The 49,634-nt window shown below is 71.2% G+C and carries 48 protein-coding genes and 2 pseudogenes; 22 read left to right on the top strand and 28 right to left on the bottom strand.

The genetic code is table 11. The features are described from left to right. Window positions 1–226 precede the first annotated feature (226 nt). From glpK to AB0M26_RS11055, 5 genes are all read right to left on the bottom strand, one after another. Complete coding sequence (gene glpK / locus AB0M26_RS11075) at window positions 227–1,744, bottom strand: glycerol kinase GlpK (RefSeq protein WP_365258036.1); 1,518 nt, start codon at window positions 1,742–1,744, stop codon at window positions 227–229. Window positions 1,745–1,802: 58 nt separating this feature from the next. Next, a complete protein-coding gene (locus tag AB0M26_RS11070) occupies window positions 1,803–2,666 on the bottom strand; it encodes an MIP/aquaporin family protein (protein ID WP_365258033.1) in 864 nt (287 codons plus the stop codon). Window positions 2,667–2,720: 54 nt separating this feature from the next. Beyond that, window positions 2,721–4,325: a hypothetical protein gene (locus AB0M26_RS11065; protein ID WP_365258030.1), complete on the bottom strand. Its 1,605-nt coding sequence runs from the start codon at window positions 4,323–4,325 to the stop codon at window positions 2,721–2,723. Window positions 4,326–4,409: 84 nt separating this feature from the next. Then, on the bottom strand, window positions 4,410–4,604 hold the full coding sequence (locus tag AB0M26_RS11060; protein ID WP_360854640.1) for a hypothetical protein: 195 nt from the start codon (window positions 4,602–4,604) through the stop codon (window positions 4,410–4,412). Window positions 4,605–4,894: 290 nt separating this feature from the next. Beyond that, window positions 4,895–5,107 carry a hypothetical protein gene (locus AB0M26_RS11055; protein ID WP_365258027.1) on the bottom strand — a complete coding sequence of 71 codons (213 nt, stop codon included), beginning with the start codon at window positions 5,105–5,107 and terminating at the stop codon, window positions 4,895–4,897. A 267-nt stretch (window positions 5,108–5,374) separates the two neighbouring features. Between AB0M26_RS11055 and AB0M26_RS11050 the strand changes: the two genes are divergently transcribed. Together AB0M26_RS11050 and AB0M26_RS11045 are read left to right on the top strand one after the other, a co-directional pair. After that, window positions 5,375–5,818 carry an SPW repeat protein gene (locus AB0M26_RS11050; protein WP_365258024.1) on the top strand — a complete coding sequence of 148 codons (444 nt, stop codon included), beginning with the start codon at window positions 5,375–5,377 and terminating at the stop codon, window positions 5,816–5,818. A gap of 219 nt (window positions 5,819–6,037) precedes the next feature. Beyond that, complete coding sequence (locus AB0M26_RS11045; protein ID WP_365258021.1) at window positions 6,038–6,445, top strand: VOC family protein; 408 nt, start codon at window positions 6,038–6,040, stop codon at window positions 6,443–6,445. 83 nt (window positions 6,446–6,528) lie between these two features. Here AB0M26_RS11045 and AB0M26_RS11040 read toward each other — a convergent pair whose 3' ends face one another. Then, entirely contained in the window at window positions 6,529–7,173 is a 645-nt protein-coding gene (locus AB0M26_RS11040; protein ID WP_365258226.1) for a helix-turn-helix transcriptional regulator, read from the bottom strand. Window positions 7,174–7,849: 676 nt separating this feature from the next. Here AB0M26_RS11040 and AB0M26_RS11035 point away from each other — a divergent pair. Beyond that, a complete protein-coding gene (locus AB0M26_RS11035; protein WP_365258018.1) occupies window positions 7,850–8,773 on the top strand; it encodes a M23 family metallopeptidase in 924 nt (307 codons plus the stop codon). Window positions 8,774–8,949: 176 nt separating this feature from the next. On the opposite strand, the gene AB0M26_RS11030 is transcribed toward AB0M26_RS11035, so the two are convergent. The 4 genes from AB0M26_RS11030 to AB0M26_RS11015 form a co-directional block, all read right to left on the bottom strand. Then, entirely contained in the window at window positions 8,950–9,375 is a 426-nt protein-coding gene (locus AB0M26_RS11030) for an OsmC family protein (protein ID WP_365258015.1), read from the bottom strand. 94 nt (window positions 9,376–9,469) lie between these two features. Continuing rightward, entirely contained in the window at window positions 9,470–9,673 is a 204-nt protein-coding gene (locus AB0M26_RS11025; RefSeq protein WP_365258012.1) for a hypothetical protein, read from the bottom strand. 88 nt (window positions 9,674–9,761) lie between these two features. After that, window positions 9,762–10,280 (bottom strand): hypothetical protein, encoded by a 519-nt coding sequence (locus tag AB0M26_RS11020; protein WP_365258009.1) that lies wholly within the window; start codon window positions 10,278–10,280, stop codon window positions 9,762–9,764. Between the two features lie 60 nt (window positions 10,281–10,340). Beyond that, window positions 10,341–10,934 (bottom strand): nuclear transport factor 2 family protein, encoded by a 594-nt coding sequence (locus tag AB0M26_RS11015; RefSeq protein WP_365258006.1) that lies wholly within the window; start codon window positions 10,932–10,934, stop codon window positions 10,341–10,343. A gap of 209 nt (window positions 10,935–11,143) precedes the next feature. Between AB0M26_RS11015 and AB0M26_RS11010 the strand changes: the two genes are divergently transcribed. Together AB0M26_RS11010 and AB0M26_RS11005 are read left to right on the top strand one after the other, a co-directional pair. Then, the gene (locus AB0M26_RS11010) at window positions 11,144–12,178 is read left to right on the top strand and encodes a rod shape-determining protein (RefSeq protein ID WP_365258003.1); all 1,035 of its coding nucleotides are present in this window, start codon (window positions 11,144–11,146) and stop codon (window positions 12,176–12,178) included. A gap of 121 nt (window positions 12,179–12,299) precedes the next feature. Continuing rightward, entirely contained in the window at window positions 12,300–13,505 is a 1,206-nt protein-coding gene (locus AB0M26_RS11005; protein ID WP_365258000.1) for a serine hydrolase, read from the top strand. A gap of 111 nt (window positions 13,506–13,616) precedes the next feature. On the opposite strand, the gene AB0M26_RS11000 is transcribed toward AB0M26_RS11005, so the two are convergent. From AB0M26_RS11000 to AB0M26_RS10990, 3 genes are all read right to left on the bottom strand, one after another. Further along, entirely contained in the window at window positions 13,617–14,165 is a 549-nt protein-coding gene (locus tag AB0M26_RS11000) for a ferritin-like domain-containing protein (protein ID WP_365257997.1), read from the bottom strand. Window positions 14,166–14,416: 251 nt separating this feature from the next. Further along, window positions 14,417–15,868, bottom strand: coding sequence for a lipase maturation factor family protein (locus tag AB0M26_RS10995; RefSeq protein ID WP_365257995.1), 1,452 nt, complete (start codon window positions 15,866–15,868; stop codon window positions 14,417–14,419). Window positions 15,869–16,272: 404 nt separating this feature from the next. After that, complete coding sequence (locus tag AB0M26_RS10990) at window positions 16,273–16,530, bottom strand: hypothetical protein (protein ID WP_365257992.1); 258 nt, start codon at window positions 16,528–16,530, stop codon at window positions 16,273–16,275. Window positions 16,531–16,820: 290 nt separating this feature from the next. Between AB0M26_RS10990 and AB0M26_RS10985 the strand changes: the two genes are divergently transcribed. From AB0M26_RS10985 to AB0M26_RS10975, 3 genes and pseudogenes are all read left to right on the top strand, one after another. Continuing rightward, complete coding sequence (locus AB0M26_RS10985) at window positions 16,821–17,270, top strand: cyclic nucleotide-binding domain-containing protein (RefSeq protein WP_365257989.1); 450 nt, start codon at window positions 16,821–16,823, stop codon at window positions 17,268–17,270. 687 nt (window positions 17,271–17,957) lie between these two features. Next, window positions 17,958–18,773, top strand: a complete 816-nt coding sequence (locus tag AB0M26_RS10980; protein ID WP_365257986.1) for an alpha/beta hydrolase — start codon at window positions 17,958–17,960, stop codon at window positions 18,771–18,773. Window positions 18,774–18,929: 156 nt separating this feature from the next. Next, window positions 18,930–19,343: pseudogene (locus tag AB0M26_RS10975) on the top strand (DUF402 domain-containing protein); the annotation flags it as partial. Between the two features lie 373 nt (window positions 19,344–19,716). On the opposite strand, the gene AB0M26_RS10970 reads toward AB0M26_RS10975, so the two are convergent. Beyond that, window positions 19,717–20,742, bottom strand: coding sequence for a PHP domain-containing protein (locus AB0M26_RS10970; RefSeq protein WP_365257983.1), 1,026 nt, complete (start codon window positions 20,740–20,742; stop codon window positions 19,717–19,719). Between the two features lie 13 nt (window positions 20,743–20,755). Then, window positions 20,756–21,505 (bottom strand): ANTAR domain-containing protein, encoded by a 750-nt coding sequence (locus AB0M26_RS10965; RefSeq protein WP_365257980.1) that lies wholly within the window; start codon window positions 21,503–21,505, stop codon window positions 20,756–20,758. Between the two features lie 228 nt (window positions 21,506–21,733). On the opposite strand from AB0M26_RS10965, the gene AB0M26_RS10960 reads away from it, so the two are divergent. Further along, window positions 21,734–23,629 carry a glycoside hydrolase family 15 protein gene (locus AB0M26_RS10960; RefSeq protein WP_365257977.1) on the top strand — a complete coding sequence of 632 codons (1,896 nt, stop codon included), beginning with the start codon at window positions 21,734–21,736 and terminating at the stop codon, window positions 23,627–23,629. A gap of 294 nt (window positions 23,630–23,923) precedes the next feature. On the opposite strand, the gene AB0M26_RS10955 is transcribed toward AB0M26_RS10960, so the two are convergent. Next, on the bottom strand, window positions 23,924–26,524 hold the full coding sequence (locus AB0M26_RS10955) for a LuxR C-terminal-related transcriptional regulator (protein WP_365257974.1): 2,601 nt from the start codon (window positions 26,522–26,524) through the stop codon (window positions 23,924–23,926). A gap of 204 nt (window positions 26,525–26,728) precedes the next feature. Here AB0M26_RS10955 and AB0M26_RS10950 point away from each other — a divergent pair, with 204 nt between their 5' ends. Both AB0M26_RS10950 and AB0M26_RS10945 read left to right on the top strand, forming a co-directional pair. Further along, window positions 26,729–27,139 (top strand): SHOCT domain-containing protein, encoded by a 411-nt coding sequence (locus AB0M26_RS10950; RefSeq protein WP_365258223.1) that lies wholly within the window; start codon window positions 26,729–26,731, stop codon window positions 27,137–27,139. Between the two features lie 117 nt (window positions 27,140–27,256). Beyond that, complete coding sequence (locus AB0M26_RS10945) at window positions 27,257–27,625, top strand: hypothetical protein (RefSeq protein WP_365258220.1); 369 nt, start codon at window positions 27,257–27,259, stop codon at window positions 27,623–27,625. 69 nt (window positions 27,626–27,694) lie between these two features. On the opposite strand, the gene ligD is transcribed toward AB0M26_RS10945, so the two are convergent. Continuing rightward, window positions 27,695–28,699: a non-homologous end-joining DNA ligase gene (ligD, locus tag AB0M26_RS10940; protein WP_365257971.1), complete on the bottom strand. Its 1,005-nt coding sequence runs from the start codon at window positions 28,697–28,699 to the stop codon at window positions 27,695–27,697. A 115-nt stretch (window positions 28,700–28,814) separates the two neighbouring features. Here ligD and AB0M26_RS10935 point away from each other — a divergent pair, with 115 nt between their 5' ends. The 3 genes from AB0M26_RS10935 to gndA all read left to right on the top strand — a co-directional run bounded on the left by AB0M26_RS10935 (window position 28,815) and on the right by gndA (window position 32,018). Next, window positions 28,815–29,876, top strand: a complete 1,062-nt coding sequence (locus tag AB0M26_RS10935) for an ATP-dependent DNA ligase (RefSeq protein WP_365257968.1) — start codon at window positions 28,815–28,817, stop codon at window positions 29,874–29,876. 120 nt (window positions 29,877–29,996) lie between these two features. Then, window positions 29,997–30,470, top strand: a complete 474-nt coding sequence (locus AB0M26_RS10930; RefSeq protein ID WP_365257965.1) for a DUF5709 domain-containing protein — start codon at window positions 29,997–29,999, stop codon at window positions 30,468–30,470. A 102-nt stretch (window positions 30,471–30,572) separates the two neighbouring features. Then, a complete protein-coding gene (gndA, locus tag AB0M26_RS10925) occupies window positions 30,573–32,018 on the top strand; it encodes an NADP-dependent phosphogluconate dehydrogenase (RefSeq protein WP_365257962.1) in 1,446 nt (481 codons plus the stop codon). Window positions 32,019–32,121: 103 nt separating this feature from the next. Here the strand turns inward: gndA and AB0M26_RS10920 are convergent, their stop codons facing one another. The 3 genes from AB0M26_RS10920 to AB0M26_RS10910 form a co-directional block, all read right to left on the bottom strand. Next, on the bottom strand, window positions 32,122–33,135 hold the full coding sequence (locus AB0M26_RS10920) for an LCP family protein (RefSeq protein WP_365257959.1): 1,014 nt from the start codon (window positions 33,133–33,135) through the stop codon (window positions 32,122–32,124). Window positions 33,136–33,329: 194 nt separating this feature from the next. Beyond that, entirely contained in the window at window positions 33,330–34,253 is a 924-nt protein-coding gene (locus tag AB0M26_RS10915; RefSeq protein ID WP_365257956.1) for a helix-turn-helix transcriptional regulator, read from the bottom strand. A gap of 90 nt (window positions 34,254–34,343) precedes the next feature. After that, window positions 34,344–34,586, bottom strand: a complete 243-nt coding sequence (locus AB0M26_RS10910) for a DUF397 domain-containing protein (RefSeq protein WP_365257953.1) — start codon at window positions 34,584–34,586, stop codon at window positions 34,344–34,346. A gap of 407 nt (window positions 34,587–34,993) precedes the next feature. Here AB0M26_RS10910 and AB0M26_RS10905 point away from each other — a divergent pair, with 407 nt between their 5' ends. Continuing rightward, complete coding sequence (locus tag AB0M26_RS10905) at window positions 34,994–35,254, top strand: hypothetical protein (protein WP_365257950.1); 261 nt, start codon at window positions 34,994–34,996, stop codon at window positions 35,252–35,254. Between the two features lie 424 nt (window positions 35,255–35,678). Here the strand turns inward: AB0M26_RS10905 and AB0M26_RS10900 are convergent, their stop codons facing one another. Next, window positions 35,679–36,305, bottom strand: coding sequence for a TetR family transcriptional regulator (locus AB0M26_RS10900; RefSeq protein ID WP_365257947.1), 627 nt, complete (start codon window positions 36,303–36,305; stop codon window positions 35,679–35,681). Window positions 36,306–36,422: 117 nt separating this feature from the next. Here AB0M26_RS10900 and AB0M26_RS10895 point away from each other — a divergent pair, with 117 nt between their 5' ends. Next, entirely contained in the window at window positions 36,423–36,605 is a 183-nt protein-coding gene (locus AB0M26_RS10895) for a hypothetical protein (protein ID WP_365257944.1), read from the top strand. 12 nt (window positions 36,606–36,617) lie between these two features. Then, entirely contained in the window at window positions 36,618–36,896 is a 279-nt protein-coding gene (locus AB0M26_RS10890) for a DUF4190 domain-containing protein (protein ID WP_365257941.1), read from the top strand. 162 nt (window positions 36,897–37,058) lie between these two features. On the opposite strand, the gene AB0M26_RS10885 is transcribed toward AB0M26_RS10890, so the two are convergent. Then, window positions 37,059–37,481: an SH3 domain-containing protein gene (locus AB0M26_RS10885; RefSeq protein WP_365257938.1), complete on the bottom strand. Its 423-nt coding sequence runs from the start codon at window positions 37,479–37,481 to the stop codon at window positions 37,059–37,061. Window positions 37,482–37,888: 407 nt separating this feature from the next. Between AB0M26_RS10885 and AB0M26_RS10880 the strand changes: the two genes are divergently transcribed. After that, window positions 37,889–38,092 carry a hypothetical protein gene (locus AB0M26_RS10880; RefSeq protein ID WP_365257935.1) on the top strand — a complete coding sequence of 68 codons (204 nt, stop codon included), beginning with the start codon at window positions 37,889–37,891 and terminating at the stop codon, window positions 38,090–38,092. Here AB0M26_RS10880 and AB0M26_RS10875 read toward each other — a convergent pair. After that, window positions 38,089–38,823: a polysaccharide deacetylase family protein gene (locus tag AB0M26_RS10875; RefSeq protein WP_365257932.1), complete on the bottom strand. Its 735-nt coding sequence runs from the start codon at window positions 38,821–38,823 to the stop codon at window positions 38,089–38,091. The two genes, AB0M26_RS10880 and AB0M26_RS10875, sit on opposite strands and share 4 nt — an antisense overlap. A 426-nt stretch (window positions 38,824–39,249) precedes the next feature. Here AB0M26_RS10875 and AB0M26_RS10870 point away from each other — a divergent pair, with 426 nt between their 5' ends. Both AB0M26_RS10870 and AB0M26_RS10865 read left to right on the top strand, forming a co-directional pair. After that, complete coding sequence (locus tag AB0M26_RS10870; RefSeq protein WP_365257929.1) at window positions 39,250–40,509, top strand: S1 family peptidase; 1,260 nt, start codon at window positions 39,250–39,252, stop codon at window positions 40,507–40,509. Window positions 40,510–40,539: 30 nt separating this feature from the next. Then, window positions 40,540–41,667: pseudogene (locus AB0M26_RS10865) on the top strand (histidinol-phosphate transaminase); the annotation flags it as partial. Window positions 41,668–41,884: 217 nt separating this feature from the next. Here the strand turns inward: AB0M26_RS10865 and AB0M26_RS10860 are convergent. Then, window positions 41,885–43,846 (bottom strand): AMP-dependent synthetase/ligase, encoded by a 1,962-nt coding sequence (locus AB0M26_RS10860; RefSeq protein WP_365257926.1) that lies wholly within the window; start codon window positions 43,844–43,846, stop codon window positions 41,885–41,887. Window positions 43,847–43,951: 105 nt separating this feature from the next. Then, on the bottom strand, window positions 43,952–44,881 hold the full coding sequence (locus tag AB0M26_RS10855; protein ID WP_365257923.1) for an amidohydrolase family protein: 930 nt from the start codon (window positions 44,879–44,881) through the stop codon (window positions 43,952–43,954). A gap of 360 nt (window positions 44,882–45,241) precedes the next feature. On the opposite strand from AB0M26_RS10855, the gene AB0M26_RS10850 reads away from it, so the two are divergent. After that, window positions 45,242–45,742 (top strand): metallophosphoesterase, encoded by a 501-nt coding sequence (locus AB0M26_RS10850; RefSeq protein WP_365257920.1) that lies wholly within the window; start codon window positions 45,242–45,244, stop codon window positions 45,740–45,742. 163 nt (window positions 45,743–45,905) lie between these two features. Here the strand turns inward: AB0M26_RS10850 and AB0M26_RS10845 are convergent, their stop codons facing one another. The 3 genes from AB0M26_RS10845 to AB0M26_RS10835 are packed head-to-tail and all read right to left on the bottom strand — an operon-like array spanning window position 45,906 to window position 48,513. Then, the gene (locus AB0M26_RS10845; RefSeq protein WP_365257917.1) at window positions 45,906–46,922 is read right to left on the bottom strand and encodes an NAD(P)/FAD-dependent oxidoreductase; all 1,017 of its coding nucleotides are present in this window, start codon (window positions 46,920–46,922) and stop codon (window positions 45,906–45,908) included. Next, window positions 46,919–47,440 (bottom strand): isoprenylcysteine carboxyl methyltransferase family protein, encoded by a 522-nt coding sequence (locus tag AB0M26_RS10840; protein WP_365257914.1) that lies wholly within the window; start codon window positions 47,438–47,440, stop codon window positions 46,919–46,921. The genes AB0M26_RS10845 and AB0M26_RS10840 overlap by 4 nt, the downstream gene beginning before the upstream one ends. A gap of 14 nt (window positions 47,441–47,454) precedes the next feature. Then, the gene (locus tag AB0M26_RS10835; RefSeq protein ID WP_365257911.1) at window positions 47,455–48,513 is read right to left on the bottom strand and encodes a 3-oxoacyl-[acyl-carrier-protein] synthase III C-terminal domain-containing protein; all 1,059 of its coding nucleotides are present in this window, start codon (window positions 48,511–48,513) and stop codon (window positions 47,455–47,457) included. Window positions 48,514–48,647: 134 nt separating this feature from the next. Here AB0M26_RS10835 and AB0M26_RS10830 point away from each other — a divergent pair, with 134 nt between their 5' ends. Next, window positions 48,648–49,538 carry a UbiA family prenyltransferase gene (locus AB0M26_RS10830; RefSeq protein ID WP_365257908.1) on the top strand — a complete coding sequence of 297 codons (891 nt, stop codon included), beginning with the start codon at window positions 48,648–48,650 and terminating at the stop codon, window positions 49,536–49,538. Window positions 49,539–49,634 lie beyond the last annotated feature (96 nt).

Raw genomic sequence — 49,634 nt, 5'->3', positions numbered from 1 at the left:
ACCCGCGCACGACGCCCGGCGCTCGATCCACGACCCGCGCACGACGCCCGGCGCTCGATCCACGACCCGCGCACGACGCCCGGCGCTCGATCCACGACCCGCGCACGACGCCCGGCGCTCGATCCACGACGCGCGACGCACCGCCGCCGGTCGCGCGGACGGTGGGCCCTCGCGACCGGCGGCGGTCACGGCATGTGCGGGTCGGACGCAGCGGAGTGACGAGGGGTCACTTCACCGTCACCCAGTCGAGGCTGCGCTCGATGGCCCGCTTCCAGCCCTCGTAGCCTTCCGCGCGCTGCTCCTCGCTCCACTGCGGCTCCCAGCGCTTCGACTCCTGCCAGTGGGACCGCAGTTCGTCCTGGCTCTGCCAGAAGCCGGTGGCGAGTCCCGCCGCGTAGGCGGCGCCGAGCGCGGTGGTCTCCGCGACGACCGGCCGGCTGACCGGCACGCCGAGGATGTCCGCCTGGACCTGCATGCACAGATCATTGGCCGTCACACCGCCGTCCACCTTGAGGACGTCGAGGTGCACGCCGGAGTCCCGCTCCATGGCGTCGGCCACGTCGCGGCTCTGGTAGCAGATGGCCTCCAGCGTGGCCCGCGCGATGTGGCCGCCGGTGTTGTAGCGGGTCAGACCGACGATCGCGCCGCGGGCGTCGGACCGCCAGTACGGTGCGAACAGCCCGGAGAACGCCGGTACGAAGTAGACCCCGCCGTTGTCCTCCACAGAACGCGCCAGATTCTCGCTCTCCGCCGCGGATCCGATGATCTTCAACTGGTCGCGGAGCCACTGAACGGCCGCGCCCGTGACGGCCATCGAGCCCTCCAGGGCGTAGACGGCCGGGCTGTCGGCGAACTGGTAGGCCACGGTGGTGAGCAGCCCCGACTCCGAACGGACCGGCTCCGTACCGGTGTTGAGCAGCAGGAAGTTGCCCGTGCCGTAGGTGTTCTTGGCCTCGCCCGGCGTGAAGCACACCTGGCCCACGGTCGCGGCCTGCTGGTCGCCAAGCACCCCGGCGATGGGGATGGCGGTGCGCAGCGGCCGAGAGGTACGGGTCTCCCCGAACGCCTCAGCATGGGCGGAGGGGTTGATGCGCGGAAGCATGGCGCGTGGGACACCGAAGAAGCCGAGGAGTTCGTCGTCCCAGTCCAGGGTCTCCAGGTTCATCAGCATCGTCCGGCTGGCGTTGGTCACGTCGGTGGCGTGAATGCCGCCGTTCGGCCCGCCGGTGAGGTTCCACAGTACCCAGCTGTCCGTGGTGCCGAAGAGGGCGTTGCCGGACTCCGCCGCCTCGCGCAGTCCATCGACGTTCTCCAGCATCCACTTGATCTTGCCGCCGGAGAAGTACGTGGCCGGGGGCAGACCCGCCTTCCTCCGGATGACATCGCCCTTGCCCTCGCGCTCCAGGGCCGCGGCAATGGCGTCCGTCCTCGTGTCCTGCCACACGATGGCGTTGTGGTACGGACGGCCCGTCCGCGGGTCCCAGATGACGGTCGTCTCGCGCTGGTTGGTGATGCCGATCGCCGTCAGGTCGGACGCGTCCAGCCCGCCGTTCCGCAGCGCGTTCTGGATCACCGTGTTGGTGCGCTCCCAGATCTCCACCGGGTCGTGCTCTACCCAGCCGGCGCGCGGCAGGATCTGGCGGTGCTCCAGCTGATCCCTCGCCACCTCGCTGCCCGAGTGGTCGAAGATCATGAAGCGGGTACTGGTGGTTCCCTGGTCCACCGCACCGACGAACTCTGGCATCGCTTCCGCCTCTCGTAAGGTCGTACGGGAAGTCCTGGGCCGGACCGCGTGGTTCGGGTCAGGCCTGTTCGCCCTCGGGTGTGGGGACCCGACCCGGTTCCTGCGGCGGGGGTACGGTGAGGAACCGGCTGATGGCGAACTTGTACACAACGGCACCGACCAGGCCGCCGATCAGTGGAGCGACGATGGGCACCCAGAAATAGAGGTTTCCGTACTGGTCTCGCCATGCGTCGTGATAGCCGGTGATGAAGCTCGCCAGCCGCGGGCCGAAGTCACGGGCGGGATTGATGGCGTAGCCGGCATCCGCACCCCAGGCCATACCGATCGCCACCACGATGAGGCCGATGATGAAGGGGGCCATGTTGGCCCCGGGCGGGGTGTTGAGGAGGTCGGTCACCGCGAAGACCAGCATCACCAGGATGGCGGTGCCGATGATCTGGTCGCGGAACGCGCCCCACTCGCTCACCGGGAGCGACCCGTTGCCGGGGAGGGTGGAGAAGACGAACTGCGTCTTCAGCGTGTGCCCGGGGTCCGCGGCGGCCAGGACCTCGGTGTAGTTCCAGCGCACCAGCAGGGCCGCGACGAACGCCCCCGCTGTCTGCGCCAGGGCGTAGGGGCCGACCTTCCTCCAGGGGAAGCCCTTGAAGGCTGCGAAGGCGAGGGTGACGGCCGGGTTGATGTGCGCCCCGCTCAGCCGCGCCGCGACGTAGATGCCGAGAGTCACGCCGAGGCCCCAGGCCCACGCGATGCTGTCGTGGTCACCGAGTGCACCCGGAGGGTCGGTGAGTGCGCCGGCCGCCACCACCTGCGCGACCACGCCGCAGCCGAAAAGGATGAGGACCATGGTGCCGGCGAACTCGGCGGAGAGTTCCCCGATCAGGATGGATCTCTCGGACTTTGCCTGTCCCGTGTTCTCAGCCATTGAATACCCGCCTTCTCGCAGTGTGGAGGGCGGCCGTGAAGGCCTGCATCCGGCTCATCGTGTGCTCCGGCGGGCCGCGTCCGCGCGCTGGGTGGGTCCATTCGGGGGGCCGTCGCCCCTTCCCGCATCCGCCCGGCGGGCCGCAGGGGGGAGGTTGTCGGGCCGGTCCGGGAGGAGTTCCAGCACCGCGCGGCGGTGAGCCTCGTCGGCGTTGTCGTCGTACGGGTCCGGGGTGTCGGGAACCTGGATGCGGTGGACGGGGCCCGAGCCCAGACGTGCGTAACCCCGGCCGGGCGGCATGCCGTAGGCCGGAGTTGTGTGCGGCGGCGCGCCCAGGGCGGCTTCCACCTGCGCGGAATCCGTGGCTCCCAGGACCACGCGCGCCCGCGTGTGCGAGCGCACGGTCTCGGACAGCGTCTCCGCGTGGTCGAATTGCTCGCCGACGACGACGGTGACACCGGCTGCCCGGCCGTGGCGGAGCGGGATTTGGAGCAGCTCCTGCGGATCCCGGCGGCCCTCGGCGGAGGCCAGGAGCGAGAGCGCGGCCGGTCGGTCGAGGAGGATCCACAGCGCCCTGCGCGTGTCCTCGGGCGCCGGTAGCCCGGCCTGGCGGGCGCGGTTGGCGGAGACCAGCCGGCGCTCGGTCTCGTTGGCGGCCCATTCCAGGCACGCGAGGACCCCGCCGGGACCGCACTCCACGGCCAGGACGCCGGGTCTTCCGATCAGGCACGCGTACTCGCCGGCACCACCGCCGTCGACCACGAGCACATCGCCGTGGGCGAGCGCCTGCAGGGCGACCGAACGCAGCAGTGTGGTGACGCCGGCGGAGTTGTGGCCGAGGGCCAGCAGATGCGGTTCGGTGGAGCGCGGCCCGGTCCGCCACACCACGGGCGGGGCGTCGCGCGGCGCGTCGGCGCCCGACACGGGGACGGTGCGCTGCACTTCACCGTCGTCGGTGAAGCCGAGCACGGTCTCACCGGGTGCGGTGACGAAGCGCTGGGCGCAGATGTCGGTGGGCAGCGGTGGCAGCACGGTCATGGACATCTCGTTCGCCTCCTCGTCCCACTCGAACCGGTACTCCCGGCCGCGCCCGCACTTGGCGTACAGCAATTGCTCGATACGGGCGCGGGAGGCGGGCTCGCCGTCGGTGAAGTAGGGCGGGTAGCTGAGTTGAAGCCGCGTCAGGCGTCCGTCCTCGTCGAACTCGTAGGCGGACAGGGCCTGTTGCCATTCGCCACCGTGGGCGTAGAGGGGACTGGGATCGTCGGATGTGGAGAAGTACGGTACGAGAGCCTCGTAGATCACCCGGAGCCGCTGGAGTTCGGGCTCGTCCGGCCCGGTCGCGGCAGGGGCACGGTCATGGCCCGCCCAGGCCGCGGCCCCCATGAGCGCGATCAGCGCCACCAGCGGCCCGTACGGCAGCAGAGCCACGGCCACGACACCGGCCGCCGCGGTCAGGAACGCGGTGCCGCGCCGCTCGCTCGGCGTCGCCGACCAGCGGCGGCGCCCCGCTCCGGCCAGCCTGCGCAGCCCCCGACCGATGACGATCAGGGGGTGCAGGACGTCGGTGACGCTGTCGGCGGCCGTGCGCGCGACATCGCGGCCACGGGCGATCGGCGCGGGGGCGGTGAGGATACGGGGCAGTGGACGCCGGGCCACGGTCGTTCTCCTGAGGTCCTGGAGGCGGTGCCTGCTGCGGGGGCCGGTGCGGGCCGTGGCGGCCGGCCCGCTGCGCGGCCGTGGCTAGAACTTGATGCCGCCCAGGAGACTGGCGAGGCTCGCGCTGCCCGCCTTGATGCTGGGGGCGATGGCCGTGCCCGCGAGGAAGAATCCGAAGAGCGCGCAGACGACGGCGTGGGAGGCCTTGAGTCCGTCCTTCCGGAGGAACAGGAAGACGATGATGGCCAGCAGGACGACGCCCGAGATGGACAGGATCATGCGGTTCTCCTGAGTGATGGGGGACGATCTCCGTCACCATGAGTGGCTTGAGAATCGCAGCATGTATCCGTCGCAGGAAAGGTGCAAACGGGCGATTTGTCATGTGAATGGCCCGGTTGGTTGACCGATGGGCCCCCTGCGGCCGTAGGACCAGGCCGGATCGATCATTGCCGCAGGCGGCCGCGTCCTGTGCGCGGGACGCGGCCGGAGGCCGGCGAATCACCCGGACGTGCACAGGGGTTGTGCGTACGAAGGGAGGGTCCGGGGGTGGGTGAGCGGGCGCCCGGTGTTCAGAACAGCGGGAGCTGACCCGGGAAGGGCGGGGCATCCAGGTCGATCAGCGGCGGCTGGCCGGCGCCGACCGGTGTGATGCGCCGCGACCCCGGACACGAGATCAGCTCCAGGGCGGTCCGGCGGCCCGGAAGGTCGTGCCGGGCCAGCCGGCCCCCGACGACGGCGATCTGACGACGGCAGACAGGGCAGGGGCGGCGCGGAGTGGACATGGGCTCAGTTTCCCCCATGCGGCACAGGCGATGGCCGCGATCGCGCCTCACGCGCGCCTTGCCGGGTGCCGAATCCGTACGGGGTGGACGAGCTTCGTACGGACCCCGCACGACGGGATGCCGGGCGGTTCTGACCTTTGTCGTGCAGAGCCGAAGTATTTGAACAGGAATCTACCCTTAAAGCACTCCAAAGAGCACAATGGAACTGCTTGCCCATAGTCGGGCACTGCGCAACAACGGTGTATGGACCGAAGGAGGCGAGCAGGAATGGCCGACCTCTCGCATCGCCCAGGTGACATAGCGACTCACCCGGACGTACACGAAATGCGGGACCGGTACGCACGCATGCTCGAAGGACGGAGCGCGCCCGCCATCGAGGGACTGGCGTTCCTCGCAGGCGTCTACTGCGCCATCTCCCCGTGGACGGTGCACTTCGCAAGTGCCCGCCCCGAGCTGACACTCAACAACCTCGTCCTGGGAATCGCCATCGCGCTGATGGCCGTCGGACTCGCCGCCGTGCCGGAGAGGATTGGAGGGCTCAGCTGGACCTTGGCCCCGCTGGGGGCTTGGCTGATCATTGCTCCGTGGGTGGTCACCCGCTTCCCCGACACGGGGATGATCTGGAACAACGTGGTCGTGGGCGCTGTCGTGTGCCTCCTCGGCCTGATCACCGCGGGCGCGGCCATGAGGACGGTTGGCCGCGAGACGTGACATGGCGGAAGGAAGCCGGCCACCGCACCGGCGACCTCTCCACTTCCTGAGCGGCAGCCGCTGAGCGGCTGCCGCTCCCTCGTCGACGACGATCCGCAGCGGGGAGTGGCGGAGCCTGGCGCACGGGGCGACGGCGCCGCGGAACGCAGCCGTCCCCGAACCGTTCGCGCTGTCCGATTCGTTCAAGACCGGTGCGCACCCGCTGCCTACGGTTGGGGCATGGCACCTCGATTCGACCTCATCGGCCTCGTCGTCTCCGACATGGCCGCATCGCTCGCCTTCTACCGCCGGCTCGGCCTCGACATCCCCGGCGACGCCGACTCCGAGCCGCATGTGGAGGCCTCGCTGCCCGGCGGACTGCGGATCGCCTGGGACACCGAGGACACCGTCCGCTCCTTCGACCGGTCGTGGACGCCACCGAGGGACACCGGTCGTGCCTCTCTCGCCTTCGCCTGCGACGGTCCCCCCGATGTGGACCGGACGTACGACGAACTCGTGGGCGCGGGCCACCGTGGGCACCTCAAGCCCTGGGACGCGTTCTGGGGCATGCGCTACGCCTGTGTCCTCGACCCCGACGGCAACGGAGTGGACCTGTTCGCCCCGCTGCCGGGCGCGCAGAACCCGTAGCCACCCGTCAGCTCGCCGGACGCCGCGCGGCGCTCTCCCCCGGAGGGAGGTTGCGTGGCCACCGACGGGCGCGACCGCGCGGCCTACGGCAGCAGTTCGCGCAGCGGTACCCCGGCGAGCGCCTTGACCTCGCGGGCGAGGTGGGCCTGGTCGGCGTACCCCGCGTCCACCGCGACCTCGGCGAACGGCGCCCCGGTCCGCGCCAGGTCCAGCGCACGGTTCATCCGCAGCACCCGGGCGAGCGTCTTCGGCCCGTAGCCGAAGGCGGCCAGAGCGCGGCGGTGGAGCCGGCGTTCACCGAGACCGGCCGCCGCGGCCACCGCCGACACCGGTTCGCCGGCGCGCAGGCCGGCCACGACGATCGCGAGGAGCGGATCGGGGCGCGGGGCGCCCGGCAGCCGGTCGACCGCGATCCGCTCCAGGGCGGCCGCGCGGTCCGGGGCGTCCGCCACGCGTTCGGCCAGGCGGCGGACGTCCGCGCCCGGCCAGAGAGCGTCCAGCGGGACCCGGTGATCCCGGAGCTCGTCGGCCGGAACGCCCAGGAGATCGGGGCCCCGGCCGGGCGGGAAGCGCAGCCCGACGTAGTGCGCACCGGGGACGACGGCGGGTACGTACCCCCGCGTATCGGGACCCGCCACGAACAGCTCCCCGTCGAGCCAGATCAGGTCGGTGCAGCCGTCGGGCAGCACGCGGTGCGGCGCCTCGTCCGCCGTCCGGGTCCACAGCACCGCGCCCGCCCGCGGGGAGTACCACTCCTCGTACGCGCCGTCGGTGCGGTGTGCGTGCGCGCCGTTGGTGCCGCGTGCACCGTGCGCGCCGTTGGTGCCGTGTGCGTCGTCCACGCCATCCACCTCTCAAGCATCGCACCGCACCCGTGGGGCCACCCAGGGCCCCTCGGGCCGTCCGGTTCCCAGCCGCCCCTCCTCGCTGCGGGTACAGCGGGCTCACCCGATGGGCGGCGCCGGGACGGTCTTTGAGCCGGGTCAGCCCACGGGCGCGTCACCTGGGCCGTTGCGGCATTCGCGCGATACCCGATGCTCCGTTGGCGGGACGTCTCCCGCCGCTGCGGCGCGTGCGCTTGACGGGGTGTCGGGGTGGCATGGGGTCAGGTACGGGCGCCGCCCCGGCGGCCAGGCACCCAGCAGCCGTGCCGGAGGAGGGTCTTCATGCGCATCTCATCGCGTCCGACGGCCGCTGCCCCGGCCTGTCCGGCCGCCGTCATCCGCCGCTGGATCGGCAACCCCACCTGAGTCGCAGGACATGGCCTCCGCAGCCGCAGGCCTCCGGCTCCCGGACAACGGACCCCCGCGGTCGTCCGGGCGTCGGAGGCCTGCGGCATGTGAGGGCGACGCCGGGTCCACCGCGGGCACCGGCCACCCCTACCCCGACGGAAAGGACATTCCAGTGAGCCCCGAAGACATACGTCGCCGAATATCCCCCGGCATCCGTCGCAGCAGCGCACGCCGCAGCACCGTCCGGCGTCTCCTCCTGTGCGGCGGTATCGCAGGGACGCTCGGGCTGGTCCCGGCGACGGGCGCCGCGTGGGCCCGGAGCCAGGAGCCGCCCCCGGTGCGCCAGCTGCTCGGTCCCGGACAGCAGGCGCCGGCCATGAACGCCCGCCCGACCGCGACGGACGCCTCTCCCGACAGCCCGTGGGTGCCGGAATCCCAGGCGGACGACTACGACCCCCACCGCGATTACTTCGCCGGCTTTGATCCGATGCCCTACCTCAGCGGCCAGAGCGTCGGGAACGACGCCGACCCCGACGACCCCGCCGAGAGCGTCGGCGAGGACGAGGGCGACGAAAATGCGGGTGAGGAGCAGGACGCGAGTGAGGGCCAGCACGCGAGCGAAAACCAGAACGCGAGCGACGAGGACTCCGGCGCGGAGCAGGCGTCGGGCCAACCGCTCGAACGACCGCAGGGCGCCTGGACCAAGCCCATCACCTCCGGCGAGGTGACCGCCGCGTACGGCATTCCCGGCGACTGGATCGCCGGCCACCACACGGGTGTGGACCTCGCAGTCCCGGTCGGTACCCCGGTCCGCTCCGTCGGGTCGGGCGTCGTGAAGCAGGCGGGCAACGGCGGCGACTACGGGAAGATGGTGCTGATCCGCATGGACGACGGGCGCTACACCCTCTTCGCCCATCTCTCCAACGTGCTCGTCGACCCCGGCGAGCGCGTGTCGACCGGATCCCTCATCGGCCACTCAGGCAACACAGGCCGGTCATCGGGCCCGCACCTGCACTTCGAGGTGCGCAAGACGGCCACGTACGGCTCGGACATCGACCCCGTGTCGTACCTGGCCTCCAAGGGCGTCCGTCTCTGAGAGCGCGCAGGCGCGACGCCGATGCGCAGGCGCCGCCGGCCGGATCACCGGCCGGCGGCGCCTGCCGCGTCTCCCGGACCGCCGCGTCTCCCGGACCGCCGCGTCTCCCGGACCGCCGCGCCTGCGGATCCGCCGCGCGTACGGGTCCCGGGCGCTGAGCGCGGGACCCGCCCGAGTCAGACCAGCTTCGCGGTGAGCGTGATCGTCGTGCCCGAAAGCGCCTGGCTCACCGGGCAGTTGGCCTTCGCGTCCTCGGCCGCCGAGGTGAATGCCGCCTCGTCGAGACCCGGGACCTGACCCTGCACCGTGAGGTGGATGCCAGTGATGCCGGTGCCCGGCTGGAACGTGACCTCCGCCTGGGTCCGCAACTGCTTCGGAGGAGTGCCGGCCTTGGTGAGTCCGTTCGACAGAGCCATCGAGAAGCAGGCGGAGTGGGCGCCCGCGATCAGTTCCTCCGGGCTGGTCTTCCCGCCCGGCTGCTCGGCGCGCGCGGGCCAGGAGACCGGATATTCGCCGATCCCCGAGGAGTCGAAGGAGACGGTGCCCTTGCCCTCGAGCAGATTGCCGTCCCAGACCGTGTGCGCGGTGCGCGTCGTGGCCACGATGAATCCTTCCTGTGTACGGGTGTACGTCACCCAGGCCGTGCGCCCGGCACGGCCGACGGTCCCCAACGCGCCGTACGACGCCCCCCGTGCGTCACCTCTCAGCGGCGGGCCAGGCCGGCCGGCGCATCAGGTTGATCCACTCGCGATCGTACTGCCCCGGGACTGCTTTGCCCGCGGACGCCCAGCTACGGGCCAGAGCCGCGTAGATCGGGGCGTCCGCGAGCAGCGGAACCGTTTCGCCATCCGACGGCCTGCTCAGGGTCCTGCGCCGCGCCGTCACCCGTCGAAGCTGCATCGTTGTCACAGTCGACCAACGGCGCCTCCGGCGGTCCGGTCACCTCCGCGGTTCCGTACTCACCCTCACCGGCGCCACCTCGCACAGGTCATCGACGGCGGCCGCTCCGTGATGGCCCGTTCCGTCTTCTCCCGGAGGAGGACGGGCCGGAGCCGGACGGGCCGGAGCCGGACGGGCCGGAGCCAGAGGAGGCGGAGGAGGGCGGGCCCGCGGACGGGACGCTGAACACCACACTCGCGCTGGGCGGGCCGCCCGTGAGTTTCCGACCGGGCTCGATTGCGGCGCCCGGAGCCCCGCCGCAGCCGGGGGAGGGGTGGAGTTCGGCGCTCAGTTCGGTGTTGTTCCGGAAGGCGCTGGCCGAGCCGTTGCCGAGTGGGTAGCAGATGCCGGCACGCGGTGTGCCGATGGACTGGGTGGGCTCCCGCTCACCGAAGTCGAACGACAGCGGCTCAGCCGTGGGTGCCGGGGCGGGACCGACGGGCTCGGGGGGCGCCAGGGCCCCCGGGCCGCCGGGTTCGGCGCCCCCCGTCGCCTGAGCGGCGGTGAGCGCCACTGCGACGGCCCCGGCGGCGGCCGCGATCGACACACAGCGGTGGATCACGCTCATACGTCATCTATGGGCGAGTGCCGGGGAGCACGCAACCGCTGCGAGCGGTCCGACGGGGCGTCAGCGCGGTTGCGGAACCAGGTCTTCGGAGGTCCGGCGCCACTTCTCGTGCACCGCGACCTCGTGCACCCGCCATCCTGCGTCCGTGCGGTGCAGCCCGAAGGTGTACCGGCCGCCCGAGGTGAGGTTCGGAACCGCGGGCAGCGCCCCACCCGAACCGTCCAGCCGTACGGAATCCGGCCGCCGCGAAGCAGCCCGCACCGGGTCCGGCCGGATCCCGTCAGGTCGTGCCGAGGCACCGCCTGCCGCCGAGTCCCCTCGCTCCGTGTCCAGCCGCATCGGATTGATGTAGTCCGCCCGCACCAGTGCGCCGTCCCCCGCCTCGCCGTCCATGCTCTCGATATGCACCTGCCGGTTGACGATCAGGTGCTGACGTACGGGGAACAGGTGCATCGTCTCCTCGAGCCAGACCGACACGTCCCCGGCCATCCCCTCGATCCCGCCCGAGCCGCGGTAGTCGGCCCGGCCGTCCGGGGTGAAGAGCGCACGGTAGGCGGGCCAGTCGCCGTCGTCGACCGCCCTCGCGTAGCCCGTGATCAGATCGTCGATGGCCAGCCGGTCCAGGAGTCCCGTGAGCTGAGCGCGCTGCGTCATGCGCTCAGTGTCGGGCCGCCGCGTGGCCCGGCCAAGAGCCCGGGAGGCCATCCCGTACGGCAGCCGAACCGGGTGAGGGCTGGACGGCGGATACGACGAGCGGATGATCACACTCTTTCGAGGGAGGGTGGCGGGTGGTGCACGGGTGGGCACCGGCAGCGGACCGAGTCTGGAGCGACAACTCGTCGCCAGTGGCGAAAGGATCCCGCATGCCTCTGCCTCAGGCTCTCGGCGCAACCCATCTGGCCGTCGACCTCGGCACCTCCTGCACCCGGATGCGCGGCCCCAGAGGAGCGTCGTTCCACGGCGCCTCGATGCTGGCCGTGGACACCCGCGCCGGCAAGATCGTGGCCGTCGGCGACTCCGCCAAGCGGATGGCCGGCCGTACGCCCCCCGCCATCGAGACCGTCGCCCCCATCCGCCGCGGCGTCATCACCGACTTCGACGCGGCGACGCGGCTGCTGTGGCACGCCATCGGACAGCAGAGGCGCGGCCGATTGCGGTCCTGGCTGCCGCCGCGGGTGGTGGCGGGCGTACCCGCGCAGGCCACGGCGGTGCAGCAGCGGGCGGTCGAGGAGGCATTCGAGTTCGCCGGGGTCCGCTCCGTCCACCTGCTGCCCAAGGTGACGCTGGCCGCCATCGGCGCGGGCGTTCCCGTGTGGGACGCGACCGGGACGATGGTCGTCGACATCGGTGCGGGGACGACCGAGGTCGCCGCCTTCGCCTTCGGCAACCTCGTCGCCGCCGAGTCCATCACGACCGCTGGCGACGCCTTCGGCGAGGCGCTGCGCGCCTACCTGCACCAGGAGCACACCCTCGCTCTCGGCTTCGCGGCCGCGGAGGAGCTCAAGATCCGCCTCAGCCGGGCGGCGGCCACGGGCAGGACGACGTGTGTGGACGTACGCGGGCGGGACCGCATCAACGACCTGCCCAAGACGGCGATCCTGTCCGCCGGGGACCTCGTGCGGATCGTGGCCCCGGAGGTCAGACGGATCGCCGCCTCGGTGAGCGCCGTCATCGGGCGCTGCCCCGCGAGCGTCGCGGACGACATCGTCGGCCGCGGGATGGTGCTCACCGGGGGCGGGGCTCTGCTCGGCGGTCTGCCCGAGCAACTGGGCCGCAGCGTGGGCATGGCCGTCCACCTCGTTGACTCCCCCCACACGTCGGTGCTGGACGGTGCCGTCCGCTGGGTCGCGGACTCCGGGACGCCCTCGGGCCAGCAGCCGCTCCTCGCTCCCATCTGATTCCGCCGGAGGCAAGCCATCAGTTCTCTTACAGGACAAAGGAACTGACGGTACGTCGAACGATCCCCGGATGGAGCAGGAACTCGCGGCACCCGCCGCCAACCCTTCCTACCGTGCGGATATGGAGACGATGTCTGGACTCAAGACGCGGACCGGCGCGGCGGCGGTCGCCGCCGCGTGTCTGGTCGTCGCCGGCCCGGCGGCACCGGCTCACGCGGACGGCGAAGGCCAGCACCACGCAGTGCCCGCCAGGGTCGGCGGCCCCCTGCTGAGCCGGCACGGGGTTCAGGCGCTGCCGGGCAGGGGCGCGCCTGGACTCCCCTCGGACATCTCGGCCCTGTCGTGGATGGTCTCCGACGCCCGTACGGGTCAGGTGCTCGCCGCGAAGGACGCGCACCGCAAGCTCGCCCCGGCCAGCACCCTGAAGACCCTCTTCGCGGTGACGGTGCTCCCCAAGCTGCCGCAGACCGCCCTGCACAAGGTGACCCATGCCGATCTCGCGGATGTCGGGGCGGGCAGCAGCCAGGTCGGCATCCAGCCGGGCAAGTCGTACTCCGTATCGGACCTGTGGCGCGGGGTGTTCCTGCGCTCAGGCAACGACGCCGTCTCCGCGCTGGCTTCGATGAACGGGTCGATGGCCGAGACGATCGCCCAAATGCGCGCCAAGGCAAAGGCGTTGGGTGCCTACGACACCCGAGTCGTCTCGGCCGACGGATACGACGCACCCGGCCAGGTCTCGTCCGCGTACGACCTGTCCCTGTTCGCCCTCGTCGGCCTCGCCAATCCCGACTTCGTCCGCTACAGCTCCACCGAGGTGGCCGAGTTCCCCGAGGGGCGGAAGGCCGACGGCAGGGTGAAGCGCCATTTCCAGATCCAGAACACCAACCGCCTGCTGACGGGGGCGCCCGGCCTCGACCCGTACCGCGGACTGATCGGCGTGAAGAACGGATACACCAGCCACGCGGGAAACACCCTGGTCGTCGCGGCGAAACGCGGTGGGCGGACGCTGCTGGCCACCGTCATGAATCCACAGTCCGGCGTCCCGAACGCCGTGTACGAGGAGGCCCGTTCGCTGCTCGACTGGGGCTTCGCCTCGGCAGGCAGGGTCGCCGCGGTCGGGCGGTTGCAGAGCCCGCCGAGTATGGCCGTACGGAGTCCGGTCCAGCCGCCCCCTCCGCAGGACGCCGGCATGGTGAACGACGTGGCCTCCCATGTGTCCGGGGCAGGCGGGGCACCCTGGCTGGCCGGTGCCGCCGGGGTCGTGGCACTGTGCGGAGGCGCGCTGCTGCTGCGGATGCGGCGCGGTCCGTTCCGTCGGCGGATGTGAGGGGCGGGGCCGGGCCGGAGGCCGGATCCGGCCCGCCCGTCTCCTGAGCTCGGTCAACTCCCGTTCCCGTCGGCTCCGGTGCGCCCGGCCCGCCTTCTTGAAGGGCCCGGCTCAGATCCCGGACTTGTCCCGCGGGATCCGCTCCAGCAGCGCCCGCATGTCGTCGGCGTGCTCCTCCTCCTGCGCGAGGATGTCCTCGAAGATGCGGCGCGTGGTCGGATCACCGGCGCCGATCCACTGGGCGATCTCGGTGTACGCGGCGATCGCCACGCGCTCCGCCACCAGATCTTCCTTGATCATCTCGATCAGGTCGGGGCTGGCGTCGTACTCGGCGTGCGCGCGCGTCGTCAGCGTCTCCGGGTTGAAGTCCGGTGCGCCACCGAGCTGGACGATGCGCTGGGCCAGCATGTCGGCATGGTGCTCCTCCTCCTGGGCGTGCTGGAGGAACTCGGCTGCCACCGGCTCGGAATACAGGCCGGTGGCCGTGTAGTAGTGGCGCTTGTAGCGCAGCGTGCAGACGATCTCGGTGGCCAGCGCCTCATTGAGTACCTGGAGCACCCGGTCCAGGTCGGCGCCGTACACATCCGTCACCGGGCCCTTGTCGATCTCCGTACGGGCCCGCTCCCTGATGGTCTGGAGGTCGGTGAGGAAATCTGCCATGTCGCAACCGCCTTTCTCCGGACACGGCTCGCTGCCGTGGTCGCTGCGCGTAGCCCGTGTCCCCCGATCGGCCACTGATGTCACGGGTGTTCAGCCGACCGGCCGTACCCCGAGCTCCGTGCGGTGTGCAACCGGATCACGGCGGCAGCCGCCCGAACCTGTCGACCTTCGCGGATGACGCGCCGTTTGGACCGCCCGGTCCGCCCGCCTGCTCAGGGCGCCCGCTCAGCGCGTCTGCTCCGCGCGCCCGCTCAGCGGCCCGCGGTGGTGCGGTCGCCGTGGTCCAGCGCCACGGGCGGCAGGAACTCGCCCACCGGCTCCCGGTGCCACCACGCCCCTGACTCCTTCCGCTCCCGCCGTGTCGTGAAGCGGTACTGGTAGAGGCGTGCCCGTACGTGCGTGGGCGGCCCGTCGGGGAACGGGGAGCGGCGCAGCAGCTTCAGCGTCGCCCGGTCGCCCCGCAGCAGCCGTTCGACGAACGGCAGGAACCACGAGTGCGAGTAGGCGGGCGACAGTGCCGCGAACCACATCATCCAGTCGAGGCGCAGGTGGTAGGGCGCCACTTGGGGAGGCAGCCGCGCAGGATCGCCGGGCTTGCCCTTGAACTCGTACGCCCGCCACACCGTGTCCGGCGTGAGCACCGGCTCGTCGGTCCCTTCGACGACGATCTCGCGGCGCGTGCGGCTGATGCTCCCGAACGCCCCGTAGGTGTTGACCAGATGGAGCGGATTGAACGAGCGGTTCATCTGCTGGCGGCGCGAGAGGAGGTTGCGGGCGGGCCAGTAGCTGAGCGCGACGGTCAGCGCGGCGGCCGCGATCACCAGGACCTCGAACCACACGGGGGCGGGGCCGGTCTCCGGAGGCGCCGGCAGGCCGAGCGCCTCGGTGGTGGGAGCGCCGCCGATCGCAGGTAGCGCCAGGACGATCGTCAGCCAGTTGAGCCACGCGAAGTTCCCGGACGCCACCAGCCAGAGCTGGGTGACGATGATGAGGCCCGCGGCGACGCTCGCCACCGGCTGAGGAGTGAACAGAGCGACGGGAACGAGCAGTTGGGCCGCATGGTTGGCGGCCACCTCGACGCGGTGCAGCGGCTTCGGCAGATGGTGGAAGTACCAGCTCAGCGGGCCGGGCATCGGCTGGGTCTCGTGGTGGTGGTACAGGCACGTCAGATCCCGCCAGCAGCGGTCCCCGCGCATCTTGATCAGGCCGGCGCCGAACTCGACCCGGAAGACCAGCCAGCGCAGGAGCCACAGAACGAGGACGGGCGGCGCTGTCGTGTCATTGCCCAGGAACACGGCGAGGAAGCCCGCCTCCAGCAGCAGCGACTCCCAGCCGAAGCCGTACCAGGTCTGGCCGACATTGACGATCGACAGATACAGCAGCCAGAGCACGAACCACATCAGCATCGAGGCCCACAGCGGTACGGCGTCGGCCGCACCGGCCACCACGGCGGCGGCGAGAGCGGCGCCGGTCCGGGCGAGGACGGCGAAGAACCGGTCCGAGTAGTGGAAGTGGAAGATGCTCGGCGACTGCCGGAACGCTACGCGCGCGACGAAGGACGGGACCGGCAGAATCCCCCGGGCGCCGATCAGCGCCCGGAACTGGTTCGCGGCGACGATGAAGGCGACCAGATAGACCGCCGCGAGAGCCCGCTGGAAGACGAGCCTGCCGAGCCAGTAACCGGAATCTCCGAACCACTCCATCGCCGGCCGCTCCTCGGGCAGTCCTCCGTCGGACGATCTTCCAGTACGACGCGTACCCAGCGGCGGGCCGCCCAGTGGCTGGGTCCGGCGGGATCACCGGGACCGGGGACGTTCCGGCCGGAATCCGTCCCGCGGCGGGCCGTCGTGGGGGAACCTTCTGGGGGGGCGTGTGTTTGCTGCAGGACGGGCCCGGGGCGGTCCTGGGGGACGGGGCGACGCGGGCGCTGGGCCACTCGGTTTTCCTTCCGGCGTCCACGTGGGCCTGCCGTCCGCATGGCTGACGGTGGTGATCGGCCTCGACGAACCCACGCGGGTCGCGCGGGCGCCGGGAGCGCCCGTCACGACGTATGCGGCACTGGCCGGGGGCTGGACACGCGGCCGGTCGCCATCCTCCACGACGGCGATCAGTACGGCGTGCAGCTGGAGCTCTCGCCACTGGGGTGCCGCGAACAGCTCGGGCCGAGGGCGAGGTCGTCCACGCCGAGCTCCGCCGTGCCGACGGCGCCGGAATCATGCTCGGCAGCACCCGCCGGAGCAGCGTCATCTGCGGCCTGCCTCCGGGTACCGGATCCGTCCATGTGGTCACCGAGGAGCCCGATGCCGCCTTCGTCCGCGCCACGGCCGCCGGAGCCGAGGTCCTCCAGGACCCGGAGGACACCCACTACGGATCCCGCGCTTCACCGTCCGGGATCCCGATGGAGTCTTCGGGAGCTTCGGAACCTACGCCGGGGCCTGACCCCGCCTTCGCCGGTCCAGGACCCCGCCCCGCCCCGCCCCGCCCCGTCCGGGCCGGGCCCCGCCCCGCCCCGGTCCAGGGTCCCGCCCCGGCCCGGGGGCCGGTCCTCCGGTCCGGGATGGCGCAGGCGGGGGATCGTGGGTCCAATAGGGGTAACCAGGTGCACGTCGCCCGGCGGCCCTGGCAGTGGCTTCGGAGGCGAGGAGGCTCGCGCTCATGACTACTGCGCCCCGGTTCCTGCGGTCTCTCCCGGTTGACATCCGCGACCGCCTGATGCAATTCGCCCGGGAGGTGTCCTTTCCCCAGGACGCCGAGATCTTCCGGGAGGGGGGCAGGGCGACCGGCTTCTGGATCATCCGCTCAGGCGCGGTCACTCTCGATCTGCGCGTGGCCGACCGGCGACGCGCGGCCGTGGCCACCCTCGGGCCGGGCGATCTGCTCGGCTGGTCGTGGCTCTTCCCGCCGTACCAATGGGACTTCGGTGCCGAAGCGCTGAGTCCGGTTCGGACGTACGCCTTCGACGGGGCGCAGGTGCGGTCGCTGTGCGAGGACGACCCGGCGCTGGGGCTGGTCGTGATGCGCACGGTCGCGGAGATCCTTGCCCACCGGCTGCAGGCCGCCCGTACGCGCCTGCTCGAGCTGGCCCCGTACACGTTCACGGCCTGACCGGCCACGGCGTCCGAGGCGCGTACGACGACCGGCGGTGCGTGGGGACGCGTACGCCTCCGACGCCTGACAAGCCTGTGGCGCCCGCCGGAAGAAGGAACGGGCGCCACAGGGGCGGCGGGGCAGGGGGCCGGGGGCTGCTCCGGCCCTTTCCGCCCCGCCCGCTCACGTCGGTCGGCAGTGGCGCCGCCGACCGGCCGTCGCTCCTTCAACGTGGCCGCTGTGGTGAGGTTTCGGTCTGCTCACGAACGAGTGGCCGCCCGGCTGACGGCACACCGCTGGACGAGTGACGTTTCCCGCCGCCTGTCGCCCTGTCCGGGCATGGATCGCCAGAGTGGTCTCCGTGGCTTGGAGCATCTCTTGACCGCCGGCCCCGCGTCCGCATCTGCATCCGCGCCCGGCCCCGCGCCCGCATCCGTGCCTGCGCCCGCGTCCGCATCTGCATCCGCGCCCGGCCCCGCGCCCGCATCCGTGCCTGCGCCCGCGTCCGCATCTGCATCCGCGCCCGGCCCCGCACAACCCGGCCCCGCACCCGCGCCCGCGCCCGCGCCTGGACCAGCGCCGAGGGACGCGCCCGCCGCCACCGCGCGCGCCATCCGCCCGCCGTTCCCCCCACCGCGCGGCGCCGGCCGGGCCCAGGAGGAGCTGCGCCGGCTGGCCTTCGGTGGTTACCGCTACGACTGCCGCGTGCTACGACAGCGCCATCCCCGCACGGCGCCCGTCCTGCTCCTCGGCGGGGCCGCGCAGGACAAGTACGCCTGGACCAGGCAGGAGACCCGACTTGCGCGGGTCGCCACGGTCGTCACCGTGGATCTGCCCGGCTGGGGCGGGGCCGATGCCCTCCCCGCGCATCACGGGATGGACTTCCTCGCCGACGCCGTCCGGCACGCCCTCGACCGCACCGGGGTCCGCAGGGTGAACGTCATGGGAGCCTGTTACGGAGGCGTGATCGGTCTCCGATTCGCCCAGCGCCACCCGGACCGCATCGCGCGACTGGCCCTCGTCGGCACGCGCCGCACCCTGCCGCGACAGATCCGCGAGTCCTTGGGACTCGCCGTCGAGCTGCTCCGCGGCCACGATACCGACCAGTTCGCACGGTACGCCGCCGATTTCCTCGCGCCGCTCGCCGACCGTGCGCTGATCCGCCGCCGAGGCGCGGTGCACCGGCTGCTGGAGCGGCAGTTCCAGCGCATGACGCCGGGACAGGCCGACCGGTTCGTGAAGAACACCGAACGGCTGCTGCGGCACCCGCTGTACGACCCGGTTCCGGTGCCCCCCGTCGCGACCCTGTTCGTCCACGGTGAGCACGACCGCTTCTCATCACCGGGCCACGGCCGGGAGATGGCGGCCGCGGTGCCCGGCGCACGCATGGCGGTCATGGAGGCCGCGGGCCACATGATTCCGCTGGAGCGCCCGGAAGAGTTCACCGATCTGCTGCTGAGGTTCTTCACCGACCGGCCGCTGGACGGCCTGCCCCTCTCTCTCACCGGCGCGGAGACGTGAGACCGAGCGGCACGCAGCAGGAGCGGAGAGATATCGCGTGGCTCGGGCCCCAATCCGCAAGACGCTGAAGACATGGAGTATGCGCACACCGTTCCGGCGCCCGTCCGCTCCCGGGCGGCGAGGTGACCGTCCGGCTGGTCAAGCAGCCCCCGTAAGGTGCCCTGTCCCGCGGTCGTGACCGGTGACGACGGTACGCACGCCGTAGTCCGCGCCCCGTGGGCCGGTGGCGCCGAGCGGGGCTTGGGGTTCGTGCGCTTCACTCACGACGACATGTTCACCGAGCACTACTGGCGCGACCGCTGGTACTCGGTGAAGGAGGTGCGGAGCGCTGACGGCCCTCTCAAGGGCTGTACTGCGCCATCGCCCGCCCCGCCCGCCTGGAGCGGGACCTTGGGCGGGACCTGCTCGTCGTCGAGGACATGCATCTCGACCTGTCGGTCTCTGCGGACGGGGCGACCGGTCTGCGCCTTGACGAAGGACGAGTTCCTGGAGAGCGGCCTCCCGGACCGCGACCCGGCGGGTGCGGACCGGGCCCGTGAAGCGCTGGACGACCACGAACCCCTCGCACGCCAGGCTTCACCGCTCTCCTCGAGGTGCCCTCGGAGCGGTGACGGGCTCGGCGGACCGTCGGGTCGTCGTTCTGAGACGGAAAAAAGCTCCTGTCCCGGCCAGGAGCGGGCAGCAGGGGGGTGCGCCTGGAGCGGGTCCCGTGATGCAGCGGGAGGGCCCTCGCCATGACCGCGGGTCGTCTCCGCCGGCCGGGACAGGAGTCGTGCGGGCATGGGAGCTGTCGCCGATGCCTTTCCAAGCTGATCACATCTGCTGTCCACGCAGGGGAGAAACATGGCTGTACATCAGGGATTCGCCCGACATGGTGATAACGACCGGCAATTGTACGAATCGCTGAAACGGTGTCACAGCGCCGGGGCGCCGTGGATCCGTCTCACCCGCGGGACGGGGCCTCGCGGGTATGCGTCCACGTCAACAGCCCTTGTTCCGCCCAGGTGTTGATGATTTGCTCGGTCGGGACGCCGCACTCGGCCGCCCTCGTGCAGCCGTTCATCTGCCAGTCGAGCTGTCCCGGTGCGTGCGCGTCACTGTCGATCGCGAAGAACACGCCGGCGTCGACGGCCTGCCGCAGGAGTCGGCGGGGCGGATCCAAGCGCTCCGGGCGGCAGTTGATCTCCACCGCCGTCCCGGACTCCGCACAGGCGGCGAACACCGCGTCCGCGTCGAACTGCGACTCCGGCCGGCTGCTGCGCAGGCGTCCGGTGCAGTGCCCCAGGACGTCGACGAGCGGATTGCGGACCGCCGCGATCATGCGCCGCGTCATGTACGGGCGTTCCATGCGGAGTTTGGAGTGCACCGAGGCCACCACCAGATCGAGCCGGTCGAGCAGTTCCGGCTCCTGGTCGAGGGTGCCGTCGGCGAGAATGTCGACCTCGATGCCGGTCAGCAGCCGGAACGGGGCGAGTTCGTCGTTCAGTGCCTCGACAACGTCGAGTTGCTCGCGCAGCCGGTCGGGCGAGAGACCGCGGGCGACGGTCAGTCGGGGCGAGTGGTCCGTCAGCACCGCCCAGTCGTGGCCGAGTTCGGCCGCTGTCCGGGCCATCACGTCGATCGGGCTGCCGCCGTCCGACCAGTCCGAGTGCACATGGCAGTCGCCGCGGAGCGCCGCGCGCAGCTCGGCCGCGCCCGCGGGCGACGGCTCCCGCCCGCTCTCCGCCTCCAGCTTCGCGAGGTAGTCCGGCACCTCTCCGCGCAACGCTTCCCGTACGACCTTGGCGGTCTTCGGCCCCACGCCCTTGAGGGACTCCAGCGCGCCGGTCCTGGCGCGCCGTTCCACCTCCTCGGCGGGGAGTTCGGCGAGGACCCCCGAGGCCGTACGGAAGGCGCGGACCCGGTACGTGGGGGCTCCGGAGCGTTCGAGGAGGAACGCGATCCGGTCGAGGGCGGCCACCGGCTCCATCCCACACCACCTCCTACGGGCGGGCCGCGCCCGCGAAGTCCGCGGGGCCCAGCTCGGCCGGGTTCTGTCCCGTCGAGACGACGTGCAGGGCGATCTCGCGCAGCTTGACGTTGAGGCTCTGTGACGCGCGCACCAGCATGCCGAAGGCCTCGCGCGAGGTCACCCGGTGGCGCTCCATGAGGATGCCGGTCGCCTCCCCGATGACCTGGCGGCTGGCCACGGCGTTGGAGAGGTTCTCGATCGCGGTCGCGGCGGAGAGTGCCATCGCGGCGTGGGTCGCCAGGACGGCCATGGTCTTGGCGGTCTCCACGCCGAAGGCTCCCGGCTCTGCCGCGAGGAGGTTGAGGCGGCCCGACACGTCCCGCTCCTCCACGAGGCGGCAGCTCAGCATGGAGGCGACGCCCAGGCGGGCCGCCTCGCACGCGAACCTGGGCCAGCGCCGCTCGGCGGACATGTCCTCGATCCTGACCACCGGCTCGGCGAGGCCGCGATCGGAGTCCGGGTTCGGGATGCAGGGCCCTTCGCCGGTCTCGGTCTGGGCGAGGTCCACGGCCGGTACCAGGGGATGGGTGTAGGCGGGGCTCTCCAAGGGCTTGCCGCGCCGCAGCAGGGTGACACCGGCGTACTGGGCGCCGTCCGCGGTGGTCGCAGCGAGCTCCGTGATCTCCTGCAGGACCTGGTCGCGTGAGGGCTGCCCGTGCAGGGCCTCCGCCATGGCAGCGAACGCCTCCGACAACCACAGTGCGGACTCGGCGTCGCCCATCCCGGAACCTCCTCATCGAGAACCGGACATCAAGCTTGTTCAGTGCAAATTACCCAATAGATCACATTTTGCTCTGCATGGAGGCGGGGAGTCCGGCCCGGGACCCTCACGAAGGACGAACGGCCACGGGTACGGGGGATGCCCCGCAGTGCCGGCAGCCGGTCCGGTCGCCGATCTCACCCCTCGCGGGTGATGCCGTGGCACGCCCCGCGTGGCGACGGTAAGCGCATGGACGACTACCCGCTGATCGCCGATCACGGTCTGATCGGGGACCTGCAGACGGCCGCGCTGGTGTCCACGGACGGGACAATCGACTGGTACTGCTGCCCCCGCTTCGACTCTCCCAGCCTCTTCGGCGCTCTGCTCGACCGGAAGAACGGCGGCCACTTCCAGGTGCGCCCCGTCCAGGACGAGTACTCCGTCAAGCAGCTCTACCACCCCAACACCGCCATCCTCATCACCCGTTTCATGACCGAGGACGGCGCCGGGGAGGTGGTCGACTTCATGCCGGTCTCCGAGGGGACCACGGCCACCCGGAACCACCGGATCGTCCGCATGCTGCGCTGTGTGCGGGGCCAGATGGAGTTCGCGGTGGAGATCGAACCGAGGTTCGACTACGGCCGCAAGCCGCACCAGATCCACGGCTTCGAGCGCGGCGCGGTCTTCTCCGGCGACGGCATGGAGCTGACCGTTCACACCGTGCGGGAGCCCGAGGACTCGCGCCCCGCCCGGATCAGCCGCGTCGAGACCGGGGGCGGAGGCGGCGTCCACGCCTGGCTCCCCCTCAAGGCCGGTCAGCAGCGCGGGCTGGTGCTGGAGTCCTTCGCGGACGGCCCGCCCCGAGAGATCGGCACGGCGGAATTCCAGAAGCTCTTCGACGACACCGTCCATTACTGGCGGAACTGGCTGGGCCGTTCGCAGTACACCGGCCGCTGGCGGGAGGCCGTGGAGCGGTCGGCGATCACGCTGAAGCTCATGACGTACGCGCCCAGTGGTGCGCTGGTGGCCGCGCCGACGGCGGGGCTGCCCGAGCAACTCGGCGGCGAGCGGAACTGGGACTACCGGTACACCTGGATCCGCGACGCCTCCTTCTCCGTCTACGCGCTGCTCAAGCTGGGCTTCACCGAGGAGGCCGGGGTCTTCATCGGCTGGCTGCGGGACCGGGTCTCGGAGAAGGCCGGGGGCAAGGAAGGCCCGCTGAGCATCATGTACCGGGTCGACGGCTCCTCGGACCTGACCGAGGACGTGCTCGAGCACTGGGAGGGCTACCGCGGATCCCGCCCCGTACGGATCGGCAACGGAGCGGCCGACCAGCTCCAGCTCGACATCTACGGCGAGGCGCTGGACAGCATCTACTTCGCCGACCAGCGCGGCATCCAGCTCGACCACAAGGCGTGGATCTCGCTCGGCACCATCATCGACTGGCTGGCCGAGCACTGGGACCAGGCCGACGAGGGCATCTGGGAGACCCGCGGCGGCCGCCAGGACTTCACCTACGGACGGCTCATGTCCTGGGTGGCCTTCGACCGGGCGGTCCGGCTGTCCATGGAACGCGGCCGTCCTGCGTCCCTGGAACGCTGGATCACCGAACGCGATCTGATCTACCAGCAGATCATGGAGCGGGGCTGGAATCCCGAACGGCATGCGTTCGTGCAGCACTACGGGAGTGACGTGCTGGACTCCTCCCTGCTGCGGATGTCCACCGTCGGCTTCCTCGCCCCGCATGACCCGATGTGGCTCTCCACGCTCACGGCCATGGACGAGGAACTGGTCTCCGACAGCCTGGTCTACCGCTACAACCCGTCCGCCTCGCCCGACGGTCTGCGCGGTGCCGAAGGAACCTTTTCCCTCTGCACCTTCTACTACGTCGACGCGCTGGCCCGGGCGGGCCGGCTGGACCAGGCGCGACTCGCCTTCGAGAAGATGCTCACCTATGCGAACCACCTCGGGATGTTCTCCGAGGAGGTCGCCCTCACGGGTGAGCAACTGGGCAACTTCCCGCAGGCGTTCACGCACTTGGGGCTGATCGACGCCGCGATCACGCTCGACGCGATGCTCAACCGGGCCGAGCGGAGCGGAATCACGGTCGGCCCGCGCGCGACATCACCTCCGCAGGCCGCATGAGACATCACCTCCGCAGGCCGCACGAGGCGGCTCGGATCCACCGCGCAGGACGGGATCGGATCCACCGCGCAGGACGGGATCGGATCCACCGCGCAGGAAGGACGGCTCGGATCCACCGCGCAGGACGGGCTCGGCGCTCGGACCCGTACGCCCGCACCCCAGATCCGTCCCGCACCCCAGATCCGTACGCCCCCGCTGACCCGGACCCGTACGCCCGGGCCGTACGCCCGCGCCCGGGCCCGTACCGTCGCGGACCGCAACGACGCCGTGGGGTGCGGTGCACCTCGACGACCGTTACAGCAACCCCTGTTCGCGGGCCGCGGCGACGGCGTCGCGGCGGCTGCCCACCTGCAACTTCCGGTAAATGCTGCGCAGATGGGTCTTCAACGTGTTGACGGAGACGAACAGATCCCCCGCGATCTCCTCCAGCGTGCGGAGTGAGGGGAGCTGCTGAAGAAGGGCAGTCTCCCGCGGTGTCAGGGTCACGGCCGCGGCGGTCTCCCCGCCGTTGCGCATGATCCGCAGCACCTCGGTCGCGAACGGTTCGAGCGGCCCGGTTCCCGGCAGCGAGCGGACGAGCAGCCTGCGCAGGCCCGGGGCCGACACCCGGAAAGGCCGCAATGCCCGGCGGGGCCCGGCGAGCGCCACCGCCTCACGCAGCGCGTGCGCGGCGCGGGGCTCCTCGCCGTACGTCGCGCACAGACGGGCCTCCAGCAGCCACGCCTCGATGAGCGTGCTGACGACGATCGGTTCGGTCGATCCGTCCAGCGCCCGTCGCAGCGCCGACCGCGCCGCCTCGCCCTGCCCCCGGGCCGCCAGGACCGCCGATTCGAGGACGGTGGTCTCCGCGCTGCCGTCCAGCCGGACTCGGGCCCGCTCCAGGGCCTCAACCGCCCAGGGGTGACGGCCGGAGGCCAGCGCCATCTCGACCTCCGCCACCGCGCCGAACGCGGCCAGCTCCGGCATCAGCGGCCGGTCCGCGCAACCCGCCCAGGCGCGGCGGAGGTCGAGCAGACCCTGGTGCCGTTCGCCGCGCTCGTAGGCGGTGACCGCGCCGACCATATGTGCCCCGAACTCCATGCTGGGATCAGCCTGCCCGCGGACGGACTGCCGCGCCAGCCGCGAATAGCGCTCCGCGAGAGCGGAGTCCGCCTGCTGCAACTCGGCCCAGGCGGCGGCCTCATAGGCCGGAGCGCACAGCGCCGTCCGCTCCCAGCCGCGCGCGAGGGCGAACTCCGCGGCCTCCTCGCCGAGGTGCGCGGCACGCGCGAAGCTGCACTCCGCGGCCGCCACAGCGGCCAGGCAACTCATGCACTGAGCGGTGAGATGGTCCAGGCCCCGCCGTACGGCGATGGCGAGCGCGGACTCCAGGTCGGACTTGCCCTGCCCCAGGTGCCCCAGCTCGACCTGGACCATCCCGCGGTCGGCCATCGCAAGCGCTGACAGGTCGTCACCGTCCAGCGGGCCCAGGGAAATCCGTTCCGCGATGTGCAGTGCCTCCGACAGACTGCCGTCCATCCGTGCCCGTTTGAGCCGTGCGATCTGACGCAGCGCCCGTACGCGGGGATCGGCGGGGTGCGGATCCGTCCGTGCGTGCAGGGCGAGTTGGCGGCTGCCGCTGACGATGTCGCCCGCGTCCAGGTCGGCCAGGGCGGCGGCCAGCAGCAGCCCCGGCTCGGTGACCATGGCCGGCTCCGGCAGCTCCGCGAGCAGCCGCCGTACGGCCCCGCCCCGGCCGGCCAGCACCAGCCCGGTGCCGTGCTGCTCCATCAGCGTCGAGGCGCGGGCGAGATCGGATGCGGCGATGGCCTGCCGTACGGCTTCGACGGGCAGCTCGTGCGCGTCGTACCAGTCCGACGCGATGCGGTGCAACTCGGGCACCGTGCCGGGGTGGCGGCGCCGCAGCTCCGCGTACAGATGGCTGCGCAGCAGCGGGTGGTAACGGTGCCAGGCACCGCCGGGGCCCGACCGGCTGATCAGGACGTTGCCCCGGTAGAGCCGGTCGAGCGCCGCTGCCGCGTCGCCCCGTCCGGTGAGGGCGTCGGCCAGTTCCGCGGAGAGCCGCTCGCAGACGCTGGTGAAGAGCAGGAACTCCCGCTCCGCGGGCGTACTCCGGGAAAGGCTCTCGCCCGCCAGGTAGTCGGCCACGCCGCGCTCGTCGCCGGAGAAACCTTCGACGAAGGCGCTCGGGTCGGGAGCCAGGCGCATCGACACCGCGGCGAGCCGGATCCCGGCCGGCCACCCCTCGGTGAGCCGCATGAGCCGGGCCAGGTCGCGCGGAGCCGGATCCAGCCCGTATTCCCGCAGGAGCTGGGCGGTCTCCGCGTCGGTGAAGCGGAGCGCCTCCTCGCGTATCTCGTGCAGCAGGCAGGCGAGCCGGAGGCGGTAGAGCTGGAGCGGCGGGTCGCGGCGGGAGGCCAGGACCAGGCGCAGCCAAGCGGGCTGGTGTCGGATCAGCAGTTCGAGACCGTGCAGGGCCAGCGGGTCGGTCAGGGCCTCGAGCCCGTCGAGTACGAGCACGACCCGGCTCTGCACCTCGGCGGCCGCGATGTCGCCGGGCGGTACGGCGAGCGAGGCGAGCGCGGACTCCTGGACGGTCCCGGTCGCCAGCAGCGCCGACCGCACGGCATGCCAGAGGTGGCGGGGGTCGTTGTCGTCGCTGTCGATGCGGACCCAGGCCGCGGGGGAGCGGGCGTTGAGAACCCATGCGGAGAGCAGCATGGTCTTGCCGTAGCCGGCGGGCGCGCAGACCAGTGTGACGGGCTGGGGGGCCGCGGCATCGAGGGCGGCGTGCAACCGCTCCCGGGCGATCAAGGTGGGAGCCGTCCCGGGAACCGTGATCTTCTCCGACGGAATCCGCACCCCCGTGGAGCGCGGACCACGTCTTTCGCCCATAAGGCCAGCGTATGGCGGCTTTCACGGGCCCTCAACTCGGACCGGACGGCGCCGTCGCACCTGGTTCCAGGCGCCCCGACCGGGTCCTCCACGGCCCCCCCGGCCCCCTCCCGGGCCGGTCCGGCGACTTCACCCCTGACGGGTGAGGACCCGGCGCCCCTGTTCGCTGACGCTGTGATCGGAGACGAGTGGCAGGAGGAGAAGATGGACGGCTTCGTGTACCTCGCCTACGACTATCCGGTCCTCGGTCTCTTCTGGACCGTGTTGTGGTTCTTCCTATGGGTTCTGTGGCTCGTCGTACTGTTCCGGGTCATCACCGACATCTTCCGTGACCGGGACATGAACGGCTGGGCCAAGACCGCCTGGCTGCTGTTCGTCCTCGTCGTGCCCTTCCTCGGTGCGCTGGTGTACGTGATCGCGCGGGGCCAGGAGATGGGCATTCGCGAAGCACAGCACGCCCAGGAGCAACGGAAGGCCTTCGACGAGTACGTGAGGGAGGCCGCAGGACGCGGTCCGAGCACCGCAGAGGAACTGGCGAAACTCTCCGAACTCAAGGCCGGGGGCGTGATCTCGGATGAGGACTACGCCCGAGCCAAGGAACGGATCCTGAGCTGATCCGACTCTCCCGGACCTCTCGGACCCATCTGGAATCGAGGTAGCACCATGAGCGGAACGACCGAAGGCCGCACCGCCGCTCCCGGCCCTCCCCGGCATGAGGCTCAGCGCCAGGGGATGGCCGCCGGCCTGGTGGTGTTCGCCGCAGTCATGCTGATCCTCACCGGCCTGCTCGGTGTCTTCCGGGGCATCATGGGCATCGCCGAGGACGACATTTTCGTCAGCACCCCGAACTACGTGTTCGAATTCGACGTCACGGGGTGGGGGTGGCTCCACCTGATCCTCGGGGCGCTGGCCGTCCTCGTCGGATTCGGTCTCTTCACCGGTGCACTCTGGGCCCGCATCGGCGGTGTTGCGCTGGCGGGGCTGGCGCTGATCGTCAACTTCCTGTCCATCCCCTACTACCCGTTCTGGGCGATCGTGCTGATGGCCCTGGACGCCTTCATCATCTGGGCGCTGTGCGTGGCCAGAAGGCCTCAGTTCTGACAGACATGTCCCGGATCCGCCGGCCCGGCCGCGCCGCTCAGTGCTTGGCGCGGCCGGGCTGTACGCGCCTCAGTGCTTGGCGCGGCTGGGCTGTACGCGCTTGGGCTCGCCCTTCATCTTCGGGTGCTCCGGCGGGTAGGGGAGGTCGCCCAGCCCGTGCTCCCGCTCGTCCCGGTTGGCCAGTTCGAGCGCGGCGTCCAGACGGAACGCGTGGTCGTCCATGTCGGCGTGCACATCGCCGACTTCGGCGTACCGCACCGGCATGGATGCCAGGTCGAAATCCTCGGGGCGCGAGTCCGGCAGCTCCTCCCACAGCAGCGGCGCCGACACCGTGGCCTGCGGCTTGGGGCGGACCGAGTACGCGCTGGCGACCGTCCGGTCCCGGGCCGTCTGGTTGTAGTCCACGAAGATCTTTTCCCCGCGCTCCTCCTTCCACCAGGAGGTCGTGATCCGCTCCGGGGCGCGCCGCTCCAGCTCCCGCGCAACGGCGATGGCGGACCGCCGCACCTGGGTGAACGTCCAGGCGGGCTCGATGGGCACGAAGACGTGCAGACCGCGGCCGCCGGACGTCTTCGGCCAGCCGCGCAGGCCCAGCCCGTCCAGGACGTCGCGCAGCTCCTCCGCGGCCCGCAGCGCGTCGCCGTAGTCCGTACCCGGCTGCGGGTCGAGGTCGATACGCAGTTCGTCGGGGTGCTCGGTGTCCTCACGCCGCACCGGCCAGGGGTGGAAGGTCAGACAGCCGAGGTTCGCGGCCCACACGACGGCAGCCTGTTCGGTGGGGCAGATCTCGTCCGCGTACCGCCCGCTCGGGAAGGCGATGCGGCCGGTGGGGATCCAGTCCGGGAGGTTCTTCGGGGCGCGCTTCTGGAAGAACGATTCGCCTTCTACGCCGTCCGGGTAGCGCTCCATGGTCGTCGGCCGGTCGCGCAGCGCACGCAGAATGCCGTCGCCGACCGCCATGTAGTAGCGCGCGAGGTCGAGCTTGGTGAATCCCCGCTCGGGAAAGTACACCTTGTTGGGGTTGGACAGCCGCACCGAGCGATCGCCCACCGTGAGCTCAACCGTCTCTCGCATAGGGCCACGCTAGGCCCGGACCCGGCCTGCCGCACCCGGCCGAGGGCCCGGAATTCCGGGGCGGACGGCCGTTCCGGCGGGCGCACGCCCGGCGCGGGGACCACAATGAGGAGGCATGGACCTTCCGGTGATGCCTCCGGTCAAGCCGATGCTGGCCAAGTCGGCGGCGAAGATCCCGACCGGCATGCGTTACGAAGCCAAGTGGGACGGCTTCCGCGCCATCGTGTTCCGTGACGGCGACGAGGTGGAGATCGGCAGCCGCACCGGCAAGCCGCTCACCCGCTACTTCCCCGAGCTGGTCACCGCGTTCCGCGAGAACCTGCCGCCCCGCTGCGTCATCGACGGCGAGATCGTGATCATCAGCGGAGGGCGACTGGAGTTCGACCCGCTCCTGGAGCGCATCCACCCCGCCGACTCCCGCGTACGGATGCTCGCCGGGACCACCCCCGCCAGCTTCGTCGCCTTCGATCTGCTGGCACTCGGCGACACCTCCCTCATGGACTCCCCGTTCACCGAGCGACGGGAGGCGCTGGCCCTGGCCCTGCGCGACGCCGCGGACCCGGTGTTCACCGCCCCGGTCACCGACGACCACGAAGTCGCCCGGCAGTGGTTCCAGCAGTACGAGGGCGCGGGCCTGGACGGTGTCATCGCCAAGCGGCCCGACCTCGGCTACCGCCCCGACGAACGCGTCATGGTGAAGGTCAAGCACGAGCGCACCGCCGACTGCGTCGTGGCGGGGCTGAGGCTGCACAAGTCGGGTCCGGTCGTCGGTTCCCTGCTCCTCGGCCTCAACGACGCGTCCGGCCGGCTCCAGCACGTGGGTGTCTGCGCGGCCTTCTCGATGCGCCGCCGCGAGGAGCTCATGGCCGAACTGGAGCCGCTGCGCATGCCGACTGTCGAGGGCCACCCCTGGGCGGAGTGGGCACAGGAGGAGGCGCACGCGAACAGCCGCATGCCCGGAGCGCCCAGCCGGTGGACCGGGACGAAGGACCTGTCCTGGGTGCCCCTGCGCCCCGAGCGGGTCTGCGAAGTGGCGTACGACCACATGCAGGGGGACCGCTTCCGGCACACCGCCCAGTTCCGCCGCTGGCGCCCCGACCGCGAGCCGGAGTCGTGCACGTACGCTCAGCTCGAGGAGCCGGTCGGCTACGACCTGGGGGATGTTCTGGGCTCCTAGAGCCGCCGCATCCGTGGTGGTCCCGGCCCCCCGCCTTGGCCCCCGAGCCGGACTGAGCCATGCTGGAAGGGGAACGCGGGCACCCATCCGGAAGGCGGCGACAAGTCAGCGAGGCCGACGATGAGCGACAGCATGATGGGTGACGAGGTCTACCAGCCGGACGGTTCGGAGCAGCAGGACGACGTCAGTCTCCTGGAGCCCGAGGACACCCTCGACGCGCGCGACGTGCCCGAGGTCTACGAGGAGGGCTACTCCCCGCCCGAGCGTCCGTGGGCCGTCGAGACCTGCGGCACGACGGCCGGTGAGCAGCACGACGGGGAGAGCCTCGAAGGCCGTCTGGCCCGGGAGATGCCGGACCTGGGCGCGCCCGACGGCGACGGTGTCGGGGACGTGCCCGGCGGTGAGGGAGAGCTGCTGGACCAGGAGGTCGGGGTGGCGCGAGCGGGCCGGCTCGTGGCCCCCGACGAGGGAGCGCACTCGGACGAGGAGAAGGATCTCGTCGCGCAGGACATCGGCATCGACGGCGCGGCCGCGTCCGCGGAGGAGGCGGCGGTGCACGTGGTCAACTCCGAGGAGCCCGACGAGTTGTGGTGAGGGGCCGTCGCGCTCCGTCTGAGTGCCGCGCACCATACTCCCGTATCAAGAGTCCGAACAGCCGCTGCTCGCACCGGCATCATTGATCTACGGAGTTGACACATGTCCACAGCGTCGGCACACATCGGCGTCACCGGCCTGGCCGTGATGGGTCGCAATCTGGCCCGGAACTTCGCGCGCCACGGTCACGTCGTGGCCGTCCACAACCGCACTCCCTCCCGGACCCGCAGCCTGGTGGAGGAGTTCGGTCACGAGGGGACCTTCGTGCCGGCGGAGACCGCCGAGGATTTCGTGGCCTCCCTGGAGAGGCCCCGGCGCCTGGTCATCATGGTGAAGGCGGGTGGCCCCACGGATGCGGTCATCGAGGAGTTCGCGCCCCTGCTCGAACCCGGCGACATGATCATCGACGGCGGGAACGCCCACTTCGAGGACACCCGGCGCCGTGAGGCCGCCCTGCGCGAGCGCGGCATCCACTTCGTCGGCACCGGCATCTCCGGTGGCGAGGAAGGCGCGTTGCACGGCCCCAGCATCATGCCCGGCGGCTCGAAGGAGTCCTACGCAGCGCTGGGTCCGCTGCTGGAGGACATCGCCGCGAAGGCCAAGGACGGCACCCCCTGCTGCACCCACGTCGGCGCGGACGGCGCGGGCCATTTCGTGAAGATGGTGCACAACGGCATCGAGTACGCCGACATGCAGCTGATCGCCGAGGCCTACGACCTGCTGCGGCACGTGGCCGGTTACGAGCCCGCGCAGATCGCCGAGACGTTCCGCACCTGGAACACCGGGCGCCTCGACTCCTACCTCATCGAGATCACCACCGAGGTCCTGGCCCACACCGACGCCGAGACCGGAAAGCCGTTCGTGGACGTCGTCGAGGACCGGGCCGAGCAGAAGGGCACCGGCCGCTGGACCGTCCAGAACGCCCTCGACCTCGGCGTCCCCGTCTCCGGCATCGCCGAGGCGGTCTTCGCCCGTTCGCTGTCCGGCCATGCGGAGCTGCGCGAGGCCGCCCGTGCACTGCCCGGCCCTTCCCGCACCGCGCTGGGCGAGCAGGGCGGCGACGCCTTCGCCGCCCACGTCGAGCAGGCGCTCTACGCCTCCAAGGTCGTCTCGTACGCCCAGGGCTGGAACATGATCAGCGCGGCCGGCCGGGAGTACGGCTGGGACATCGACCTCGGCGGCGTGGCCGCCATCTGGCGCGGCGGCTGCATCATCCGGGCCGCCTTCCTCGACCGCATCCGAGCCGCTTTCGCCGCCCGGCCCAACCTGCCCACCCTGCTGGCCGACAAGGAGTTCGCCGAGGAGATCGGCAACGCCCAGGAGGCATGGCGGGCCGTCGTCTCCACCGCGGCCGCCCGCGGCATCCCCACGCCGGGCTTCTCGGCGGCGCTCGCGTACTACGACGCGCTGCGTGCCGAGCGCCTGCCCGCGGCCCTGACCCAGGGGCAGCGCGACTACTTCGGCGCGCACACCTACCGGCGTACCGACCGCGAGGGCAGCTTCCACACGCTCTGGGGCGGTGACCGGACCGAGAAGCCCGCGGACTGAGCACCCGCGGACTGAGGCGCCGCTCCTTCTCCGCTTCGGAGATGCCCCGCGGCCCGCACCGGGCCGCGGGGCGCCCGCGTGTTCGTACGAGTGCGGGCTCCGGCTACTGCACGACGGGCCTCAGCCGGTCGACCGAGTGCTCGGTGACGTAGTCGTCCATCGTCCCCTCGCGCAGGGCTTTCCACAGCGCGGACGCCTCCCGGCCGTCGAGCAGGACGACCGACTGACCCCGGATCATGTCCGTGCGCGCCACCGGGGCGTTCAAGAAGGTCATGCGTGAGGCGCGCAGGCTTCGTGCGTCCCAGAGCAGGTCTCGCAGCCCGTCGTCGGAGAGGCGGTCGTCCACGCTCACGCTCTCGGTCAGCCGGTCCAGCAGGTGTTTGGTCCGCAGGGGGTGCGAGGCGTTGTCGCCGGAGAGCACCTTGGACAGCACGGCCCGCAGATAGTTCTGCTGGCGGTGGGTGCGGTCGAGGTCGCCGCGCGGCAGATCGTGGCGCTCGCGGACGTAGGCGAGTGCCTGGTCGCCGTTCATGTGCCGCGCCGGGGCTCCGCCGACGGACAGATCGACCCCGCCCACCGCGTCGGTGAGCTTTCGGAACCCGCTCCAGTCGATCACCGCGAGGTGGTCGACACGGACCTTCGTCAGGCGCTGCACACTGTCGATCAGCAGGGGCGGACCGCCCCAGGAGAACGCCGCGTTGAGCTTCGCCTCGCCCCGGCCCGGCACGGTCGTCCAGGTGTCCCGCGGCAGGGACACCACATAGGCCGTGGATCCCTTCGACGGCAGATGCACCAGCATCATGGTGTCGCTGCGCTGCGCCCCGGGTTTCCATGGCGGTGCCTTGGCGTCCGTCCCGGTGGTCGGCAGCTGGGAGCGGGAGTCGACCCCGACGAGCAGGAAGTTCTGCCCGCCCTTGTTCGGGGCCGGCCGCTGCCCCGGCGGTACGTCGGTGGGGAAGGCGTGCGGAACGCGGTTCACCCTGCCCGTGTAGTGCTCGACCGCCCACCACCCCGTACCGCCCGCCATCAGTACTCCGGCGCAGAGGAGGATCAGCGCTCCCCACAGCGCCCTTCGGGCTCTCCGTCTGCCGCTTCTGTCCCCGCCCCTGTCGCTCATCAGTGCCCCCCACTGTTCGCGTTCGTGTCTCCCCGGCCGCAAGTGGCCGCGGATGAACGTGTTCTACGCCGACCACGGCCGCGGTGTCCCCCTTTCGGTAGAACCGGGAGGAACCGAAATGCCGCGGTGGAAGCGAACAGCCGGGGGAGCGGGGGAGGGGGCCGGTCGTCCCCGCCCAGTGCCGAGTGAGCCGTTCAGCCCTGTCGTGCGTCGAGCTCGTCCAGCATGTTCACCAGGAACGGCAGGGTGGCCACCGGGCGTTCGGCCTCGGCGCTCAGCCGGTCCATCACCGACAGGTAGTTGTCCACGTCGTCGCGCTTGTCCAGATAGAGAGCGCTGGTGAGCTGCTCCAGGTAGACCACGTCGGGGAGATCGGGCTCCTGGAAGCGCAGGATCGTGACGGGACCGCCCGCCGCGGCCACACCGCCGAGGCTGAACGGCGCGATCTGCAGTGTGATGTGGGGCAGTTGGGTCATCTCGATGAGGCGGCGGAGCTGGGCCCGCATCACCCCGGGGCCGCCGATCGGGCGTCTGAGCACCGCCTCGTCGAGGACGACCCAGAGCCGGGGCGGGTCGGACTGGTGAAGAATTTCCTGACGGGCGATGCGCAGTCGAACCCGTCGCTCGATCTCCTGCTCAGAAGCTCGAGGATTTCCCAACTGAGTGACGGCTCGCGCGTATTCCTCGGTCTGGAGAAGCCCCGGGACGTACTGGTTCTGGTACGTGCGGATGACGGACGCTGACTCTTCGAGGCCGAGGTGCGTCTCGAACCAGGGCGCGAGGACGTCCGAGTACTGGTGCCACCAGCCGGGCGCGGTCGCCTGTCGCGCCAGCGCGAGAAAGTCGGCGCGCTCGTCGGGGTCGGTGATGCCGTAGAGGGTCAGCAGGTCCGCGACGTCCCGCTCCTTGAAGCCCACGCGGCCGAGCTCCAGTCGGCTGATTTTGGCGTGGGAACCGCGGATCGTTTCCGCCGCGACCTTGGTGCTCACACCGCTCGCCTCGCGCAACTTCCTCAGCTGCGTTCCGAGCACGATCCGGAGAGCCGTCGGCCCGCTCCGCGAGTGCTCGAGATAGCGCTGTATCGGTCGACGCTCATGGCTCGGCTGAGCGGCGGTCATACTGACTCCCCTGAGTGCATAGGTGAGAGCACAGTGTTCCACCCCTGGGCCGCCGCGTACAGCAGTCCTCGCCAATCCTCTACTGAACGGTCAGAATTGGCCGACCAGGGCGTCGAACTCGCCATCCTTGGCCCCGCGCAGGAACACTGCGATTTCATCCCGTGTGTAGATCAGTGCCGGCCCGCCCGGATCGCGCGAGTTGCGGAGCGCTATCCCGCCTCCCGGAAGCTGGGCCAGTTCCACACACTCTCCGTTGGGGTTGCTGTAGGTGCTCTTCCTCCACACCGCGCCGTCGATCTGAGTCGCGGGTATGCCGTTCTCGAACTTGTGCACTGTGACCGTTCCTCGGGGGGTGGGGTGCGATGGGTCAGGGAGAACTCAAGCCTCCCCCGCGTGCAATTGCAAGTGTTCTTGCAGACGTACTTGCAGCGGGTGGTCGGATGCGGGGATAGTGACAAGAAGTCAGGAACCACTGGTGACTCCGGACGCGGGGAGTGAACAGCCGTCAGCGGGATACTCAGGGCAAGCGGGTCACCGGTCGTCGGCGAACTCGCCTTCGATGCACGGCATGGCCGTGTCGGCATCGTCATGGACGCCCAGGGCGGCCGGGTCTACCTGCGCCGCCCGGAGGGCGGGCGTGAGTGGGAGGCCTCGCCCGAGGATGTGCGGCCTGCGCACTGTGCGGACCGAGGGCGTACGGTGAGCCGCGGTACGAGCAGCCCGTTGACGAGGAGGGCGCTGTGAGCGTGCACACCACCGATGGCGGCCGTGGCGGCTGGTCGATGGTCCGCGAACCGGCTCCCGAGGCCCCGCCGGCCGTCTTCGAGATGGAGTGCACGACCTGCGGTCATGCCTCGGGGCCCGCGGAGGAGCGAACCGCCGTGGACGAGTGGGCCGTTCGCCATGCGGCCGGCCATCCGGCGCACTCGGGGTTCCGGGAGATCGTGCACCGTTTCTGGCGGGCACTGCCCGCGAGCCCGTCGGACGGGAAGGCGGCGTAGCGGCCCGGCACTCAAAACCCTGCTCCGTGGGACGGCGCCGATCAACTGCCGCTCGTCGGCCAGCGGTTCACGGACGCCATGCCAACTCGCTGCGTATGATGGGTCCTTTGCCGCGGTCGTCAACGCCCGACCGCGCTGCCGCTCCCACTCGGTCCAGTCGCCGGTGGGCCGCTTCAGGGTGGGGTCCCCGTCGGAAGCCGGCCGGATACCGAGACCAGCCGGCCCCCGTCGGGAAGCCGACCGGATACCTGCACCAGTCCCGGATCCGGGATCTCCGGCCCGTCGAAGAAGGCCCGAACGGCCTGGTGCTGCCGCGACGGCCGGCATCCCGGGAGCAGGAACCGGACAGGGGTAGGTCCTCAACCGCCCTTCCTCTCAGGGGGGTCGGGGAAGGGGTAAGCGTCCAGCCGATGCCCGCGCCGCGTCACCCGCTCTGCCAGTGCCGGCAGCCGACGCTGACCAGCCGGAGCTGCCGGCGAGCGGTCGCCGCGATCCGTTCTTCCGCCGGTGCGCCCGGCCCGGCATCGAGGAGCGCCGCGGCTGTGGTCACCATGTGATCGACGAGCAGCTTCGACAGTATCCGCATGTCGTCGGCCGTCCAGCTCTCGTACACCGGATACGGGGAGAGCGAACCGGCCACCTCCTCCGCGAACCGCTCGAGTTCGGCGGCGATCGCCTCGCGTACGGCCCGTACGCCGCCGTAGCGCTCACGGGCGATGAAGCGCATATGGGGGCGATGGTCCCGGACGTAGCGGACGATGGCGTCGACCGCGCTGTCGATCCGGCCCCCGGCCTCCTTCTGCTCGGCGAGTATCGCCCGAATCGCGGTGTGCAGACTGCCGAAGGATTCCTGGACCAGGGCGGCGCCGAGGTCGGGGATGTCCCGGAAATGGCGGTAGAAGGCGGCGGGGGCGACTCCTACCTCCCGGGTGACCTCGCGCAAACCGAGGCTGCTCAGGCTCTGCTCCTCCAGCAGGTGCAGTCCGGCGTCCAGCAGCGCCTGACGGGTCTTCAGTTTCCTGGCCTGCCGCACCCCGCAGATGTGACTCATGGCATTCAGTAAACAACCGTTCTCTGGGCCGGTCTACTGTACTATCGAGTCAGTGAACAGTTGTCACTCCAATTGTTCACCGACCATCCTTCGAGGCTTTCCACAGAAAGGCCGGACATGCTGTTCGTAGTCGCAGCACTTCTCCTCCTGGGAGTCCTCGTCGGCGCCGCAGCCCACCTCCCGCTCCCGGTCACCCTGATCTTCGCGACCGTCATCGGCGGGTGGCTGCTCGCCTTCGGAATCCGCGAGCGCGTCGCGCACGGCAGGCGACCTCTGACCGGTGCGGCCGACCACCAGTAAGGGAGCTGAATCATGAACCTCTCCGCATCCGTGGGACGCCGCACGGCAGCACCCGGCCGTCAGGCCGACGGCATGGCCGTCGCCTCCTTCGTCCTCGGGCTGATCGGCCTGCTGGCCTTCAACCTGATTCTGGGCCCCAGTGCCCTCGTCCTGGGCGGCATCGCGCTCGCCCGGGGGACGCGCCGGCGCGGCCGCGCGCTGCTCGGGATCGGACTCGGCGTCGCCGACCTGATCGTTCTGGCCGCACTCGTCTCCGCCGACAACACCGTGAGCTGGCAGCTCACCGGATGACACGCGACCGTATGACCGTGGCTTGCCGGTCCGCGAAACCGTCCGTCCGGTGCCCGGACAAGCCCGTAGCCCTGACGGCAGGACGCTCCGTCAGGGCTACGGGCCGCTGAAGGGGGTTGCGTGCTCCGGGAGGTGTGATCTCCGGGCGGGGGTTGCCGCCGCTCAGCCCATCGCGGTCTTGGACTGCATGGTGTCGTTGAGCGGACTGCGCTGTACGTCCTTGCAGTACTTGACGAACCCCGTGTTGTCGACGTACTTCGCTGTGACCCAGTTCGGCCGGTCGCGCAGCAGGTACCAGATCTGGTTGCCGTTGATGTTCTGGGCGCGGACCTTGCACTTGAGGCCCACCTGAGACCGGTGCTTGAGAAAGCCGCGCACCGACGAGTCGGTGCTGGGGTACTGCCGCTCGTTCACGCCGGACGGGGTGACCACCGTGCCGTAGGGCCGGGCGGGGGCGGGGGCGGGGGGCGGGTAGGCGTGTGCCGGGGTCGCGGCGAGCAGCGAGCCGCCCAGGGCGATCGCCGCGGCGAAGGCGCCCGACCCCGCGGTCAGCCGCGCGCTGCGCATGTTCAGGACTTTGGACATCGTCTTCTCTCCTACTCCTTGCACCACTTGGCGCATATGCATATTCCAGCTCTCAACAAGACATAAACGACATAACACCACCGATCGGGTGGTGCACTGACGTCCTGTCATACGCCCGCGCCGTCGCGCCCGATCGCCAGTGGTGCCATGCCGTCACCTGTGCGCCCGCTCGTGTGACCTTGGACGTCCGCCAACAGCGCGGTCGGTTGCGGCCCGCCCGGCGATGTTGTAGTAGACGCCAACGGGGACCGAGCACCAGTCGCAGCGTGCACGGGCGGCGATGCGAGGGGTGTTGCTGGTGCCACCCCGGGTCCGGGTGGTGGCGCCAGTGCGGCGCGGGGTGTGTTCCGGGAACAGTGGGCGGCCGGGGGCGAACGGACGGCTTCCGCTGAACCCAAGGGGGGCTCATGGCCAACGGTTGCCGTGACTGCAGGACGTGTACGAAGGCCGGTCTGACCCGGATGGGGCAGGACTGGGTGCTGGCGTCGGTGTATCTGTGCACGGTGGGGTTGCTCTTCGTGGTGAAGCGAGGGGTCTTGAGGCATTGCCCGCAGTGCAAGCATCTGCTCAGCGGCCACCGCCGCCGTATCGACGGCTCGTTCCAGGACTAGCCGCAGTCGAGCGGAAGAGGCGCGTTCACGCTCACCGGTCCGTTGTTCCGGCAGAGCTGATAGCCGTCCTTCTCCAGGTCGTCGATGATGCCGGGCACGGCGTCGGGGAAGTTGTAGTCGAGATGGCCGAGTACGACGCCCCCGTACTTGTCCTCCACCGGAGCGTTCCGCACGATCGAGCGGATGCTCGCGACGCTCCGATAGGCGCCGTCCGGCTGCTCCCAGTCCAGGGTGTCGACGGTCCAGGTGCAGATCCGGTACCCCAGCGCCGCCGCCTCGGACTCCTCCCGCGCACCGAACGCGCCATACGGGGGTCGCAGCATGTTGCTCCGCACCCCACTGCTGATCTCCATCCGGACCTCGTCGTCGGAGAGCGCGGGCAGGCGCGGATGTGAGAAGGAGTGGTTGGCCACCCAGTGGCCCTGCTCCCGCAGTGTGGTGACGATGTCGGGGCGGCCTCCGGCGTACTCGCCGATCAGGAAGAAGGCGGCCCGGATTTTGCGCGCGTGGAGATACGCGCCGGTGCGCGTCGCGCGGTCGGGGTCGGCGTAGGGCCAGTCGTCGAAGGTCAGCAGGACGCGCGAGGAGGTGTTGCCGCAGCGAGTGGCGTCGTACCCGGCCGGTGCCGCGGCCCGCTGAGGAGCTGGCGCGGCGCTGGTGGCCGTTGCCGTCGTCAGGACATGGGCGAGTGCCATCACGCCGGCGGCGATCCCGGCCATCGGTCTTCTCACAGTGAGCGCTCCGTGCTCTCCTCGGCGGGCCTTGCGGGCACCGTATGGTGCTCGGTGGGGGAGGGGCGCGTCATACGCGTCGTACGGGTGACGGGCCGCCAGATCCCTCCCGGCGCGGGCCCGTCGGGTCTTCACCGGATCGGCGTGCCGGGCCCACGCCGAAGGCAGCAGTGACAGGGGTGTGGAGCTGCTGGGTCCGTACCCGGCGATGCTGTGCGGAGCGCCCGGTCGGCGTATCTCCGAACGGCCGCGCGGGCTGCGCGTGTGCGCGACTCCACGGGCGGTCCGGGGCGTGTCCGGTGCCCTCTCGGCTCAGCGGCCCGAACGGCGGATTTCGGTTCCCATTGAGGATCTGGCGGCCGGCATCCGTATGAGTAGGGGCAGACTCGTCCCCCACTGGAGGTCAGTGAGTTGAATCACCGACGTGTGAACAAGCGGACCGGCGCGATAGCCGGAGCCGGCGCGATCGCCGTTGTGGCAGCGGCCATCATTCTGCCCAACGCCAACGCGAGCACGGAGGAAGAGCCCAGCCCCAAGGCTCTCGCTCCCCGGGCTGCGGCGCTGCTGGGCTCCACCCTTGCCCAGGACCTCGGGCAGGACGCAGCCGGCTGGTACTACGACGGCGGCAGGGACCGCCTGGTGATGAACGTGCTGGACGAGAAGTCCGCGGAGGCGGCCCGGACCAAGGGCGCCGAGGCGCGGATCGTCGAGAACAGCACGGCGGAGCTGCGAGGCGCCACCCGCACGCTCGGTTCCACGGCCTCCGTGCCCGGCACGGCCTGGTCCATCGACCCGAAGACGAACAAGGTCGTGGTGACCGCCGACAGAACGGTCACCGGAGACAAATGGGACACTCTCACCTCTGCGACCGGCCAGATGGGCGGCATGGTGACCGTCAAGCGGTCGGCCGGTGAGTTCAAGCCGTTCGCTGAGGGCGGCGACGCGATCTTCGGCGGCGGCTCCCGCTGCTCCCTCGGCTTCAACGTCACCGTGCAGGGCGCTCCGGCGTTCCTCACCGCGGGTCACTGCGGCAACGCCTCGGAGACGTGGGCGAGCGACCAAGCCGGCAACGAGCCGCTCGGCACGGTCGCCGAATCGCAGTTCCCCGTGAGCGACTTCGCCCTCGTGACCTACGACGACCCCAACACCGAGGCGCCCAGCTCGGTCGACCTGCAGGACGGCACCCAGCAGGAGATCACGCAGGCCGCCGAGGCGAGTGTGGGCATGGAGGTGACGCGCAGCGGCAGCACGACGGGCGTCTTCTCCGGCACGGTCACCGGTCTCGACGCCACGGTGAACTACGGCAACGGCGACATCGTCAACGGTCTGATCCAGACCGATGTGTGCGCCGAGCCGGGTGACAGTGGCGGTTCGCTGTTCTCCGGTGACGCGGCCGTCGGACTCACCTCGGGTGGCAGCGGCGACTGCACCCGGGGCGGCGAGACCTTCTTCCAGCCGGTGACCACAGCTCTGGAGGCCACGGGTGCCGAGATCGGCTCCGGCGGCGCGGACCAGGGCGGCGGCGATGCCGGTGCCGGTGACGAGGCCGGTGGCGACCAGATCGGTGGCGGCGACCAGATCGGTGGCGGCGACCAGGTCGGCGATGGTAACCGGGCCGGTGGCAACGGGGTCGGTCGCAACGGGTCCGGTCGCGGGCAGGCCGCCGACGGCGGCCTGCTGCCGTAGGGGACCGGCACTGTGTCCCAGCCCTTCGACATGGGGCTGCTGCGCAGCAGCGCGCACAGCCCGTCCTGGGCCATGCTCAACCGGCTGGCGCCGGAATCCGGCGCCAGCCGGTCGGGCCCGGCCGTCCGCGGTGAGCCGCAGGAGCGGCTCGACTTCTGCATCCCGTGCAACCCGTACTTCCCCACCCCGGAGGTGTTCGCGCGGCTTAGGGACTCCCTGGAGTCGACGCTCACGTACTACCCGAGCGACACCGACACCATCACCGCAGAGCTCTGCAGCGTGCTGGGACTGAATCCGCAGACAGTCGCCATGGGGAACGGTTCCACAGAACTGATCACCTGGTTCGACCACCTGCTCGTCAAGGAGAGCCTCGCCGTCCCCATCCCGACCTTCGGCCGCTGGACGGACCAGCCGATGGAGACCGGCAAGCGGGTGGACATGTTCCCGCTGCGCGAGGACCAGGACTTCGCTCTCGACCTCCAGGAGTACGTGAAGTTCATCCGCCGCCGCGGTTCCCGTGCGGCCGTGGTGTGCAACCCCAACAACCCCGACGGCGGCTATCTCAGACGGCAGCAGATCCTCTGGCTGCTCGACGAACTGGTGGACCTGGATCTAGTCGTGATCGATGAGTCGTTCATCGACTTCGTCGACGCCGAGCGGTCCGCATCCGTCGCCTCGGAGGCGGCCGTACGGCCGAATGTGATCGTGCTCAAAAGCCTCGGCAAGAACTTCGGGCTGCACGGCATCAGGTTCGGCTACCTCGTCGCCAACCCGGCCCTGGCGGGCACCGTCCGCAAGGCCCTTCCCAAGTGGAACCTCAACTCCTTCGCCGAGACCGTCGTCTTCATGCTGAAGGAGTACGCGGCGCCCTACCGCAACAGCCTCACCCTGGTCTCACGCGACCGGGCCAACATGTCCCTCGCTCTCGCCGGCCTCCCCGGACTGGTGGTCTTCCTCTCCCAGGGCAACTTCCTCCTGGTCAAGCTTCCCGACGGAGTCGACGGCGCGGTGCTGAGGGACCGGCTCCTCGCCGAGCACGGGGTGTTCGTCCGGGAGTGCGGCAACAAGCTAGGCAGCAGTAGCCAGTTCCTGCGCCTCGTGGTCCGGCCGTACGAAGACGTGCAGAGGCTGATGACCGCGCTGCAGGCCACGCTGTACCCGGCGCCCCCCGCGTACGACTACGACTACGAGCCGCAGCAGCCGTTGCGGGCCCTGACGGGCTGACACGGTCGTGCCCGCCGGCCGTTGGCCGGCGGGCACGACCCCGGGGGAACGTGCATGGCGCCGTGTCTCTCCGGCACTTCCGCACCTCCGCTGCACCTGAGCCGCTCCGCGCCTCGCGGCCTCGCACCTCTACGGCCGGCACCACGCAGCTCTACGGCTCGTACAGTGCCTCGATCTCCTTGGCGAAGTCGCGGTTGACCGCCTCCCGCTTGATCTTCATCGACGGGGTCAGATGCCCGCTCTCCTCCGTGAAGTCGACGGGGAGGATGCTGAACCGGCGGATCGATTCGGCACGTGAGACCGACGCATTGGCCTCTGCCACTGCCTGCTGCATTTCGGCGCACAGCGCGGTGTCGAACACCAGCTCCTCCTGCGACAGTTGCTCCTTGCGGTGGATGATCTTCCAGTGCTTCAGGCCGTCCGGATCGAGGGTGAGCAGGGCGACGATGTACGGGCGGTTGTCGCCGATCACGATGCACTGGCCGACCAGCGAGTGCGCCCGCAGCCGGTCCTCCAGCGGTGCCGGGGCGACGTTCTTGCCGCTCGCGGTGATGATGATCTCCTTCTTGCGGCCGGTGATGGTGAGGTAGCCGTCGGCGTCGAGTTCACCGATGTCGCCGGTGGGGAACCACCGTTCGCCCTCGTTCAGGAGCGTGGCGTCCCTGTCGCCGTGCAGCGAGGGCGAGGACGGGGGCAGGCCGACGGTGAACGGCACGGCAGCGCGCAGCTTGGAGTTCCAGTATCCGGAGAACAACTGACCGCCGCGGATGAGGACTTCGCCGTCTTCGGCGATACGGACGGCCGTGCCCGGGAGCGGCCATCCGACCGTACCGAGCCGGGGCTTCAGCGGTGGCGTGACGGTGGCCGCGGCCGTGGACTCCGTCAGCCCGTAGCCTTCGAAGATCTCGATGCCCGCGCCCGCGTAGAAGGCGGCGAGGTGGTGGCCGAGCGGGGAGCCGCCGGAGATGGCGTATTTGACCTTGCCGCCGAGTGCGGCCCTGATCCGGCGGTAGACCAGCGGATCGTAGAGCGCCCTGGCCGCCCGGAGGCCCACACCGGGGCCACTGCCCGTGCCGTGTTCCTCCGCCTCGTGGGCCTCGCCCCACCGGCCGGCGATGCGCGCGGCGCGGTCGAACGAGGCGGCGCGGCGGCTGCGTTCGGCCGTAGCCCGCGCCGTGTTGTAGACCTTCTCCAGCACGTAGGGCACGACCAGGAGGAACGTCGGCTCGAAGGCGGCGAGGTCCGCCAGCAGCGGCTCGGTCTTCAGGCTCGGGGTGTGCCCGAGCCGTACGCGGGCGCGCAGGCAGGCGATGGTGACCATCCGTCCGAATACGTGGGACAGCGGCAGATACACCAGGGTGGACGCGGGCTCGTCGGTCACCGACTTGAAGCAGGGGTGCAGAAGCTCGATGGCGTTGTCCACCTCGGACAGGAAGTTGCCGTGCGTCAGTACACAGCCCTTGGGGGTGCCCGTCGTCCCAGAGGTGTAGATGAGGGTTGCCACGGACTCGGGCGAGAGCGCGGCGCGGCGTGCCGCCACCTCGCTCTCGGAGACGTCCCGCCCCGACTCGGTGAGTTCCTCGATGGCACCCGCGTCGAACTGCCACAGGTGGGCGAAGCCCGGCAGCCGGTCGAGTTCGGCGTCGATCAGCAGCGCCTCGTCCACGCCCTCGACGGCGCAGCCGACGGCTCCCGTGTCACGGATGATCCAGCGGGTCTGCTCGGCCGAGGACGTGGGGTAGATGGGGACGGTGATGAGCCCGGCGGCCCAGGCGGCGAAGTCCAGGAGCGTCCACTCGTAGGTCGTAGGGGCCATGATCGCGAGCCGGTCGCCGGGGCGGAGACCGTGCGCGATCAGCCCCTTCGCGGTGGCCAGCACCTCGGCGGCGAACTCGGCAGCGGTGACGTCCCGCCAGGTGCCGTCCGGCTGTTTCCGGCTGAGTACGGTCTCGGCCGGGGCCTCGGCCGCGTTGTCGAACGGGATGTCGGCGAGACTGCCGCTGACTGCCGGTGGTACGAGCGGGGGAACGGAGACTTCCCGTACCACTCCGTCCACCACGATCTTCCTCGGCTCCACCAGGACGGGTTGTGCCGGGCTCCGCTGCACGGACACGAGTCGCTCCTCTCCTCTCGGCCGGTCCATTCGGCCGGCTGAGAAGAGGTACGGCGCAAGGGGGCCGGATGCTCAAGGGCGCAACGAAACCGTTTTCTCCGCAGCTCAGGCGGGGGTGTACCAGGATTGGGCGGTGTCGTGGAAGAGCATCCGGCGGTGGGCCGAGGAGAGGTCCGCGAAGATCGTCTCGTAGGCGTCGTACACCGCGTCGAAACCCGACCGCAGGTGTTCGATGGGCAGGTCCGAGCCGAGCATGCACCGGTCGGGGCCGAACGTCTCGACCACGGCCGGAAGCCACGAACTGAGCTGGCCCGGCGTCCAGTTGCCGAAGACCGTCCCCAGGGCGTCGATGCGGGTGGCGGCGTTGGGGTGCTGTGCGATGCGCGCCAGCCGCGCCAGGTGCTCACGCCGCCCGGACGTGCTCAGATCGGTGGGCCAGCCGAAGTGGTCCACGACGAAGCGCAGTCCGGGGTGCTGCTCCACGAGCGCGGCCACATCGCCCAACTGCTCGCCGGTGGCTTCCACCGTGGCGACCAGACCGCTCTCCGCGAGCAGCGCCAGATGCGTACGAACGAGGTGGGCGTTGCCCGCGGGTCCCCGGCTTCCAGGTGTACCGGTGCCCGCGAGGACGCCGCCCAGGCGCACCCGCACGCTGGTGATCAGCGGTACGTCCCGGCAGCGGCGCAGAAAAACGGCGAATCCGGGCGAGGCGGGATCGCCGAGGGTGACGAGCCCTCTGACCGGTCCGTCTCCGGCCTGCTGGTCCGCCACCCAGGCCGCCGCGGCGATCGGGTCGGCGGCCCCGGCGTCCGACCAGATCACGCCGGTCACGCCACGGCCAGCGGTGTCGCGCGCGTAGTCGGCAAGGGTGTAGCGGTCGGGCAGGGCGTCGTAATTGCCGATGACATGGCGCAGCATCGTGCGGTCGGAGAGCCAGTAGACGGGGTTCGCGGCCTGGTCCCACAGATGCACGTTGCTGTCGAGAAGGGGGCCGTGATCGACGTGGGGGCCGAGGCCGGGACCGGTGGACGCCATGCCCGCCATCATCACCGACGGGCAGGAGAGCGCCGCGGATCCGCCGCGCAGGGCGACCGCGGTCGGACGGCGGGTTTCATCCGGACGCGCGTCGACCGCGCTGTACGGGGGAGGCGACGGCTGCAGGCGAGCCGCAGGAGGTGTCCGTCCCGTACACGTGGGAGGTGTCCGCCCCGTACACGTACGAGCTGTCCGCCCCGTACACGTACGAGCTGTCCGTCCCATACATGTAGGGCCCGTACATGTAGGGAGGTGTCCGCCCCGTACGGCCCCCGTGAGGGCCGGCGTCCGTCGAGCAACCGGTGATCGCTTCCCCGTACTTCGGCAGCACCCGGGGGGCGTCCGTTCTACGGTTGGGGCGTGCACCTGCTGCTGACCTCCGACACCCACCTCCCCTCCCGCGCCCAGGCCCTCCCGGACCGGCTTCTCGCCGCGGTCGACCGGGCCGATGTGGTCATCCACGCAGGCGACTGGATCGACGCCGCTACGCTCGACCTCCTCCAGGCGCGGTCGAAGCGTCTGATCGCGGTGTACGGCAACAACGACGGCGCCGAGCTGAGGACCCGGCTGCCCGAGGTTGCGTACGCCGAACTAAACGGACTGCGCTTCGGCGTCGTCCACGAGACCGGCCCGTCCCGGGGGCGGGAGCGCCGCTGCGCCGCCCGCTTCCCGGACCTGGACGTGCTCGTCTTCGGGCACAGCCACATTCCGTGGGACACCACGGCCGAGGGCGGGCTGCGCCTGCTCAATCCCGGCTCGCCGACCGACCGCAGGCGCCAGCCGCACTGCACGTACATGACCGCCGAGGTGACGGCGGGCGTGCTGGGCGAGGTCGAGGTGCACCGGCTGCCGCGCCGCTGACCGCATCGGATCCGGCGGCTCACTTCGGGTCCGGCGGCTCACTTCGGGTCCGGCGGCTCACGTCGGATGCGGCGGTCCGCGTCCAGATGCGGCGGTCCGCGTCCAGATGCGGCGGCTCACGTTGGCCCCTCCCCGCGCCGTCCGCCGCTCCGGGTTCGAGGCCTCACTGGAGTGCCCGGACCGCGGCCCGGAACACCGGAGGCAGCGCCGAGGCAGCGGGCACGATCAGACGCGCTGTGCCGGCGCGCCCGCTCAGCCCCAGCAGCGCGCACGTCAGCGCGCGGTGCCGGCGGGACAGCCTGCGCCACGCCGCCTCGTAGGAGCTGGGCCGCCCGGTGGACAGGCAGCGCACGGCGGCCTCCGCCGAGGCGAGCGCGAGGGCGATGCCCTCGCCGGTCAGCGCGTCGACATAGCCTGCCGCGTCGCCGACGAGCAGAACACGTCCCGCGACCCGTCCGCGTACGCGCTGCCGCATCGGCCCCGCGCCGCGCAGCGGCGTCGCCGGGCGCGCACCGAGCAGGGGAGCCAGGCGTGGGAAGCGCGCGAGATGCTGGTCGTAGCCGCACCGCTCCCGGCTCAGTACTGCGACCCCCACCAAGTCCTCGCCCACGGGCGTCACGTACGCCTCGCCCCAAGGCGACCAGTGCACCTCCACGTGGTCCGTCCAGGGCCTCACTCGGTAGTGGCGCCGCAGGCCGTAGCGGCGCGGTGCCCCCCGGCCCGGCAGGTCGAGTCCCAGCGCTCTGCGCAGAGGGGAGTGCAGGCCGTCCGCAGCGATCAGCCAGCGCGCCCGCAGCCCTGCAGCCGCCACCCATTCCTCGCCCTGGTCCGCTCCGTCGACCCGGCCCTCCACCACGCCGACCCCCAGTTCGCGGGCGCGGTGTGCGAGGGCTGCGTGGAGGACCGTCCTGCGGACACCGAGGCCCGGGGCGCCGTGGAAGCGCGCATCGGCGGACCGGTGGGCGTCCAGGTAGCGGATGCCGCGGAGGCCGTGACCGCCGACGTGCGCGCCGATGGCGCGCAGCGCCGCCACGCCGCTCGGCATGATGCCTTCGCCGCAGGCCTTGTCGACGGGTACGGCCCGGGGCTCGATCACCACCGCCTCCATGCCGGCGAGAGCGGCGTGGATGCCTGCGGCGAGCCCCGCCGGGCCGCCGCCCGCCACCAGCACATCGATCACGCGCGGGCGCCCCGCGCGGTAGAGAGCGCGGCCTCCTCGCAGCGGATGCGCGTACTGAGCAACAAGGTGTTGCACAGCGTGAAGACGACGGCGGTGACCCAGGCGCCGTGGACGAGGGGGAGGGCGGTGCCCTCGGCGGCCACGGCCACGTAGTTGGGGTGGCGCAGCCAGCCGTAGGGCCCGCCGGTCACCAGCGGCAGATCCGGGACCACGATCACCCTGGTGTTCCACTGCCGTCCCAGGGTGGCGATGCACCACCAGCGCAATGCCTGCGCGGCGACGACGACCCCGAGCATCGACCAGCCGACGGCCGGCATGAATTCCGGTGCGCCCACCCATACTTCGACGAGGCACCCGGTCAGCAGGCCCGTGTGCAGCAGCACCATGGCCGGGTAGTGCGAACGCCCCGACTCCGAGCCGCCGTTCGCCAGGCTCCACCTCGCATTGCGGCGGGCGAGGACGAGTTCGGCCAAGCGCTCCGCCGCGACCGCGAGCACCAGCACCGTGTACCAGATCACCACGTCTCCCTCATCTACCAGCGCAGCAGCACGAGTTCGGAGCAGAAGCCGGGACCGAGGGCGAGCAGCAGCCCCGGTGTACCGGGCGGCGGACACCGCTCGGCGAGCGTGTCGCGCAGGACGTGCAGCACGGAGGCGGAGGAGAGGTTGCCGATCCGCTCCAGGGACCGCCACGTGACGTCGAGCGCGCCCTCCGGCAGGTCGAGCGCCTCGGCGACGGCTTCCAGCACTTTCGGGCCTCCCGGGTGGCACACCCATGCGGCGATGTCGTGGCGCTTCAGGTCGTGGTCGCCCAGGAAGGCGTCGACGTCGTCGGCGAGATGCCGCCGTACGACGTCGGGGACGGTCGAGTCGAGCACCACCCGGAACCCGCTGGCGGTGATGTTCCAGCCCATCACCCGCTCGGTGTCCGGGTAGAGGCGGCTGCGCGAGGCCACGACGACCGGGCCCCCGGGCGCCGGCACCCGCTCGCCGCCGCAGCAGACGACCGCGGCCGCGCCGTCACCGAACAGCCCTCCGGCGATGAGGTTGGCGGGAGAGGGATCGTCGCGCTGGAACGTCAGCGAGCACAACTCGACGGACAGCAGCACCGCGACGTGGTCCGGCCAGCCGCGGAGGTAGTCGTGGAGACGGCCCAGCCCGGCCGCTCCCGCGACACAGCCGAGTCCGAAGACGGGGAGGCGCTTGAGGTCCGGGCGCAGGCCGAGCCGCCCGACGAGGCGCGCGTCGACGGACGGCGCCGCGATGCCGGTGACGGAGGTGAACACCAGCAGGTCCACGTCGTGCGGCGAGATCCCCGCCGCGTGCAGCGCGCCCTCGACCGCCTCCGCGCCGAGCTCGACCGCCGCGGTGATGAACGCGTCGTTGACCGCCCCGAATCCGTCGAGCGCACCGTACGCGTCGAGGGGCAGCACCGTATGGCGGGTGCGGACCCGTGCCGAGGCGTGGAAACGGTCGAGCACGGCCCGGCCCGCGCCGTCCGGCAGACACGTACGGGCCATCAGGTCGGTGATCTCCCGCTGCCGGTGACGGTGCGGTGCCAGCACCCCGTGGACGGCGGCGATACGGCTCATCCGGCTTCTCCGATGGGGCGGCGTGGATGGACCTCAACGGATTCCCCCGCCCGCCCGCGGGCCATGCCGCCGGTCACTCGTCCGGGCCAACAGCCTGACCACCGCGGCGGCTTCCCTATCCATAGGATCCTGCGGTGGCATCCGAAGAACTCCGCACTCATGACGCTCCATCAGCCGCCGCGGTCCGTCGCACGGACACCGCAACCCGGCTGGTCCGTGCGCTGCTGATGGCATGTCACCCCGTGCCCAGCGCCGCGGTGACCCTCCTCGTCACCGGGCTGGCCGTGAGCGTGGGGAGGAGCGCCGGGGGGTGCGCCCTCGTGGCGGGCGCGGTGGCGTCGGGCCAGCTCTCGGTCGGCTGGTCCAACGACGCGGTCGACGCCGCGCGCGACGCAGCCGTGGGTCGCTCCGCCAAACCGGTGGCGTCGGGTACGGTGCCGGCCCGGCTCGTTCGGTGCGCGGCGCTGACCGCCCTCGCCCTCTGCGTACCGCTCTCGCTCGCCTCCGGGCCGCTCGCCGGGGCGGCGCACCTTGCGGGGGTGGCGGCGGCCTGGGCGTACAACCTCGGGCTGAAGGCGACACGGTGGTCCTGGCTGCCGTACGCCATCGGCTTTGCGAGTCTTCCGGTGTTCGTCGCCCTGTCCCTGCCCGGCGGCCCGTGGCCCCCGTGGTGGCTGGTGGCGTCGGGCGCACTCCTCGGCGTGGGAGCCCATCTGGCCGATGTGCTGCCGGACATCGGCGACGATCTCGAGGCCGGGGTACGCGGCTGGCCGCAGCGGCTCGGGCCGGGGCGGGTGCGGCTCCTGTTGCCGGTACCTCTCGTGGCAGCGTCGGCGCTGCTGATCCTCGCGGCCCCTGGGCCCGTCGGTGCGGCGGGCGCGGTCTGCCTCCTGGGTGTCGGGACAGCCGTGATCGGAGCGGCGCTGCTGGGGAGGACCCGGCCCCGGGTGCCCTTCGGCGTGGCAGTGGGCGTCGCCGGGATGGACGTGATCCTGCTGCTGTGGCGCGGTGCCGGTGTCTCCTGACCGGGCGCGGACGGCATGACGTGGGCACGGACCCGTCAGGCGGGACCGCGTTCCGTGCGGCTCGGCGGTGCGAGGTGCGCGATGCGGTGCGCGCGA

Source organism: Streptomyces sp. NPDC051776 (assembly GCF_040681345.1).
Classification (GTDB): domain Bacteria; phylum Actinomycetota; class Actinomycetes; order Streptomycetales; family Streptomycetaceae; genus Streptomyces.
Note: the sequence above shows the minus strand (reverse complement) of the source record. Positions and strands in the feature narration are given on the sequence as shown.

Bases quoted from the DNA above. Each gene is read 5' to 3' on its own strand.
- glpK (WP_365258036.1), bottom strand. From the start codon at position 1,744: ATGCCAGAGTTCGTCGGTGCGGTGGACCAGGGAACCACCAGTACCCGC.
- AB0M26_RS11070 (WP_365258033.1), bottom strand. From the start codon at position 2,666: ATGGCTGAGAACACGGGACAGGCAAAGTCCGAGAGATCCATCCTGATC.
- AB0M26_RS11060 (WP_360854640.1), bottom strand. From the start codon at position 4,604: ATGATCCTGTCCATCTCGGGCGTCGTCCTGCTGGCCATCATCGTCTTC.
- AB0M26_RS11055 (WP_365258027.1), bottom strand. From the start codon at position 5,107: ATGTCCACTCCGCGCCGCCCCTGCCCTGTCTGCCGTCGTCAGATCGCC.
- AB0M26_RS11050 (WP_365258024.1), top strand. From the start codon at position 5,375: ATGGCCGACCTCTCGCATCGCCCAGGTGACATAGCGACTCACCCGGAC.
- AB0M26_RS11045 (WP_365258021.1), top strand. From the start codon at position 6,038: ATGGCACCTCGATTCGACCTCATCGGCCTCGTCGTCTCCGACATGGCC.
- AB0M26_RS11025 (WP_365258012.1), bottom strand. From the start codon at position 9,673: ATGCAGCTTCGACGGGTGACGGCGCGGCGCAGGACCCTGAGCAGGCCG.
- AB0M26_RS11020 (WP_365258009.1), bottom strand. From the start codon at position 10,280: ATGAGCGTGATCCACCGCTGTGTGTCGATCGCGGCCGCCGCCGGGGCC.
- AB0M26_RS11015 (WP_365258006.1), bottom strand. From the start codon at position 10,934: ATGACGCAGCGCGCTCAGCTCACGGGACTCCTGGACCGGCTGGCCATC.
- AB0M26_RS11010 (WP_365258003.1), top strand. From the start codon at position 11,144: ATGCCTCTGCCTCAGGCTCTCGGCGCAACCCATCTGGCCGTCGACCTC.
- AB0M26_RS11005 (WP_365258000.1), top strand. From the start codon at position 12,300: ATGGAGACGATGTCTGGACTCAAGACGCGGACCGGCGCGGCGGCGGTC.
- AB0M26_RS11000 (WP_365257997.1), bottom strand. From the start codon at position 14,165: ATGGCAGATTTCCTCACCGACCTCCAGACCATCAGGGAGCGGGCCCGT.
- AB0M26_RS10995 (WP_365257995.1), bottom strand. From the start codon at position 15,868: ATGGAGTGGTTCGGAGATTCCGGTTACTGGCTCGGCAGGCTCGTCTTC.
- AB0M26_RS10985 (WP_365257989.1), top strand. From the start codon at position 16,821: ATGACTACTGCGCCCCGGTTCCTGCGGTCTCTCCCGGTTGACATCCGC.
- AB0M26_RS10970 (WP_365257983.1), bottom strand. From the start codon at position 20,742: ATGGAGCCGGTGGCCGCCCTCGACCGGATCGCGTTCCTCCTCGAACGC.
- AB0M26_RS10965 (WP_365257980.1), bottom strand. From the start codon at position 21,505: ATGGGCGACGCCGAGTCCGCACTGTGGTTGTCGGAGGCGTTCGCTGCC.
- AB0M26_RS10960 (WP_365257977.1), top strand. From the start codon at position 21,734: ATGGACGACTACCCGCTGATCGCCGATCACGGTCTGATCGGGGACCTG.
- AB0M26_RS10955 (WP_365257974.1), bottom strand. From the start codon at position 26,524: ATGGGCGAAAGACGTGGTCCGCGCTCCACGGGGGTGCGGATTCCGTCG.
- AB0M26_RS10950 (WP_365258223.1), top strand. From the start codon at position 26,729: ATGGACGGCTTCGTGTACCTCGCCTACGACTATCCGGTCCTCGGTCTC.
- AB0M26_RS10945 (WP_365258220.1), top strand. From the start codon at position 27,257: ATGGCCGCCGGCCTGGTGGTGTTCGCCGCAGTCATGCTGATCCTCACC.
- ligD (WP_365257971.1), bottom strand. From the start codon at position 28,699: ATGCGAGAGACGGTTGAGCTCACGGTGGGCGATCGCTCGGTGCGGCTG.
- AB0M26_RS10935 (WP_365257968.1), top strand. From the start codon at position 28,815: ATGGACCTTCCGGTGATGCCTCCGGTCAAGCCGATGCTGGCCAAGTCG.
- AB0M26_RS10930 (WP_365257965.1), top strand. From the start codon at position 29,997: ATGAGCGACAGCATGATGGGTGACGAGGTCTACCAGCCGGACGGTTCG.
- gndA (WP_365257962.1), top strand. From the start codon at position 30,573: ATGTCCACAGCGTCGGCACACATCGGCGTCACCGGCCTGGCCGTGATG.
- AB0M26_RS10920 (WP_365257959.1), bottom strand. From the start codon at position 33,135: ATGAGCGACAGGGGCGGGGACAGAAGCGGCAGACGGAGAGCCCGAAGG.
- AB0M26_RS10915 (WP_365257956.1), bottom strand. From the start codon at position 34,253: ATGACCGCCGCTCAGCCGAGCCATGAGCGTCGACCGATACAGCGCTAT.
- AB0M26_RS10900 (WP_365257947.1), bottom strand. From the start codon at position 36,305: ATGAGTCACATCTGCGGGGTGCGGCAGGCCAGGAAACTGAAGACCCGT.
- AB0M26_RS10895 (WP_365257944.1), top strand. From the start codon at position 36,423: ATGCTGTTCGTAGTCGCAGCACTTCTCCTCCTGGGAGTCCTCGTCGGC.
- AB0M26_RS10890 (WP_365257941.1), top strand. From the start codon at position 36,618: ATGAACCTCTCCGCATCCGTGGGACGCCGCACGGCAGCACCCGGCCGT.
- AB0M26_RS10885 (WP_365257938.1), bottom strand. From the start codon at position 37,481: ATGTCCAAAGTCCTGAACATGCGCAGCGCGCGGCTGACCGCGGGGTCG.
- AB0M26_RS10880 (WP_365257935.1), top strand. From the start codon at position 37,889: ATGGCCAACGGTTGCCGTGACTGCAGGACGTGTACGAAGGCCGGTCTG.
- AB0M26_RS10855 (WP_365257923.1), bottom strand. From the start codon at position 44,881: ATGGCGTCCACCGGTCCCGGCCTCGGCCCCCACGTCGATCACGGCCCC.
- AB0M26_RS10835 (WP_365257911.1), bottom strand. From the start codon at position 48,513: ATGAGCCGTATCGCCGCCGTCCACGGGGTGCTGGCACCGCACCGTCAC.